This window comes from Acidimicrobiia bacterium (assembly GCA_012959995.1).
Classification (GTDB): domain Bacteria; phylum Actinomycetota; class Acidimicrobiia; order Acidimicrobiales; family MedAcidi-G1; genus MedAcidi-G2B.
Map to the genome: position 1 here is coordinate 114191 of DUCC01000002.1, position 56079 is coordinate 170269.

Consider the following 56079-nt stretch of genomic DNA (forward strand, 5'->3'; position numbering starts at 1 on the left):
CGGTGGCGAAGCGGAGAAACTCCATTAGAAGTAGCCCTCCTTTTTGCGGTCTTCCATAGCCGCTTCAGAAACTCGATCGTCGGCTCGGGTGGCTCCCCGTTCGGTTATGCGAGTAGTGGAAACTTCTTCAATAATTTCTTCTATGGTTTGTGCTTCAGATTCCACTGCTCCGGTGCAACTCATGTCGCCGACGGTGCGGTAGCGCACCATGCGGGTCTCTACTTCTTCTTGGTCGCTGCGAGTCACATAGGGCGACTCCGACAGCCACATGTTGTCGCGAGAAAACACAGGGCGTTGGTGAGCAAAATACACACTGGGTATCTCGATGTTTTCTCGCTGGATGTACTGCCAAATATCGAGTTCTGTCCAGTTAGATATAGGGAACACTCGAATGTGTTCGCCTTGATTTAAGCAACCGTTGTAAAGGTTCCAAAGTTCTGGCCGCTGATTTTTTGGGTCCCATTGGCCGAAGTCGTCACGAAACGAGTACACCCTTTCTTTAGCTCGGGCTTTTTCTTCGTCGCGGCGGGCACCACCGAACAAAGCATCAAAACGATGTTCCTCAATGGCGTCAAGCAAGGTGGTGGTTTGTAGTCGGTTGCGGCTGGCTCGTGGGCCGGTTTCTTCGGTGACCCGACCATCATCTATGGCTTGTTGCACCGAGGCCACCACGAGGCGAGCGCCGGTTTCTTCTATCCGACGGTCCCGGTAGTCCAAAACCTCGGGGAAGTTATGCCCGGTATCTACATGCATCATGGGGAAAGGCAGGCGCGCCGGCCAGAAAGCCTTCTGCGCCAGGTGCAGCATGACGATGGAATCTTTCCCGCCAGAAAAAAGCAAGCAGGGTCGTTCGAACTCTGCCGCTACTTCTCGAAAGATGTGGACTGACTCTGCCTCAAGTTGATCAAGATGGCTGAGTTCGTATGTGGTGATGGTCATAAAGTTAGTTTTCTCTAAATTGCCGGCGCTCTTCCACAGGTTAGGCCATTTTATCTGCCATGATCACCCATGATGGATTTTACCGATGACCATATTTTTGCTGCACAATTAGCGGCCAGCGCTGGAGATCTTCTTATTGAGGTGCGCCAAGAGTTGGCGGACCAGGAAACCCAGGTTATTAAAGACCAAGGAGATCAACGCTCGCACGATTTTCTCATGCAGGCTTTGGCCCAAAACCGCCCTACCGATGGGGTGCTTTCTGAGGAGGGTTCCGCTCACTCAGTGCACCCACTACGGGAGAATTGTGAACGGGTGTGGATCATTGACCCGGTGGACGGAACCCGCGAGTACAGCGAACCGTTGCGCACCGACTGGGCCGTTCATGTGGCCCTCGCCGTAAATGGCCAACCAGTAGTAGGCGCCGTGGCCTTGCCTGCTTTAGGCCTTACGTTGTCAACTGCTACGTCGCTGCCCCTCGAACCCTTCGGCCCGGTGCCGGCGGCTCCTCGAGTGGTGGTGAGTAGGTCTCGCCCACCAGCCGTAGCGTTAGCCGTAGCCGAAGCCTTAAACGGCGAGCTGGTTGAGATGGGTTCGGCGGGCGCTAAAGCCATGGCTGTGGTACGCGGCGAAGTTGACTTGTATGTCCATGCCGGTGGCCAATACGAATGGGATAACTGTGCTCCGGCCGCCGTGGCTTTGGCCGCTGGGTTGCATGTTTCTCGCCTTGATGGTTCGCCGCTTACTTATAACCACTCCGATCCTTGGCTTCCTGATTTACTTATTTGCCGTACCGAACTGGCATTAACTGCTTTAGCGGTTTTGGCCGAGCACCAGGAGTAACTGTGCGTCTTGTTATTGCTCGTTGCACCGTTGATTACCAAGGCCGTCTCAACGCTCACCTTCCCGAGGCGGTGCGCCTCATCATGGTCAAAGCCGATGGGTGTGTGGCTATTCATGCTGACGGTGGGGCTTTTAAGCCGTTGAATTGGATGAATGCCCCGAACCGCCTTACTGAAGAGGACGGGTTTTGGCGGGTTACCAACCCGAAGGATGAAACGCTCATCATTACTTTGCATGAGATTTTGAGCGATACCAAACATGACCTTGGTGTTGACCCTGGCCTACAAAAAGATGGGGTAGAAGCCCATTTGCAAGAGTTGTTGGCCGCTGACCCCACCACCATGGCCGATGGTCTGCGCTTGGTGCGGCGTGAGTTTCCTACGGAAATAGGCCCGGTGGATTTGTTGTGCCGCGACGCAGAAGGAAACGCCGTAGCTATTGAAGTGAAGCGGCGAGGAGAAATTGATGGGGTTGAACAACTCACTCGATATCTCGATTTTTTGAATCGTGACCCTACTTTGGCACCGGTTCGCGGCATTTACGTGGCGCAAGAAATTAAGCCTCAAGCCAAAGTGTTGGCCGAAGATCGCGGCATCGACTGGGTAGTGGTGGATTACGACGAGTTGCGGGGCATGGAATCTGACGTGCTCAAACTGTTCTGACCACTTCACTTCCCTGCCTAGCCACTACGGTCGGTTAGGTGATTAGACGTCAGGGCCAACGCTGGGCCTCTTCGCCAGGCTTCGGGCGGCGTACCGGCTTTTTTGTCGGTGCCACGGCTTTAGCCATGGCTCTGGCCGGTGGTCTTTTTCTTTTACGTAACGAACCGGCACCAGAGATTCTTTCTGTTCCCGCTACGACCACCACGACCTCTACCTCAACCACCACTACCACCACCACCGTTGCGCCGACCACCACCCTCTCTGCCCTTGAAATACAAAAGGCCCAAGAAGGTCTTGCAGCCTTGGCCGCCAACGGTTTTTTAGTGCTTAGCGAGGCCGGTGCCCAGATGGTTTCGGCGGAAGAAGTGCGTTCTTGGCTGAGCCTTGATGGCCTCGTTTTACAAGTTGATGTTTCTCTTGTTTCTGCTTTTCTTGAACAATCTTTTGCGGATGTTTTCGTCACCGGTAACGACGTTTGGCTTTCCGCGACAGAAGATGGTTCTCTTGAGACATCGCTTAGCAAGCCTGACCAGGTCTGTTGCCACCCGGATATGGCAGGCCAAGTGGCCGGTCACCTTCTTGATGGCCTCAGTTACGGGACGGTGGATTTACGTCAAGAAGACCGTCACTACAGCCCAGAATGGGTTGCCCAAACTGGCTCTACCCACCTCATTGGCGAGTTCACCACTTACTACCCGGCGGGTCGCCCACGAGTCACCAATATTCATCGCATTGCAGAACTCACCCGCTACACCGTGGTTGAGCCCGGTGACTCTTTCTCGCTAAACGACCATGTTGGCCGGCGGACAATTGAAAATGGTTTTGTTGCAGACGGTTCCATCGTTTACGGCGTGATGGTTCAAGCAGTAGGCGGCGGCATTTCTCAATTCGCCACCACCATGTTTAATGCGGCCTTTTTTGCTGGTCTAGAATTTGAGTCCTACCAAAGTCACTCCATTTATTTTCGCCGCTACCCCTACGGACGTGAGGCCACCATTTCGTGGGGTTGGCCAGACCTAAAGTTTAAAAACATCACCCCCTACCCGGTAATTATCTGGACATCAGTTACCCCTGATTCAGTAACCGTTCAGTTGTATTCTCAGCCTTGGGTAACTGGCCAACAAACTGCTCAGTGGTCAACCTCGGTTGGTGTGGAATGCACCAAGGTGACAACCGAACGCTCCCGCACTTGGCAAGAAACTGGTGCGATCACCATTGATCATGTCACGGCCAAGTACCGGCCGGAAGGGTTGAACTGCGATGGGACACTCTCTGACCCAGAGGCTTGCTTATTTGACCCGGAGGCCCCGGTAGAACTTGACCCCCGTTGCCCAAACTACGACCTCTCCACAACCACCACGACGACTACCACCACGACGACTACCACCACGACGACAACCGAACCCCCGGCCACCCCTACTACTGAATTGCCGGCGGAGTAGTCGCTCAAAAGGATTACCCTCCTCGCCATGCAGGTTGATGTAGCAATTGTGGGTGGTGGGCCCGCCGGGTCGGCGGCCGCTATCACCTTGGCTCAAGCCGGTCGGTCGGTTTTGCTGATCGATAAGGCCATTTCACCCCGAGACAAATGCTGCGGTGATGGCCTCACTGCCTTAGCGCTGCGCCTCAGCGAACAACTCGGCCTTGACCCCGCCACCTTAAGCAACTGGCAAACTGTAGATCGGGCTATTTTGCATTGGGCCGACGACCGCACCGCTAATTGTCCGCTTCCTCAAAATAGTGGGCAGTTTGCCGCAGCGGTCCCTCGGTCCGAATACGACCATGCCTTACTTAATTTAGCTAAAAGGGCAGGAGCGACGGTTAAAGAGGGCCATTCACTCACTGCTCTTTCGCTTGACAATAACGGTGCGGTGTTGACCGTTGATGGCCTTGACCCCATTGCAGCAAGGTCGGTTATTGCCGCTGACGGCATGTGGTCAGCCACCCGTCGTTTGCTTGATTTGGGTGAGAAAAATTATCGTGGAGATTCGCATGGTTTTCGCCAGTATGTAAGCCAGGTCGGCCCGGCAGCGCGGGATTTACATATTTGGTTTGAACCCGACCTTCTGCCGGGCTACGCCTGGAGTTTTCCCTTGCCCAACCAGCGAGCCAACGTTGGTTTTGGTATTTTACGCGGCGGTCGTGTATCGGTAGGAGACTCGGGTCGCCTTTGGGAACAACTCATGGGTCGCCCTTCTATTCGTTCGGTCCTCGGGGACCAAGCGATACCAGAAGACCGGCGAACTGCTTGGCCTATTCCGGCCCGAATCACTACCGCCGTGCTCTCGCATGGCCCAGTACTTTTTGTCGGCGATGCAGCCAAAGCCACCGATGCTCTCACCGGAGAAGGCATCGGCCAAGCGTTGCTCACCGGCATACTCGCCGCCGAAAGCATCGTGGCGCATCAGGAACGCTCCGAAATTGCTCTGGCTTACCAAAACACGGTACGTCAACATCTGGCAGCAGATCACCGGATGTCGATCGCTTTGCAGCGCTTGATAACCTCGCCGATGGCCACCCGGAACCTCTTGGGGTTAGTGGGCTCTACCGCATGGACGAGAAGAAATTTTGCCCGCTGGATGTTTGAGGACTACCCGCGGGCTTTGTTAACTACTCCTCGGCGCTGGCGGCCGGGGACTTTTTCGGCTCCCGGGGCTTACCGGAGTTAGAAAACTCGCCTTTGGTGCTTTCGGCTCGTACGCTTATGAAATGGCTGAAGTGCACCAAATGTTTCCTGCTGACCCGGCAGACGAGTTCGAACCAATGGAATCCTCCGTTGGTCACCCCTTGGGGCCGGTTGGAGATGCTTTAGATAATGCGGTGGACCGCCTTTGGGAGCCGTTAAGAGGGAACCCCACGTTGGATCGGGTTTTCTATACGGCCAGCGAGTTGGGCGACTTTAGCCTGCTCTGGCATATCGCCGGTCTTTCTCAGGGGCTTACCCGCCGCAACGGCCACCGGAGTACTGTGCGACTCGCCCTGGCCTTAGGTGCTGAGTCAGCGCTGGTTAACGGGGCCATTAAGTCCATGTTTCACCGTGAACGCCCGGTGCATGAAGAAGAGCGCCCACATAATCTGCGTCAACCTTTGACCAGTAGTTTTCCTTCGGGGCATGCTTCGGCGGCTTTTATGGCAGCCACTTTGTTGAGCGAGCGTTCGAAAACTAAACCTTTATGGTTTGGGGCGGCCGCGGTGGTAGCGGTTTCTCGCCTTCATGTACGCATTCACCACGCCAGCGACGTGTTGGTAGGTGCCGGCATCGGCTTGACCTTAGGCAAGGTCATCAAAACCCTGATGCCTCGCCGTTAAGCCAAGCTGAGGTCTCGTTTTTAGTTCAGCGGTGAAGCTTCAATATCTGCTTCGATGTCCGTTTCGGTGCTGGCGAGCAAAAGTCGAAGATCAAGCAAAAGGTCAGCAACTTCGGAAGTAGCCATAAGCTCTCGGCTTTTGGTGGTACCCAAGCCACGATCAATGATTGCTTTGAGTTCGTCGATGGTTACCGCATCTAATGTTTCGGTCATGTCAACTCCTCTTGGTTGGGTTCCTGTTCTGAGTTCACCATAGACCACCAGACGGCCAACGCGCGCTCAGCTATCCAAGAAAGATGTTTTTACTTTTGAGGAGCCAAAGAACGCATGGCCTCCAGGGGGTCAATGCCTCCAAAGGGCACGATGGCTAGCGCCGGAGTGGTTATTCCGTTGTCCATGTATTCAGCGATGCGGGCTCGGCATTGGTCGGGTGTTCCGTGTGCCACAAGGTCGTCAACGACTGACTCGGGGATCTCCGCTAACGCTCCTTTGCGGTCGCCGGCATCCCAACGTTCCCAATGGCTGCCCATTTCGTCGCTTCGTCCCATCCACTGGTGAAAGGCTTTATAAACCGGAACGTTTAAGTAGGCGGCGATGAGGTAGCGCGCCCCCGCCATTACTGCTTCTCGGTCTTCGCTGGGGCACACAAATATGCGGGCCACCACTTCACGGTCGGGGCCTTGTTCGTTGACAATGGCTGAAACTTTGGCTGCGTCTTTAGGAGAAAGCCAGTTAACGATGGCGCCGTCAGATTCGCGTCCCGCCAAACGGAGCATGCCTTCACGCAAGGCCGCTATCAGCAAAGTGGGTTGCTGCTCGGGGGTTATGGCTAAACGAAATCCCTTGATGTTAAACGAATCGTATTCTTCGGTGACTTTTTCGCCGGTGAGCGCCGCTTTAAGAAAACGCACCGTGTCGCGTACCCGTTGGTAGGGCGCTTCGAAGGGCACGCTGTTCCAGTTTTCGACAATTACGTTAGACGACGACCCGATGCCAAAGGCCACTCGACCCGGGGCGGCGTCAGCCAGGGTGGCTGCGCTTTGAGCCATCAAAGCGGGGCTCCGGGTGTAGGCCGGCAAAATGGCGGTTCCCAGACGCAACTCGGGGGCCCAGGCAGCAGCCAAGGCTAGGGGAGTCAAGCCATCAGCACCGTTTGATTCAGCGGACCACACATCGGTATACCCAAGGTCTACTAACTCTCGGTACAGCGCTTGCTGGCTATGGAGCGGGCCCGGAAGGGGGATGGTGATGCCGTAGGGAGACATGATTTTCCAAACATTAGACAGTGGGTCTTAGTATCTTGCCACGCCACGAGGGGCTGCGGTTAGTCGAGGCGGCGGTATTGACAGGTTTGGCTTGCTGTGGCCAAGAGTTCTCGGTTTTCTGACCACAGGTGCACCGTTCCGTGGGCGTACCCGTGGGTAAGGCTGCCGATGCGTACGTCTACCAGTATCCATTCGGTGGGCACCGGGTGTACAACCCGCAGGGTGTTGTCGAGGCTGCGTCCGCCACCGAGGCCGCCGCCCACGGCATCTCGGCCTCCCCAGGTTACGTAGTCGCCGAGCACCGCAAGAAAAGCCGGGTCTACCTCACGGTGGTCGGGCACTCGCACCCACATAGCGACGCGGCCGTCATCCATGGCCGGATCTTCTGGTTTAACGCGGCCACGTACTATGCGCCGCTCAAGATTGTTAGAAACCGAGCGCACATCTACCCGTTGGGGAAACACCGGACAGTCCAGGGGGTCGGGGGCTTCGGGAGGAGTAGCCCACACTCCAGATTTTCCTACGTCTCGACGACCGAGCGTGGCGAAAGCAGAAATAACTTCTCGTCCTTCGACTCGCCCCGTTACCCGGGCTTGGGTGGATTTATGTCCGACCGCCGTGAGTTCTACCTCAAGGTCAAGTTCATCGCCGGCTTGAGCGTGGGAAACGAATTGTCCGGTAATCCAAACCAGAGGGCGTTCTGCTGCGGATTCAAGCACTCGCACGGCCGCTGCCAACCCGGTACCGCCGAAGAGATTGCCGTTGCTGGAACATTCATCTTGGGTGAGCGGGAGTATCCAATGATTTTGGTTATTGCCCCGTTGAAGACGGTCATTAAGGTAGGGGTGGCGTTGCATCGGTTGATGATGCCTTCTTCAAGGGTTTTTGCCACTTTATGTACGCTTTTTCTTAATTGTCACACCCTTCGTTCATAATGAAGATATGAATGAACAACTCTATTTTTCACCGCTTCCTTCTTCCCGCTGGGGTCGTATTGACAAACGAACCCGGGCCATTGGTTTGGCGGGGGTCGCTCGAGCTCGAGCCGAGCTTCACCGACATCCCCACCCAGAGGCTGACCGGTTTCCCCCTAAACAGCCTGAAGAACCGAAAGTTTCATGAAGCAGCAAACCTTTTTTATTGGCCTCGTGCTGGCCGCCACGATTACTGTTCTTTCTTCCTGTGGGCAAAATTCTTCGCCCGCTGGGTTGGGCACGGTCGTCGGGGTTATTGACGGCGACACCGTGGCTGTGGCCTTAGGTGACACCACCGAATCTGTTCGCCTGTTGGGCATTGATACCCCAGAAACGGTGCACCCTAATCGACCTCCTGAATGCTTCGGAAAGGAAGCCTCTGCTCGCCTTGCCTTGTTGCTTCCACCGGGTACCGCTGTCCTCTTGCATCGAGACGTTGAACCCCGCGATCATTATGGTCGATTGTTGGCTTACCTTGAGCGCCTTAACGATGGCCTCAACATCAATTTGGTACTGGTAGAACAAGGCTTTGCTGCCTCGCTTCATATTGAACCCAACGATGGGATGCGCCGCGATCTTGAGGCAGCGGAGAGCCGTGCCCGAGCGGATCAGCGTGGGCTCTGGGCAGTTTGTAACGGAAACCATGTGCCACTAGAAAAGTTTGGGTGACCCGTGGTTTACCTCAAGGCTCTCTTCCGATACGGTTTCGGGGGTGAACACCCTCAACAGCCTCTTGGGATACCCATCTGAACAGCGTCTGCTCATTTTGACCGCTGACCAACTCGGCATGTGCCATGCCAGCAACATGGGGGTTTATCAAAGTATCCGCCAGGGGCCGGCTACCGGAGCCGGGCTTATGATGCCGGGTCCTTGGGCTCGCCACGCCGCTTCTCTTTACCGGGGTGAATCTGTCGGGGTGCATTTAACGCTTAACGCTGAGTTGGATTGCTACCGGTGGCGAGCGATCACTCAAGCACCCAGTTTGTTGGATGGCGACGGAGGCTTTCCCCGCACCACCATTGACTTGTGGGACCACGCCGACCTTGACGAAACCCGCCGAGAGTGCCGTGCTCAACTTGAGCGCGCTATTTTGTGGGGTTTTGATGTCACCCATCTCAGCAGCCACTTGGGGGCTCTGCAAGACCGTCCGGAGTTTTTTGATGTCATGCTTGATTTAGCCGTGGACTTCAACCTGCCGCTTCGACTAGAGAGCCCAGAGGTTGAGTTGGCTGCCGGTTTTCCTTTTCGTTCTTTAGCGGCCGACGAAGGGATACTTTCTGTTGATCACCATCGCCGTCTGCTGTTAGCCAGCACCGCTCAGTTATTGGAGGTCTTAGAAAATCTGGCTCCGGGGGTCACCGAAGTAGCGATGCAACCGGCCATTGACACTCCAGAGCTTCGCCATTTATGCGCTGGCTGGGAACAACGGGTTAATCACGCGGCATTGCTTACCGCAGAATCCTCGCTGGTGGATGCGCTGAATAAACACGAGGTGATAATGGTTACTTGGGCGCAGGTACGCGACGCCCAACGGGATAGTTAATCTTCAAGCTGCGTGTTTTGGGCTAACCCCGCAAGGGCTTGTGCCCAGGCTTCACTGGCCCATACGGGCCGAAGGCGGTAAACAAACGCCGAGTAGTCGCCTTCAAATTTTACTAAACCCATCATGTAGGCATAGTCGGTATCGAGTTGGCCTTGAAACCATGCCACCGCATCGGGGTACTTAAAGGTAGCAATGACGTCTGCTTCGCCTTCGCGGCCCGGTATTACTTCTTTTACCTGCCCGTCAACAATCATTAGCCGGAATTGCACTTTGCCGTGCGGGGTACTGGTTACGGCAAAACGGATGCTGCCGGTTACCTCTTGTTGTTCAGGAAGGTCGTTGAGGGTTGGCCCGAGTTCTTGAACCCATGGTTCAGAAAGAAATGACGCCATTAGTTACCTTCATTGTTGCGTAGCCCGGCGAACAAATCATCTTCATAAATTCCTTGTTTTATTTCGCCCAGTTTTGACCGTACTAACACATATTCGTCGTAAGGGTGAACAGTTCGGGCGTGTTCGTCGGGCAGGCCGAACCAAAAGGAAGAAGCGGGGTCTATTTGTGTGGCGTGGGCTCGCAAAGCTTCGCCGCGCACTTCCCACCAGGGGCCGATATCTATTTGGGTGGTAATCAGGTGATCGCGAGATTCTCGTTTTTTGAACCACCATTCGTCGTAGGGAGATTCCAACCCGAGTTCGGTGAACTTGGCGTGCAGCGCTTCCATTCGGGTGCGTGACCACACCGTAAAATACAGTTTTGAGGGCTGCCATGGTTCACCTGCTTCGGGGTATTGCTCGGGGTCACCGGCGGCTTCGAAGGCCGGCAAAGTAATGTCATGCACCATGAGATGATCGGGATGGTTGTAGCCCTTGCGTTCATCGGGGTAGGTGATGATGACTTGGGGTCGCTCGCGGCGAATAATTGCTACTAGTCGACCAACTGATTCTTCTAAAGGAGCGTTGGCGAAGGCTTCGGGGCGGGCGTTGTCTTCGCTATCAGTCATCCCTGAGTCGCGATAACCCAACATGACTACCTCGTCGTAGCCAATGATTCTGGCTGAGGCGGCGAGCTCTTCGGCACGCACAGCCTTCAGGTTTTCGATTACCTCTGGGCGGTCCATGGCCGGATTGAGAATGTCGCCGGCCTCTCCCCCGGTGCAGCACACCAATACCGAGCGGGCGCCTTCCGCTTGGTAACGGGCCACGGTAGAGGCCCCTTTTGAGGCTTCGTCATCGGGGTGGGCGTGAACGCTTAAAAGGCGTAGCGGCGGGAGGGCGTTCATGAGCGGCTACGGTATCGTCCACTTAGGCCATCTCGGGTGATCCGCTGAACACAACCCGGTTCTTTGGGTTAACCTGAGGGAGAGCTTCCAAGGAGGAACGCATGGATCCCGAGGTATGGCGTTGGGTTTGGTTAGTGGCTGCCGCAACTTTTGTGGTGGGCGAAATCGTTACCGGGGCTTCCTTTTTCATTCTCCCTTTTGCCGTGGGCGCAGCAGTCGCTGCCGTTTTGGCTTTTGCTGGTGCTTCTGATTTTTGGCAATGGCTTGCTTTTGTTGGGGTTTCTTTGGCGTCTTTTGCTGCGGTACGCCCGTTGGTAAAGCACCTCAATCAAGGAACCAACCCCACTGGGGTGGGCGCTGACCGTCTTATCGGCGAAACCGGTGTGGTGGTGGCCGACCTTGATCCGCAAGCCGAGAAACTTGGGGCAGTCCGCATCGGACGCGAGGAATGGCCAGCGCAGGCCGCCGATGGGCAACTCATTGTTTCCGGTTCCTCAATCGAAGTACTTGAAATCCAAGGCACACGAGCAATCGTGCGCACTATCAACAACTAATTAGGAGTTTTCATGGCTGCAGTAATTGTTCTCGGAGTTTTTGCTTTTGTTTTATTTATCTGGATGGCTTCGGGCATCAAGATCATTCGCCCCTACCAAAAAGGAGTTATCGAACAACTGGGTCGTTACAAAAATACCGTTGAACCTGGTTTAAAGTTCATTGTTCCTGTTTTTCAGTCCATGACCAAAATTGATATGCGGGAACGGGTTATTGATGTTCCGCCCCAAGAGGTCATCACCAAAGACAACGTAACGGTGACCGTTGATGCCGTCATCTACTACGAACCCACCGACGCCCAACGACTGATTTATAACGTGGCCAACTTTGTTTTGGCCATCACCAAGTTGGCGCAAACTAACTTACGTAACGTCATTGGCGACATGTCGCTTGATTCCGCTTTGACTTCTCGAGATGTCGTCAACGTGGCTTTGCGCGAGGTACTTGATGACGCCACCGACAAGTGGGGGGTGCGAGTGGTGCGGGTAGAGATTCAACGCATTGACCCGCCGGCTGACGTTATGCACGCCATGCATGAGCAAATGAAAGCGGAACGCACCCGGCGAGCGGTGGTGCTCGAAGCCGACGGGGTAAAGGAAGCCGCAATTACCCGGGCGGAAGGTGAGAAACAATCAGCCATCCTTACTGCAGAAGGAGTAAAGCAACAGGAAATCCTTCGAGCGGAGGGCGAGGCGCAAGCCATCGAAGCGGTAGCCGACGCAGAACGCTACCGCCAAGACACGGTGGCCCAGGGTGAAGCTCTGGCTATTCGCAGCGTTTATGGTGCGATTCATGAGGGCGACCCCACCCCAGACTTGCTGGCTATCAAATACCTTGAAACCTTAGGCACCATCGCTGACGGCCAAGCCACCAAGATTTTCTTGCCTGCTGAACTGAGCTCCACCATGGGCTCGTTAGGCGCCATTGCCGAACTCTTCAACGGCGAAGACCCCGCCTAAGGTGTTTACCCGGGGTCAGACCCGGGGTAAACACCTCGTCGCCCGGAAACGGTGACGGGGTTTAGGCGGGTTCGAGCTGGTTGTCGCCATCTTCGTCTACTACGAGGTTCCATCCGCACATGCGAGCCAACATGGGGCAGCCTTCATCAGGGCCGCTGGCGATGATCTCGTCACCCGCCAGCAAACGGTTCTTTCCTCGCGGCCGGTAGACGTATCGGCCGCCGCGGCGAATAGCCAGCACCGTGAACCCCGGTTCAACATTCCACTGAAGGTCCGACAGGGTCGACTCGTCAGCGGTAGAGCCTGCGGCAATGGGGTAACGCACTACCACCTCGTCGGCTTCCCCGAGAGCAATACCTAAGATCGGGTGGAGTTCTTCTTCTTTTTCAATAAGCCACACCATGGCTTGGGCTTGGTCGCCTAAGTCTTCAGCGGCCTCAGCCAAATGCAGCAACCCACGCAGTGCTGCCGGGTCAATATTGTCGCCCGCCGAACGCAGCACCCACAACTCAAGGTTCTCTTTCATCTCGTCGAGGCGATCTTCAAGGTGGCATACCTCAGCGGCTAAACCACGGTCGGCCAGCACCAACGCGCTGTAGGCCAAACCAACCGCCGCCTCCGAAAGGTTTTTCATCTCGACCAGTACGTCAACTGCTCGGTCTAAGTCGGTGACTGCTGGGCCATCTTCGGCTCGAGGAGGCTCCCATACTGGAGCGGCGGCCAACTCACGCAGGCGGGTAATGCCTTCAGGCGACCCCCGCAAAAACAACACATCATCGGGTACCAGCACCGTGCCGCCGTCAATATCGGTAATCCAGTTGCGCCCTCGACGAATGGCCATCACGCTCATGCCAGCTTGCACGGTGAGTTCTAGGGCCGATAACGGCCGGTGGGCCATGTGCGAGCCTTCACTGACTAGCACGCGATGCGAAACTTCTTCGGCGTCAGAAAGGTCGGCCACCAGTTGGTGTGGTATCCCCAATTTTTTGGTCACGATGTGGGCAATGTCTACCGCATCGTTGCCCATGCGTTCGATGGCAGAAACCACCTGCAGCACCGACGACATGCCTTCGGCCTCGCGAGCGCTACGAGCCGCTAAAACACACACGGCGCGCATGTCATGCACTAGGTCGCTCATATGGCCTTCGAGTTCTTCTACTTCTTCGGCCATGTCTGGGTCGTTGAAGTAAACCGAGGCGTAAGCCAGGTCCACCATTAATTCCGAAGTGTCTTTTGCTTCGGCCAGCATGGCCCGCAGTGTGCGGGGTCGATCTTCCATTAGTTCCTCACTTGAGGTTGTTGGTTAAGGATAAACCTTGGACAGCGCCAAGGAAAGAAAAAGTTCATACCACCCCCACCACCCCGATGGCCAAAATGAGCGCCGAGGCGCCGACCAAGTCAAGGGTGGAAGTAACCATGGGGATGCCAAAGGTGTCGGGGTCCAGCCCAAAACGGAAAGCACTCATGGTGGTGTAGTAAGCCACCAAGACGACCAGCACAGTGGCGAGGCCCCCACCCAATAGCGCTACCAGCACCAATTGCCCTAACCCCGGTGATGTCTGGCTAGCCAGCGAGGCCAACACGTGAGCCGCTACGGCCACGGCCACAAAGATCGGAGCGGCCAAAGCCACTACCGAACGAATGTCGCGCAGGCTGGCTCGGCTGGGCACTGGGGTGGCGTCATCGAGGCCGAGGTGAAATTGGGTGGAGAGCCGGCTACTTAAGATGCCCCCTAAAGCGCCTGCGGTGGCCAGAAATGCTGGCAACATAATGAGCACCGCTTTTACGCTCAATAATTCGTCAAGACGTTTTTCTACGGTTACTCCGGCTAAGAGGTCTATAAAAGCCGCCAACAAAAGAATTGAAACCGATTGGCTGACCATCAGTTTGAGTTCTACTTGACCAAACTTTGCTACAGCCAGTAGGCCCAACACCGTAACAAAAACAAGCACTACAGCCAGCGTGTTGACCAATGCGGTCATGCCTATCAAACCGGCGGCTAGCACCAAAGCGGGCACGGTTATGAGGTCACCGAGGGCCGTGACAAGCGGCGAGGTCACGTTGTCGAGGTCCCAACCGAAACGCACTGACCCGGCCACTAAGGCCACGGTGACCACTCCTACCAAAACTGATGCCAATACCCCGCCGACGGTGGAGACAACAATAAAATCGGCTAGCGACAAGGTGGGGGCCACCCCAAAAATATTGGCTACACCACGGCCCATTACCGCTAACGCCACGCTTAAGGCGAAAGAAAGCACCACGGCAGCCAGCAGATTTTGCCCCACCACGCCGTCTCGGCGAAAGTTCAAGCGAAAAGTACCGGTATGCACGGAGGTACCTAAACGGCTGCCCATGGCTCCAAAAATGTTGCCACGAAGAGCAATTGCTCCTGGTATCAGCATCAATAAACCGGGGAGGTCGGCCAAGGTTTGATCGGCGGAGGCCAGCACCAATCCACCAAAGGTTGCCGCAATGACCCCCAGCGATAAAGCGGCGAAGCGCTGCCGGGCATCGCCCGAGGGGCCCCAGGTGGACCTCTCTTTTTTGCCTCGGCGGCGGCGCAGAACCAACAACATGGTCTAAGTGTGGTGGATTACCAGCGCAAGTCGGTGCTTATTTTTGTTTTTATGTTAAGCGCTGGCGTCTCGGGCAAGGTAAGTACTACAAAAGAACCGGTAGCGGCCCCCACTACCCGCCCGCCGGCGGTGGCTTTGGCTTCTAGTTGCACAATACGGCGACCCGGGTTAAGCACCGTAGTCAACACCTCAATTACGCCCTCACTTACTGGTTTGAGGTAGCGAATATGGATTTCTAAAGTAGTGCAAATTTGGTTCGGGGCAAGATGCTGGTAAGCGGCCATGCCCATGGCTTGGTCAACCATGGTGAACAACACCCCACCATGTACCACACCATGGGGGTTGAGATGATTTTCGTTGATGGTGATCCGACAGCCGATGCGGCCGTCTTCTCTTACCGGTTCAATCCCAAAGAAATCTGCTAATGGATAAATTGATTCTGCTGGGTTCGCCAGGGTCATTTTTTTGCTAACTCCGCCATTTGGGTGCTGTAGGTGCTCATGTCAAAGTAGTCGCGCCACAGGGTTATTTTGTCATCGTGCACTTCGAATACTCCAGCGATGGGGAGTTCCAGCCAACCCTCCCCTATTTTGAAACAGTCCAAACGCTCGTTGAACACCATGTTGCCTACTTCTATCTGGCGCAACACCGGCCATTTCACTTCGCTGGCTGGAGCGAGAAACATTTTTAGCGTCTGCTTGACTGCTTCGTGTCCTATCAGCGGGGCCATGGGCATGTTTTCGTAAGACACTTCAGGAGCCAGCAAGCTCACTGCCTCTTCAATGTCTTGGCGTTCAATGGCGGCAATAAATGCGTCAACTACTTCGGTGGGGGTCATAGGCAAACCGTACTGGCTGAAAACAACTGTAAGTTGTGGCTTGGAAAAGACGGTCAGCAAAAGCCAACGCTCTACGCACCAATTACCGCCAAGGCAGCATCAAGACGGGCCAGCACATCTTGTGGACAATCAGAGACAATCCCATCTCGTACACAATCATGACCAAGGAAAAGTGCCGCTGCATCGAGAGTGCTTTGCGGCAAGTGGGTTAAATCTGGGTAGCCCGAATCCACAGTGGTGGTCGGTGGAGGGGTAGTTGCTGGCGGAGCGGTGGTGGTGGGCACCGGAGGCACATTGTTTTCACTCATGCCTCGGGCCGCCAACTCGGCGAGGTGGGCGTCTCGGGTTCCCGCTCCGTACCAACCATCGGCGCTAATACCCAATACGGTTTGCAGCACCGCTGCTTCGGCGCTAGGACCCCAAGGATAAGAAGCGGCGAGCACCTCTTCTTCGTTAACGGGCTCCGTAGTAGTGGTAGGTGCCGCGGTGGTGGTGGGCGCCTCGCTGGTAGTTGACGTCGTGACCTCTGCCGGCTCTTCGGTAGTGGTGGGCGCCGTAGTGGTAGCCGCTTCGGTGGTGGAAGGAGTTTCGGTAGAAGTGGGGGCAACGGTCGTGGTAGTAGCCAGAGCTACTTGGGTAACGAGGGGGTCGTCAGAGTGCCCGGCGGTACCCGAAATAAGTACGCCGATTATCGCAGCTAAGAACAGGCTGGCTGCAACCTGTGAGATCCACCGAATCATGCTTACAGTCTTACACCTTTTCTGATGGATTCCATGTCAGGCTGCCGGGAATTTTGACCCGCCCTTAAAGACGAATCCGATAGCCTTTCTTTTATGGATATTCATAGCTTGACCAGTGACGGCGTGGGGTCATTTGATTCCCCTAAATTTGATCTTGCTACCTTTGATCCGGAGCGTTTCGGCATCGTAAATGAGGTAGTTGACGGCGAGCGCTATCAGCGCAGCGTCGATCGCTTTCGCCAACAAAATATTGCCCTCCCTACTTTTGCTCAACTCGGTGACCCGTCGCTAATCTCAGCCAAAGTGCAAGCATCGTTGGCCGACGTAGATCGCGATGCGGCCGACCCCCGAAACCTTTACCGAGTGCATTGGTACAACGATCTCGAAGGTGGGCAAGTTGACCTTCCCGACCACGTGGTTTTGACCAGCGAAATCACCGGTGTGGATGCCCCGATCATTGTGGCTTTCGGTAACCGTTTTCCTATGATCGGCGCCCACAAGGTGCTGGCTGCCTACGCTTGTTTGGTTCCTCGGGTAGTCACCGGGCAATACGACCCCACCGAGCACCGAGCCATTTGGCCTTCAACCGGCAACTACGCCCGTGGAGGGGTAGCTATTTCTCGTCTCATGGGGTGCCGTGGCGTGGCCGTACTGCCCGAAAACATGAGCCGAGAACGCTTCGAATGGCTTGATGAATGGATCACCAACCCTGATGACGTGATTCGCACCACTGGTTCAGAGAGCAACGTCAAAGAAATCTACGACGCTTGCCATGAACTTTCAAAAGACCCCAGCAACTTTATTTTGAACCAGTTCTCCGAGTTCGCTAACCACGTTGGTCACCACGAGGTAACTGGCCGAGCCTTAGAACACCTTTACCTCAACTTGGCTGAGAAAAACCCTGGCTTGAAATTGGCGGCGTTTGTGGCCGCTTCTGGGTCGGCCGGTACTTTGGCGGCCGGCGAACGCCTCAAGGCTGATCACGGAGCCCGCATTGTGGCCGTTGAGGCCCTGGAATGCCCCACCATGTTGAACAACGGGTTCGGCGAGCACAACATTCAAGGCATTGGCGACAAGCACATTCCGCTTATCCATAATGCCGCGAACACTGACGCAGTGGTGGCGATCAGCGACCGGGCCTGCGATGAACTGGGCATGGTTTTCAATACCGAAGTCGGCCACGCCCATCTTCTTGATCAAGGGGTCCCGGCAGCCATCGTTGATGCCCTCGGCCATTTTGGCCTGTCGAGTATTTGCAACGTATTGGCTTCCATAAAGTTGGCTAAAGAACTCAACTTAGGGGCCGACCAAGCCATCGTTACCGTGGCCACCGATGGCGCCGAAATGTACGGCAGCGAACGGGAGTCCATGGCTGCTGGCCGCTACGCCTCCGGTTTTGGTCTCACTGAAGCGGCAGCCGCCACCGAAGAGCATCTCAAAGGTTGCGACACCAGCAACGTTGAGATTCTTGATGAGGCTGGCCGTAACCGCATCTTTAACTTGGGCTACTACACCTGGGTTGAGCAGCAAGGCATCGATTTCCCCGATTTCGAAATCCGCCGCCAACAAGGTTTCTGGAAATACTTGCAAGGGTTGGCCCCGGGTTGGGACGAGATGATCAACGAGTTCAACGACCGCACCGGCGTGTTGGCCGACTAATGACTCCCCTCACCCGGGAACAAGGCTGGCTGGGCTCCCCCCCGGGAGCGACTTGGCCGAGCGCAGAAACAACAAACGAAAACCCGTTTTTACAGTTTCGGTCGCTGCTGTGGTCGTACACCAAGGCCTTAGATACTGGTTGGTCTGATCAAAAATTTGTGGCCATGGTGGAGCGCCTCGACCAAGCGGTAGCAGAAGTTGATGGCACCGGTTTTCGCCACACCCCCTTGGGTCTCGCCCCCCAACTCAACGAGTCGTTGGGCCGCACTGGCAGTCTTTGGGTAAAGGACGAAACCAACAATGTTTCGGGCAGCCATAAGGCCCGCCATTTGTTTGGTTTGGCCCTACATTTAGCAGTTGATGAGGTGCCGCTCTCTACGCCACTGGCTATTGCTTCTTGCGGAAATGCTGCTTTAGCGGCCGCCGTTATTGCTCGAGCCACCGGACGTCCTCTGGCGGTACATGTACCCACTTGGGCTGACCCCAACGTTTTAGATCATCTTGATGATTTGGGAGCCCAAGTACGCATTTGTGAGCGCCAACCTCACGAAGACGGCGACCCCTGTGTGTTGCGGTCTCGTGAGGTAGTCAGTCAAGGCGCTATCGCTTTTGGCTGTCAAGGCACCGACAATATTTTTACTTTAGATGGCGGGCGGACACTCGGTTTTGAACTTGCTGCTTCATGGGTTGAACAACAGTCAGTGCCGGATCACCTTTTTATTCAAGTGGGCGGCGGAGCCTTGGCTTCTTCTACCGTGCAAGCTTTGGTCGATGCCAAATATTTTGGGGCTTTGTCTACGCTGCCTCACCTTCGGGCTGTGCAGGCAGCAGGCTGCGCCCCGCTTAATCAAGCTTTTCAAAAAGTAGCAGCCAGCACCGTCGCTGAACCTCTGGAGGCTCCACAAATTATGGAGCCGTGGCCCAACCCCGCATCGGCAGCCAGCGGCATTTTAGATGACGTCACCTACGACTGGAAACCATTGGTTTGGGCGCTACAGCAACAAAATAACCAGCCGGTAGTGGCCGCCGAAGCCGACATTGTCGAAGCCCACCGACTGACCCACGCCCATACTGCCATCGACGCCGACCCCACCGGCACCGCTGGCTTGGCTGGCTTGTTAACCGCTCACGCCGACGGGACGCTTGACCCAAGTGCTTCTGCGGTCGTCTTATTTTCTGGGGTGACCCGCTAGCGCTCTTCTCGACGGTAGGTCTGGCCTAAAGCGGCCGGAGCAGCCGAAGGGCGATTACGAGCCCGGATGGATATCACAATCAAGACGGCGATGGTCAGCAAATAAGGCAGCATTGAAAGCAAAATGGGGGAAAGATCAACCCCGAAAGTTTGGAGTCGGGTCTTCAAAGCCAACAAACCGCCAAAGAGTACCGCCCCGACCGCTGCTCTTCCGGGGCGCCATGCCCCAAAAATAACCAGCGCTACCGCTATCCAGCCTCGACCTGCCGTAAGGCCTTCGGCCCACTGAGGGGTAAGGCTGAGGGTGAGGTAGGCGCCCGAAGCGCCAGCCATCGCTCCGCCAAAGGCCACGGCGGCGAGGCGAATAGCGGTTACCGAATAACCTGCTGCGTCGACCGTAGACGCAGATTCTCCGGCTCCCCGCAGGGCCAAACCAACGCTGGTGTGCGTTAAAAGAAGCGATACTGCGACGCCGGCCAGCACCGCAAAATAAACCACCGGCGATTGGCTAAAAAATATTGTTCCTACCCAAGGAATATCAGAAAGCGGGCCCCAATCTACGGGCGCCAATACTGCTCCGGGAGGGCGTCCCACCGCGCCTTTACCCAAAAAGGCTGCGAGGCCGACACCTAAAATGGTGAGCGACAAACCAGAAACCACTTGCTCAGCCCCCAGAATGACCGTGAAAAGCCCATGCAGAAGAGCGAAAACTGCGGTTGCTACGATGGCGGCCAGGAACGCTATCCACGGGTTGTTTGTCTCTAAGGCCACCATGAAACCGGTTACTGCCCCAATGGCCATCATGCCTTCGACGCCTAAGTTTAAGATGCCCGATTTTTCGGTAACGAGTTCACCGAGGGCCGCCAGGTAAAGCAGTGCGCCGAAAGAAACGGTGGCGCTCAAAAGCCCAATCATTGATGCTTCGGTCATGATTCGCTGCTTGTTTTGTCGTTGTTTACTCGGCGTACGGCGTAGCGGCTAAATACGCCCGCCCCAATCGCTCCAAAGAGAATGAAGGCTTGCAATATTGTTGACACCGAAGATGAGACACCCATGGTTTGGATGCTCAACCCGCCGACTTGTACTGCGCCGAACAGCAGGGCCACGGCCGCTACGCCAGAGGGCCGAAGCAAGGCAAGGGCGGCCACAATAATGCCGGCAAAACCGTAACCGGCAGAGATGCCTTCGGTGATCCGGTCGGCGTTTCCGGAGAGTTCGATGCCGCCCGCGAGGCCGGCGATTCCGCCACTTAATATCAAGACGGTAGTAATTTTTCGTTTGAGAGAAATACCGGCATAGCGTGCCGTGGCTCCCGAAGACCCGGCGACTCGAAGTTCGTAGCCCCAGGCTGTTCGGCTGGCCACTAGGCCAAATAAGGCAATCACGCCGAGGGCTATAACTACGCCCCAGTGGGCACGTTCAAAGAGACCCGGCAAGCGCGCTTCGTCAGGCAACATAGGGGCCAGCGGGAACCCGTGCGATTCGGGGTCTTTCCACGAGCCGTGAATAAGCCATTGGAGTAAGCGCAAGGCCACTTCGTTCAGCATCAGGGTGGTAATGATTTCGTTGACCCCGATTTGCGCCCGGGCAACCGCCGGCCCAGAAGCCAACAACGCTCCCCCAACCACTGCGGCCACCAACATGGCGGTGATAAGCAGGGGGCTAGCCCATCCTTCGCCGAGACGAGCTACCCAAGCGGCCATCATGGCTCCGGCTAAGATTTGCCCTTCGGCCCCAATATTCCAGAGGCCCATGCTTCCAGCGACGGCGACGGCTAGGCCGGCCAGGCCCAAGGGGACTGCTCTATTTAACGTGATCGACCATGCTCTCGGGCTCCCCAGCGATGCTTCTACCATGCGACCATAAATGGCTAGTGGGTCGTGGCCAGAAATTAAAAGAAGCACCACTCCGACCAGCATGGCAAAAACCAGTCCGATCAAAAAGGCCAGCGGTTGGCCACCTTTTAATACTTGTTCGCGGCGTACCAGCACTAGGCGAGTCATTGCGCTACCACTTCTCCGGTCATGGCGGCTCCCACTTGGTGGCGTTGTGCCGTTTCGGGGTTGAATTCGCCCACAATCTGACCATCGTGGATAACCAGAAGTCGATCAGAGAGGGTAAAGAGTTCGTCGAGGTCTTCAGAAACCAGTAAGACAGCCACTCCGGCGTCTCGTTCGGCGATTAACAAATCTTGAATAGCTTTTACGCCTTTGACGTCAAGACCTCGTGTGGGTTGGGCCGCCACCAAGACTTTAGGGCCGCCACTAAGTTCTCTCCCCACTAAGAGTCTTTGCAGGTTTCCTCCTGATAAGCCGGCGATGGGTTCGTGCATCGGGCCGGTCTTTACACCAAAACGTTCAACGATGTCTTGGCAGTGACTGTCGGCCTGGTCGTTGTCCAGAAATGGGCCTCTGCGGAGGTTGCGGTAGTTGCGCAGTATGGCGTTTTCGGTCACCGTGAGGCGCGGAGCCAGCCCGACGCCCAAACGATCTTCGGGTACGTACCCCAATCCGGCTTTAAAGCGGACGGCCGGAGGTGTTGCGGTGACCTCTTGCCCGGCAATGCTTACCGAACCTGCGGTGGCGGGGCGCAACCCGGCAATGACTTGCGCCATTTCGCGTTGGCCATTGCCCGAGACCCCGGCGATGCCCACAATTTCTCCGCTGTGCACTTGCAGGCTGAGGCCATGTAAAACGGGCAGGCTGCGGTCGCTTTGCGCTTCGAGGTTTTTTACTTCCAACAGGACTTCACCTGCTTGGCGGGCCGGGGGGCGCTCACTAATGACTGGGGAGGACCCCACCATGAGACCGGCTAATTCGTGGGCGTTGGTGTCTGCTACTTGAAGCGAAGCGGCCACCGTTTTTCCTCCACGTAACACGGTCGCTTCATCACAGAATCCGGTTACTTCATGCAGTTTGTGGCTAATAAAAATTACTGATCGCCCATCGTCGGCCATGGTGCGGAGCACCCGACCCAACTCGTCCGCTTCAGAAGGGGTGAGCACTGCGGTGGGTTCATCTAAAATGAGAATGCGTGCGTTGCGCCACAAGGCTTTGAGTATTTCAACGCGTTGACGCTCCCCCATTGAGAGTTGCCAAATGGGTCGGCTAGGGTCGGTCGCTAAGCCAAAGCGTTCGGCCAACTCGCCTACTTCTTTTTCTACTGCGGTGCGGCGTACCACCCGGTCTGAAGCACCCAGCACCACATTTTCCGCCACCGTGAACGACGGCACTAAGCGAAATTCTTGATGGACCATGCCGATGCCGGCGTTTAAAGCGTCGGACGGAGAGCGAAAATGATGGGCTTCTCCGTCGATAAGTACCTGGCCTTCGTCGGGTCGGTAAACCCCTGACAAAACGTTCATGAGCGTTGATTTGCCGGCACCATTTTCTCCGAGGACGGCATGTATGGACCCAGTTTTTATTTGAAGCGATGCACCTGCGTTGGCGATTACACCAGGAAAACGTTTCCAGATATTCACCAGGTCAACGGCGGCGGTAGATGCGGGGGTCATAAAGAGGGTTGTTTCTTATTAAACGCGGTGACGGCGCCAACGAATCTTTTCGCGGGCGCCGCCTACCGAGTCAATGAGTAACTAATCAGCCGGTTGAACCGATTACGCCTTCAACGAATGCACCCATACCGAGCATGGAGCCGTCGTCCATGGTTTCGCCAGCGGCCACCATAACGCTGCTGTCTTGGGCAGTGATTGGGCCAGCAAAGACATGGAGTTCTCCGTCAATGATGGCTTGTCTCGCGTCGGCTACTTCTGCAACTACATCGCCGGGAACGTCCGAAGCGATAGGAGCGAGATCAACTACGCCGTCAGCCATAGAGCCCCAGTAGGAGCCACCGGTGTAGGTGCCTTCTTTGGCCTGGTTGATGATGTCGATGTAACGCGGGCCCCAGTTCCAGACCGGTGCGGTCAGGTAGGCGGTGGGCGCAAAAGCGCTCATGTCTGAGTTGTAAGAAACCCAACGTGCGCCTGCTGCTTCGGCTTTTTCGCCTGCTGCGGGGGAGTCCTGATGCATGGCGATTACGTCGGCGCCCTTATCTAAGAGGGCTTGAGCAGAGTCGCCTTCTACGGCAGGGTCAAACCAGGTGCTGGTCCAAACAACCTCGACCTGTACGTCGGGGTTGGTGGCTTGTGCGCCCAAGGTGAAGGCGTTGATGCCGCGGATTACTTCAGGAATGGGGAAGGCGGCGACGTAACCAAGCAAGTTGCTTTCGGTCATTGCGCCGGCCACCATGCCGGAGAGATAACGAGGTTCGTACATGCGTCCGAACGAGTTACCGAAGTTTGTGTCGTTGTTTTTGTAGCCCGAAACGTGGTCAAAGACGACGTCGGGGTATTCGTCGGCCAGAGCGAGCATGTCGTCCATGTAACCAAAGGAGGTACCAACGATGACGTTGTAGCCCTGGTCGATGAAGTCACGCGCATGGTTGCCGAAGTCGGCGGTGCCTTCTGGTACAGATTCCACAAAAGCGGTTTCTATGCCGGTGGCTTCAGCGGCCGCTACCCGACCTTGGTCGTGGGCCCATGTCCATCCGGCATCACCGGGGGGGCCTACGTAAATAAAAGCTGCTTTAACTTCATTGTCGCTGTCATCGGACCCGCAGGCGGAAGCAATGGCTCCAAAAGCGAGAACAATAGCCAGCAAACTAAACAGACGACGTCGCATTATTTTCTCCTCTACACGCCAACCAGGTGGGGGTTTTCGTTCCCCCGACGGCCCATGTTGACCAAGAGTTATCTTGCCACATTTCGCGGTGCCGCGCGTTACTTTGCGGACTTTTGACCCATTTTACATTCTGCACGGGAAGCATTTACCGGGCAAGCTTCTTGTTTGTGCTTGAACTGGCCCTTTAGTTCATCTCGAGTTGGAGCGAAACTCGGGTCGCTCCGTTGTTTACTGCTGCTTGCAACATGGCCTCAATAGCTGGCAGCACGGTCGCTTGGTCGCCGGTTATGGCGGTACCAAAAGGGCCGACTTCTACGGTTAGCCCGGTTGCTTCGATGGCCTCGATGGCCTCTTGTACGTGGGGGCCCGGGTCGCCATCTACGAACGGTTCAATGGTGAACTCTGCGGTGATCATGAACCCATCATGGCCTAAAGAAAACCAAAGGTCTACTTTTCTTTGCCTTAGTCCCAGAGTTCTTGTGCACGGGAAGCCAGGTTTCGGTGGGCGGAAGCTAAGTCGAAACCTAAAACCTCTCCGTCGGTGACCACCGGTTTGCCGCCTACCAGCACGTGGCGGGCTCGACGATCGGGGCCCATCACTAAGCCGGCCAAGGCGTCGGCCATGTCGCCGAGGTCGTTGCCGGGCCAAATGGCCAGGTCGGCTTGTTGACCTAGCGCCAGTTGGCCCACGTTTTCTAAGCCCAGGCATTGCGCCCCTCCGTGGGTAGCGAGGTCTATTACTTGGTCGGGCATTAGGGCGTCGGGGCGAAGTTCTCGCAAGCGGGCGGTGTAGAGCGCTTGGCGTAATTCGGGGAACAAGCCGCCTACTTCATTAGAGGCCACTCCGTCTACGCCGAGGCCTACCGGGCAGCCGGCGGCCAACAGGTCGGTAACCCGGCACATGCCGGCTGCTAGCCGAGCGTTAGACGACGGGCAGTGGGCGATGCCGGTGCCGGCCGCTCCGAGGCGTTGCATTTCTGAATCGTCAATGTGTATGCCGTGGGCTAACCAAACGTCGTTGTCTACCCATCCCCATTGGTCCAGCATTTCTACTGGGCGCATGCCGAAGCGATCTAAGCAGTGTTGTTGTTCTTCGGCGGTTTCGCACAGGTGGGTGTGGAGACGCAAACCGAGGCGGCGGGCTAGTTCTGCTGATTCGACCATAAGTTCGGTGGTTACCGAGAAGGGGCTGCAGGGGGCGACGACTACGTGAACCATGTCGCCGTCGTGATGGCGGGCCGCTACTGCTTCGGTGGAAGCCAAGATGGCGTCTCGGTCTTCGACCACCCGGTCTGGGGGGAGCCCTCCTTGGCTTTCGCCGAGGTCCATTGATCCTCGCGAGAGAAAAAGCCGGATACCGGTTTGTTTTGCCGCATCTACGATGGCATCAAAAACACTGTCGTCTCCACCGGGCACCAGGTAGTGGTGGTCGGCGGCGGTAGTGCAGCCGGTGGCGGCCAGCTCGCCGAGACCTACTAAGGCGGCGGCGTGTACGTCTTCGATGCTTAACCGGTTCCACACCGGGTAGAGCTCTACTAACCAGTCGAAAAGGTTGCAGCCGGTGGCTCGGCCGCGGGTCATCCATTGATACAGGTGGTGGTGGGTGTTGACTAAGCCAGCAGTAACGATGTCACCTTCGCAGCGCAGTGTCTGGTCGTCGGGTTGGGCTTCGACGGTGCCGAGGGCCACGATGACCCCGTTTTCTATGGCGATGTCTCCGGGGTAGCGGGCCCCACGAATAACCAGCCGGGCCATTAAGGGGTCCAGTCGGCGAAGGTGTCGATCATCATCTTTACGTCGGGGCCGAGGGGGTACAAGATGGGGCAGGTGCAACCGTCTTGCATATATTGTCCTACTTTTTCTCGTACTTCGTCGGGGGTGCCGGCGGCGCAAATCATTTGCACGATGTCGTCGGGTACCAGTTTTGAGGCTGCTTCGACTTGTTCGTGGGTGGCGGGCCAGGTCAGCACTTGGCCGATTTCTTCTAAGAGCGACTCGGGTACCCCGGAGGCTTTCATAATGTGTGGTTGTTGACCCAAGTATTGGGTGACCATAAGGCGAGCCCCGTCGAGGGCTTCTTTTCGGGTGTCGGCCACTGAACACACCACCAGTTGGGGGCGGTCAATGTCGTCCATGCTGCGGCCAGCCCGGTCGGCGCCAGTTTCTAAAGACTGCATGGCTTTTTTGTTGTATTCAGGAGACACCAGATAGTTGAGCACCACCCCGTCGGCAATTTCTCCGGTGAGTTCTAGCATTTTGGGGCCGGTTGCGCCAATGTAAATGGGTACATCTTTGGGGCGGCGTTCTTGGTAGACGTAGTCCAGCTCCACCCCGTCGAGGTGTACAAAGTCGCCGTGGAAGGTCACCGTTTCGTCGGCCAGCAGGGCCCGCACGGTGGTGACCACTTCGCGCATGACTCCTAAGGGGCGTTTGCGTTCGATCCCTACTTTGCTGGCCAGTGGGTCCCACCAGGCGCCGATACCCAAGATCATGCGGCCGGGGGCCAGGTCGTCGAGGGTAGAAAATGTGGAGGCTAAGCGGGCCGGGTTGCGGGTCCAGCAGTCCACCACGCCGGAGCCAATTTTGATGGTTTCGGTGCAGGCCCCGAAGGCCGCCATAGGTACTACGGCGTCGCGCACCAGACGCGAGTCGGCTTGCCATACCGCTTCGAAGCCTTGGGTTTCGGCGTATTGGGCGTATTCAATGGCCTCGGTTATGGGGTGAGCATCTTGGAGGTAAATTGCTAGGCGGGTCATGTTTTTCTCCTTGGGTTACAGGTCTGCTAATTTTTTGTGCAAGCGGTTTGCTTGTTCGGCGGCTCGGGCTCGTATTTCTCCAGCGTCCACTCGAGTGGCTGCTCCATTTTGCCAAACTATTTCGTCGCCTATTTCAACTTCAACGGGGCGCACCCCGGGGGTGTAGGCCAAGTGCCAGGCGTCCATGGGGTCGTAGCTCCAGGTGACTCGGTCGTCGATGGCTTCGGGAAACAGGTCCCATCCGGCGGCCAACCATTGCCATGAGGTTTCCGGGGTGGCCGTAACGTCGTCTTCACGATGGCGGGCAAAGGCCAAACGGAATTCTTCAACCATGTCGGCTCCGATGCCGTCGGTTCCTAAAGCGATGGGGTTAGCAAACCGGGCCGGCCGGGCGTAGCCCACGCTGTTGTTCATGTTGGACCGCGGGTTATGCACTACCGTGCCGGCCAAGCCGTGATCGTCTTCGAGGTGCACACCGTGGATGATCATCCATTGGTCGGTGGTTAAGGAACGCAACCGTTGGGCGGCGTCGTGGTCATCGGTTCCTTCGCCGACATGGATGTGTACGCCTACCTGGTGGCGGAGGGCCAGGTCGGCGGCCGCTTGGAGGGTTTCGTCGCGGCAGGTGAAAGCGGCGTGCACCCCGACCATGCCTTTTCCGCCTTCGCTGAGGTAGCGGTCGTTTTCGGCTAAGCCACGAGCGGCCCCTTCGCTGCCGTGGCGGTCGGTTACCCCGTAGGCGCAGTTGACTCGCACCCCAACTTCGGCGCAGGCCTCGGCAATAATCGACAGCGAGCCTTCAATAGCGTGCGGAGATTCATGATGGTCGATGATGGCCGTGGTGCCGTTTTCTAACGCTTCGAGGGCCCCCAACTTGGCTGACCAGCGGATAATTTCGGGGTCTAAAGCGAGGTCAAGGCGCCACCAAACTTGTTCAAGGATTTCCAGAAACTTGGTGGGTGTGTGGGGCGGGGCGGGCATACCGCGGGCTAGGGCCGAGTAAAGATGATGGTGAGCGCACACCAAGCCGGGGGTGGTGTTCATTTAGCGTCCATCCCAGGGGGCCCAGTGGTCGCGTTGGTCGGGGGCGTTTAGGGGTAATTCGTTTCGCCATTGTCCGTCGTAAGAACGCAGGGCGGCGGCGGCCGCTCCGGCGGTGGGCACTAGGCCGATTTCTCCTACTCCTTTGATGCCGTAGGGCGAGTCGGGTTGGGGACATTCCAACAAACGCACATCTACGGTGGGCATAGCGCTGGGGCGTAAAATACCGAGTTTGCGTAACGTGTCGTTGGTGGGCCGGCCGTTTTCGTCTACCGGGAACCCTTCGGTGAGGGCGTAGCCCAACCCCATGTGGACGGCGCCTTCAACTTGGCCTTGGCACAGCAGTGGGTTGACCGCTCGGCCTACATCGTGGGCGGCTACTACGTGTTCTACGTCGCCGGTTTCGGGATCCAAAATAACCATTTGGGCGGCGTACCCAAAGGTGGAATGCAAGATGGGGTTTTCTACTCCGTCTTCGAGGGCGTTGGTCCAATCCACCCGGTATTCGCCGAGATAATCGATTTCTTCTTGGCAACCGTCAGCCAAAGCCACCCGGCAGGCATCGGCTACCGAGCCGGCGCCCATCAATGTGCCGCGGCTGCCGGTGGTTTGTCCGTTGCCGAGTTCTCGGGTGGTGTCCACGATGACTTCGATGCGGCTTGATTCGATCTTGAGTTCTTCGACTGCTACTTGTCGGGCCACCGTGTGAATGCCTTGACCCATTTCGGTCCAGCAGTGACGTACTTCTACTTTTCCATCACTACGAAAGCGCACAACGGCTCGAGCGATTTCGTTGAATCCGTTGCCCAGGCCGGAGTTTTTTAAGCCCAGACCGAGCCCTACGGGTTTTCCGGCAGCTTGAGCTTGGAAGTAGTCCTCTTTAACCTCGTCGAGGCACGCTCGGGCTCCCAAACAACCATCGTCCATTATTTGTCCGGGGCCCCAAACCACGCCGGGGCTGATCACGTTGCGGCTGCGCATTTCCCACCCGCTGATGCCTACTTTTTCGGCCAGGCGATCCATCATGCCTTCCATAGCGAATTGTGCTTGGTTGGCTCCGAACCCTCGGAAGGCGCCGCATACCGGGTTGTTGGTGCGTACGGCGGTGGCTTCCACATCTATGTTGGGTACTACGTAGGGTCCGCTGGCGTGGCCGGCGGCTCGTTCCAGCACCTTCATGCCCACCGAGGCGTAAGGGCCGGAGTCGCCGATCATACGCACCCAAAGGCCGGTGAGTTTTCCGTCGGCGTCGCATCCGGCTCGGTAGGCCATGCGGATGGGGTGGCGTTTGGCGTGCATTAAAAATGATTCGTTGCGCGACAACGTGCAGCGCACGGGGGCTTGCAACAGCCAGGCCGCTAAAGCGGTTTGGGCTTGGTTCGACATGTCTTCTTTGCCGCCGAACGCTCCCCCGTTAGACACCAGCTCCACGGTGACTTTTTCGCGGGGCAAGTTAAGCACTGCCGCGATTTGGTTGCGGTCATCCCAGACTCCTTGCCCGCCGGACCACACATGCAAATTGCCGTCGTCGGTGGGGGCAGCCATGGTGGATTCAGGTTCTAAGAAGGCGTGTTCGATGCGTTGACTTTGAAAGATTTCTTCTATCACGTGGGCCGAAGATGCTAATGCTGTTTCTACGTCTCCGCGGGCGTAGGTGGAATGCGAAAGGGTGTTCCCGTCGAGACCCCACACTGCATTTTCGTCGGAGGCCAAAGCCAATACGGGGTCGTTAAATACGGGGAGCGGGCGGTAGTCCACCTCGATCAGTTCAGCGGCTTGACGGGCCAGTTCTCGGGTATCGGCGACTACGAAAGCCAGCACATCGCCGAGGTATGAAGTGCGGCCACCTGCTGGGATAAACACTGGCCAGTCGGTGTGAATAATGCCGACCTTGAGGTCTCCGGGAACATCGGCGGCCGTGAACACTTGGTGAACTCCGGCTAAGGCTTGGGCTGCGGTGGTGTTGATGGCCAATACGTCGGCTCGGGCGTGGGCGGCGAGGTGCAAGGCGCCGTGTAAAAGCCCTTCGGGGTAAAGGTCGTCAATGAACGGGCGGTCGCCCAAGGCCAATTCGGCGGCCTCGTATTTAGCACCGCTGGTTCCTAAGCCTCCTTGAGGCAAAGACACCGGGGTTTCACCGGCGGCCAGGGTTTCTACGGCGTCGAGAATTGAGACGTAACCGGTGCAACGGCAAAGGTGTGCACCGAGGTGTCGTTGGGCGTCGCTACGGGTAAGTTCGGCGCCTTTTTTGTCAATCAGGGCTTTGGCCCGCATGACGATGCCCGGGGTGCAGAACCCGCATTGCAGGGCTCCATGGGCGGCAAACGCTTCGGCGTAGCGTAGGCGTTCTTCATCGCCTAGGCCTTCTAAAGTGGTGACGGTGGCCCCGTCGACTTTTTCTAATGAAGTTTGGCAAGCCACCCGAGCTTTACCGTTTATGAGCACCGTGCAGCAACCGCATTGCCCCGATGGTGAACACCCGTCTTTGGGAGAAAGTACCCCAAGTTCGTCGCGTAGCGCTGCTAAAAGGTTGGCGTGTTGCCCGGTGGTGACTGCTTGTCCGTTGAGGTCAAAGTTGGTCACGATGCCTCCTCTGGGTTATGTAAATGCGGCGGGATTTCTACTCCGGTTTGGTCAACGATGCGCCGGTACACCTCGGGGCGGCGGTACCGGTCGAAGTCAAAAAGTGTTTCTTTGTAGTTGACACAGAGGTCGAGGTCGCATTCGGCCACCACCAACTCGTCACCATCGGTGGTGCAAACAGCCATGATCTCGCCGGAGGGGGCGATGATGGCGCTTTCGCCCAGCAGGTGGCAGCCTTCTTCTTCTCCGGCTTTGGCTACTCCTACTACCCACATGCCGTTTTGGTAGGCCCCAGATTGCAATACCAAGTGGTTGTGAAACCCTTGCAGGCGGTCTTGGCTGGGGTCGGGGGCGTAATGGGTGGGGGTGTTGTAACCGATGAGGGCCATTTCGCAGCCTTGGAGGCCTAATACTCGATAGGTCTCGGGCCAACGGCGGTCGTTGCAAATGGCCATGCCCATGAGGCCACCGAAGGCTCGGTGAACGTCAAAGCTAGGGCCGGCTTCGAAGTAGTAGCGCTCGAGGTGTTGAAAGGGTCGCCAGGGTTCGTGTGTTTCGTGGCCGGGGAGGTGAACTTTGCGGTAGCGGGCCACTATTTGGCCGGTGGGTTCCACCAAGATGGCCGTGTTGTAGTGGTGGCCGTCGGGGGTGAGTTCTGCGTAACCCAGGTGGAACCCGACTTGGAGGCGTACCGCTTCGTCAAAAAGGGGTTGGGTTTCTGGCCCGGGCATTTCTGTTTCAAAAAAGTGATCAAACTCGGCGCGGTCTTCAACGAACCAGCGAGGGAAAAAAGTAGTCAAGGTGAGTTCAGGAAACACCACCAGGTCGCAGCCTGCGGCGGCGCCTTGGCGCAGCAAGGCGATGAGACGCTCCACTACCTCAGCTCGGGTGTCGCTGCGTTGAATGGGCCCAGTTTGGGCGGCCCCGATGGTAACCATGCGGGTCATGCGGTGTCTCCGTTGAAGTCGGTTGCGTCGAGGGCCAGCATGGTTTGCAATAATACGTCGGCCCCGGCGGCCAGGTCTTGTTGGTCGGTGTGTTCGGCCGGGTTGTGACTAATGCCGTCTTTGCTGGGTACGAATACCATGCCGGTTGGGCAAACCCGGGCCATCATTTGGGCATCGTGACCGGCTCCGGAGGGCATGGTGGTTGCCGAGTGGCCGAGGCGTTGGGCGGTTGTTTCTACGGTGGCTACCACCTGGGGGTCAAAGACCACGGGTTCGAAGCGGGCCAAGGTGCGTGAGGTAATGGTCACCCCTTCGCTTTGTTCAAGTTGCTCTACGCAGGCTGCTATTTCTGCTTCGGCAGATTTTAAGAGTGCTTCGTCGGTGTTGCGTAGGTCGACGGTCAGGGTGGCTTGGCCGGCTACTACGTTTACTAGGTCGGGGTGGAGGTTGATGCGTCCTACGGTGCTTACTTGGCGGCCTCCCATGCGGTCGGCCAGTTCTCGTGCCGTGACGGCTATTTTGGCGGCGACGTACCCGGCATCGTGACGAAGATGCATTGGGGTGGTGCCGGCATGGTTGGATTGCCCGGTGATGGTGTATTCGGTCCACGAAATGCCTTGTACTCCAGTGACTGCTCCGATGGTGGTGCCTTCAACCTCTAAGAGTGGGCCTTGTTCGATGTGGAGTTCCACGAATGCTCGAGGGGGTGTTCCAGGGCAGGGTCCGGGGCCGCGGTAGCCGATGCGCTCTAGTTCTTCTCCGACCATGGTGCCGTCGATTCCTTCAATGTCGAGGGCCTGTTCGAGGGCCATGCCGCCTACATAGACCAGGCTGCCCAACATGTCGGGGGCAAAGCGTGCGCCTTCTTCGTCGGTAAAAAACGCTACTCCCATGGGGTGTTCGGTTTCTACGTTGTTTTCGCTCAGTGTTTCGAGGACTTCAAGGCCGGCGAGTACTCCCAAGTTGCCGTCGTAGCGGCCGCCGGTGGCCACAGTGTCGATGTGGCTGCCCGTCATGGTGGCTGGTCCGGGGTGGCGACCGGGGCGGGTGGCCGTCACGTTGCCAATGCCATCAATGGTGACTTCTAAGCTCAGGTCGCGCATCCAGGTAACCACCAAGTCGCGGCCTTGGCGGTCTTCGTCGGTTAAGGCCAATCGGCAAGAGCCGGTTTCTCCGAGGGGACCGATGGTCGCGAGGTCCTCAATGCGTTGCATAAGGCGGTCTTCGTTTATGCGCAAGTCTTGGTGGTTCACGAGGCGTCGCTTTCTAATTGCACAATGTCGGTGGGGCGCACTGGTACTCGCGGCAACTCCAGTTTGGTGGCGTCGCGTAAAGCGGCTACTACGGCGGCGGTAGAAGAAATGGACGGAGGTTCGCCGATGCCTTTGGCTCCGAAGGGGGCGCCGGGTTCGGGTTGTTCAATGAAGGCCGCTATTTCTACCGGTGGCATGTCTAATGCGGTGGGTATCAGGTAGTCGGTGAACGAAGCGTTGCGAATATGCCCGTCGGTGACCAGCACTTCTTCCATAATGGCTAAGCCGACTCCCTGAGAGGTGCCACCTTCGAGTTGCCCGATCGCTTGTAATGGGTTCAAGAGGCGTCCCACATCTTGAGAGGTGGTGAGTTCAACTACTTTGACCAAACCTAGGTCGGGGTCTACGTCGACCACCGCTCGGTGAGCGGCGAAGGCGAAAGAAACGTGGGCGTTGCCTTGGCCATTTTCGTCAACCGGGTAAGTGGGTGCGTGGTGGTATTCGATGTCTGCTTCTAATGGCTCTGTAGTAGCAGCAGCCAGGCTTAACGAGAAGTTTCCGGCCAGGGACACTATTTGTCCGTCGGCTAACACCAGGTCATCGAGGTCAACTTGGTGTTCGGCGGCCACCCGTTCGAGGAGTTGTTGGCGCACCGCTTCGCAGGCTTTTTGTATTGCTCCCCCGGACATCCATGTTTGTCGACTAGCCGAGGTGGACCCGGCAGACCCCACGGTGGCGGTGGCGGCGGGAGCCAAGATGACTTCTTCAACGCCCAGGACTTCTCGAGTTATTTGTTGGGCCAAAGTCACGAACCCTTGCCCGACTTCTGCACAGGCACAGGTGATGGTCGCTACCCCATCAACTAAGTGGCAGATGGCCGAACTGTAGTCATCGAAGCCTTCAGAAAAGAGAAGGTTTTTGAAGCCCACGGCCATGGCTTGGCCTCGCACAATGTGTTGAGGGTCGGCGGTGCGTCCGGCGCCTCCGGGAAGAGACATCATGTCGTCGCTTTGCACCAAGGTTGAGGGGTGCTCAACGCAACTTTTAATAACTTCGGCTACCGGGGCGGTGCCGGTGATGATCTGCCCGGTGAGTAGTTTGTCGCCGCTTTTTAAAACATTTTTCAGCCGAAGTTCTACCGGGTCCATGCCCAGGGCGGCGGCCAGTTTGTCCATTTGGGCTTCGTGCCCTATGCAGGTTTGTACGGCTCCGAAGCCCCGCATGGCTCCGCAGGGTGGGTTGTTGGTGCGTACTACTGATCCGTCAATGTCGGCGCTGGGGATGAGGTACGGGCCGGCGGCAAAGCAGGTGGCGTTAGAGATGACTGCCCCGCTGGAAGAAGCGTAAGCACCACCGTCGAGGATTAACCGGGCTTCGACCCGCAGCAGGTTGCCCTCGGTGTCGGCGTGATGGCGGTACCACATGCGGGCCGGGTGGCGATGCACGTGGCCGTGGAAAGACTCTTCTCGGGAGTACACCATTTTTACTGGTCGTCCGGTGTGGAGGGCCAGCAGGCACAGGTGGGCGTGCAGGCTGAGGTCTTCGCGGGCGCCAAAGGCACCGCCGACGCCCGACAAGGTGAAACGAACTTTTTCCGGCGGCAGGCCCAAACAGACGGCTACTTGATCACGGTCGGAGTGCAACCATTGGGTAGAGACAAAGAGTTCTACTCCGCCGTCTTCGCTGGGTAGCGCTAGGCCAGATTCTGGGCCTAAGAAGGCTTGGTCTTGCATGCCTACTTCGTAGGTGCCTTCGACTTGGATTTCTCCTTGGATGTTTTGGTCGCCGTGGCGCAGACGTAAGCGGCGTATCAAGTTGCCGTCGGGGTGGATGGGTTCGGCTGCTTCGGCGGCCTCGGGGTCTACGAGGGGCACCGTTACTTGGTAGTCCACCACGATGGCTGCCAGGGCTCGGCGTACTGTTTCGGGGTGGTCGGCGGCCACGATGGCTACTGATTCTCCTTCGTAGCGCACTACGTCGGCGGCGAGCACCGGTTGGTCGGCGTGTTCAAGGCCGTAAAGCAGGGAGCCGGGCACGTCGGTGTGAGTGAGTACGGCGCTGACCCCGTTGATGGCCAAGGCGCCGCTGATGTCGATGCTTTTAATGTTGGCCGAGGGGTGCGGGGAACGCAGGGTTCCGCCCCACAACATGTTGTTATGCCACAGGTCGCTAGAAAAAGTGAACGCTCCGGTGACTTTAGGGACACCGTCGGGGCGGGGCGCTGACTCACCGATGCGGGGAGCGCTTACCGGGGAAGTGATTTGGATGTCAGTCATGAGGTGGCTTCTCGCCGTTTGGTGGCGGCCAAGTTGACTGCTTCGAGGATGCGGCCGTAACCGGTGCAGCGGCAGAGGTTGCCACTGATGGCTTCGCGTACCGTGAGGTCATCGGGTTGGTTGTTGGTTTCCAGCAGTTTGTCAATAGTTACCAAGAGCCCGGGGGTGCAGAATCCGCATTGCACGGCTCCGGCTTCGATAAACGCTTCTTGTACGTCTGCCAGTTCGCCTTCGGGGGCCAAACCTTCAATGGTGGTTATTTCGCAATCCACGGCGGTGGCGGCCAACACGAGGCAACCGCAAACCACTTCGTTGTCGATGCGCACTGAGCACGAGCCGCACTCTCCTTCTTCGCAAGCGTTTTTGGCTCCGGGTAGACCTAAGCGTTCGCGGAGCACCCAGAGCAGGCTTTCGCCGGTCCAAGCGTCAGCCACTTGGTGTTCTTTTCCGTTGACCTTCAAGGTGTAGTGATTGGTGGTCATGGTGTTTCCTCGGTGAAGGCTCGAGCGGCGGTGCGGCGAGCCATGACGCCGATGGCGTGGCGGCGGTAGGCGGCGGTGCCTCGGTGGTCGTCTATTGGTTGGGCAGCGGCGGCAGCCAGCGCAGAGAATTGGTTGAGGGTGGCGGTGGACACGGTGTTGGCCGCCCAGTTGACGTTGGTGCTGAGGTGTTCTTCGGCTTCGGCGGGGCGTAGGGGTACCGGACCGACCGTGCCGAGGCCGAGGCGTACTTTTTTGTTTTGTTGGTCCACTATCAGAGCCAATGAGGCCACGGAAATAACCATGGCGTTGCGGGGCCCTATTTTGCAGAACTCTTGATGCCCTTGAGCGGCAGGTATATGTACTTCTTCGATGAGTTCCCCGGGTTGGCGGGCATTGTTTTTTACTCCGGTGATGAACTCGAGGATGGGCAGGCGGCGTGCGCCCTGGGCCGAGCGCAGGCATATCACGGCATCTAAGGCGGCCAGCACGGGCAGGGTGTCGCCCGCCGGCGAGGCGGTGCCCAGGTTGCCTCCGAGGGTGCCGGCGTTGCGTATTTGTGGCGAGCCGACGGTACGGGCTGCTTGGGCGAGGGCGGGGGCTACGGAGGTGAAGTCGCTTTTTTCCATTTCGGCGTAGGTCAGGCCAGCACCCAAAACCAAGGTGTCGTCTTGTTGTTTCCAGCCTTGAAGTTCGGGGATGCGGTTTACGGCGATGACCGTAGAAAGTTCGTTGAGGTAGCCACGGTTTATTTGCACCATGAGGTCGGTTCCGCCGGCCAAAATCAGGGCATCGGGGCGTTCGCTAAGAATTTCTAATGCTTGATCTAGCGAGCGAGCAATTGTTACGGACATAAGACTCCTATGCTGCCTGTTTTTCAACATTTTGTCAACGTTAAAGAATGGGCTACGCTAGAAACGTGTCTGAACCACTGCATCCTTTTCTTAAAGCGCTGGCCCCGGCGGCCGAAGCTTTAGGTGCTCGCTTGCTTACTCTTGAAGAACTCACCGAAAGTGACCTGCCGTTGGAATGGGAAGGACAAGTGGTAGGCGGCTTGCGGCGCCCCGATCTTCATCAAGCCTTGGCGCACCTCTTGACAGTCGCCGAGCAAGAAATCGGGGCCAACCGTTCCGTCATGACCCGTATCCAAAAGCAGCAAACGGTGGCCTTGCTAAACGAGTGGGGGGCTTTTACTTTGCGTAAATCGGTCGAAGAAGTAGCCGAAGCCCTCGGGGTCAGCCGTTTTACTGTCTACAACTATCTTGAACACGCCGAAGCAAACTCCTAACCTCTGAGCGACTACCGTCGGGGTATGACCGAAACACCTGCTCCTGACGAACTCGCTCACCTTGATGCGGTGGGTTTAGCCCAGCGCATTGCCCAAGGCGACCTTTCCCCCGTGGAATGCATTCAAGCCACCATTGACCGCATCGAAGCCAACAACGAAACCTTGAATGCGGTTATTCATAAACAATATGAACAAGCGCTTGAACTGGCGGCATCGCCGGAATTACCCGATGGTCCTTTTCGGGGCGTTCCCATGCTTCTTAAAGATCTGTGGGTCGAAGAAGCCGGCCAGCCCCACCACTTTGGCGTTCAGGCCCTGAAAGACGCCAACTTCACCGGGACCACCGATGCCAACATGGTGCAGCGTTACAAAGAGGCGGGTTTTATTAACGTGGGGCGCACCAATACCCCTGAGTTAGGGACGGTCGCCACCACCGAACCATTGGCTTACGGGCCCACCCGCAACCCTTGGAACCCTGAATATGGCACCGGCGGATCATCAGGCGGGGCCGCCGCCGCAGTTGCCTCGGGCATGGTGCCGGCCGCTAACGCCAGCGACGGTGGCGGCAGCATTCGCATTCCGGCTGCTATGTGCGGGTTGGTGGGGCTAAAGCCTTCCCGAGGTCGCATCTCCATGGGCCCTCGTGAAGAATGGGGGCTCGGCGTTCAACACGTGGTGAGTCACACCATGCGCGACACGGCGGCCATCATGGACGCCACAGCTATTCCTTTCTTGGGTGACGGGGTGGTAGCCCCTGACTTTGGTCGGCCGTATGCCGGCCAAGTGGGCTCTAACCCCGGGCCGTTACGCATCGGCATTTGGAACGAACATTCCATGACCGCGGTGCACCCCGACTGTGCGGCCGCCACCATGCAGGCCGCTCAGTTACTTGAATCAATGGGACACCAGGTGAGCGAAAGCCATCCGCAGGCGTTGGACGAGATGCACGCCATGGCCGAGGCTTTTAACGCCACATGGGCGGTGAGTTCGGTTATGGGGTTGGAGTATCTCAGCGAACAGTTGGGGCGGCCTATTACCCAAGACGATATAGAGCCCACCAACTGGGGGCTAAGCAGCCAAGGAAAAAGCATTTCGGCCATCGACTACGCCAAGGCACAAGCCGCTATGGGGGCCTTCCGGCGCTCGGTTTTGACCTGGTGGGAAGACGGCTTCGACTTGCTCCTTACCCCCACCACGGCAGTACCTCCGCCAAAAATCGGCGAACTTACCGCCAGCGAAGACGACCCGGTTCGAGCCTCGCGGCGCTCTTTGCCTTACGCCGTGTTTACTTCACCGTTTAACACCACCGGCCAGCCCGCAATTTCTTTGCCTACTGGGCAATCTGATGGGTTGCCGGTTGGGGTACAAATTGTGGGGGCGTACGGGCGAGAAGACTTACTTATTGCGGTGGGTGCCCAACTTGAAGAGGCCGTCAACTGGTCGGCTCGACGAGCCGCTATTCACGCTTAAGCGTCGAGGGCTTGATGCCCGCCTTCGGAGAGATCTACTACCGGAGGTTCAGTTGACCAAGGAAAGTTGATCCACTGGTCGGTGTGTTTCCACACGTATTCGCAGTCCACTACGGAATGTGATTTCTGGTACAGCACGGCCGAACGCACTTCGGCAACTTGTTCTAATGCTGTTTCACGCACCAAAGCCAAGGTATGGCCGGTGTCGGCTACGTCGTCGGCAATGAGGATCTTGGCTTTCTTTAGATCTACCCAGTCCACGTAGGGAGGCAACACAATAGGTAAGTCGTGGCGTTCGTCGACCCCGGAGTAGTACTCCACGTTCATGACGTACAGGTTTTTTACTGCCATGGCGTAGCCCAACGAGCCGGCCACAAACATGCCGCCGCGTACGATGGCCAAGATCATGTCGGGGCGATAACCGTCGTCGGCCACCATCTGGGCCAAGGCCCGAGCGGCCTTACCGTATTTAACCCAATCCATTTCTTCGCGTTCAGACATTTTGATCATTCCCTGCCGTTTTTATGATGATAGGAATCTAGCCGGTCAAAAGGATCAGACCGGTCATCGTGTAAACAACCATCACCAGCAGCATGGGGTATTGGCTTCGTAAAGCAATTTGTGGCCGCCAAAGTTCAATGGATCGGTCGTGGGCAAAAAATACCCCAAGAACGTGCCCGCCTACGATGGCGGCGATTTGTACCCAACCCACCACGAGGGTTGACACCAGCGTCCAGTTTGTGAGTCGGTTCGCGGTGCCGAAAAGGTCCCACCCTTGTCCCCAAGGGTCGGAAATCAGTCGAAGAAAATCTTGGCCTTCGAGAAGAAATAACGAAAAATAATGAGCCAGGTCGTAGCCGACCAAAATCGGTATCAACGTGGCACCAAACCGCTCGGCAAAAGAAAGGTCACGAGTTATTTGGCCGCCCAGACGGCTTGCCAATTGGTAGGCCAACCCGACAAGCAAAGCAACCCAAACAAGACCCATGCTCCGCACCGCGGTAAGACCCCAGCCTCCTTGCCCGACGGTCAGGTCGCCCCACCAGCCGGTGCGAGAAACCCCGTCAAATGCGGTTCCACCTAACGCGGCGAGAACAAGGGCAATGAGCGCCGGAGTCATGGTTACGGCAGCCACACCTACGAAAGGCGCCCGGACCTTCAGCCTCTGGTGCTGGTCTGCATGTAACGGAGAGAGCGCGGCGATGAGTTGAAAAAGCACGCCAAACCCTTCGGCCTTTCGTGCATTTTCCCAACCCCATTGCCAGGCCATGGCCATTAGCCAGATGGTGTAGAGCAACATGGCCCACCCCAAAGTGCGGGGGCTTGACCCATTGTGGTAGGCCAACTCAAGCCAATGGAACAGCGAGATCGGCACCATGGCCGCCCACCCGCTGGACAGCCACTTAGGGGGCGTGTGGTCTTTTTGAGGGCGGAGGCGATCAACGAGGTTTCCGAGGGTTTCCCAGGGGCTGACCATTCGCCACCACGGCCCAAACAGTGCGGACAGAAACGACCCACCGATCCAGAAAATGATGTACACGGTGACGGGGGTGAGGTTGCCGGTCGTGGTATCTGGGCCGACGAATCCGCCGACTAGCACAACAAAGAAAAGAGCCAGCAAGAAAGCTCGCAATACTCTCTGCAGGGAAGAGACAAAACGCTCCCCTTTTTGTGCTGGCCGGCCCTCAGCAATTTTTGCAAACCGCGGCTTATGCCAAAGTAAACCCAGTGCGGCGAAGGAGAGCAGCAGTACCGCCGCTCCGCTCCAGGCCGCCGTCCAGGTTGAAATCGGGAGGTCGCTTCGCCCCCCTACTCCGTGGGCAAAAACAAACAGTTCGTTCAGCATTACGACACTTCTAGGGAAAGTACTTGAAACCCAGCGTGGTGAAGTTCTCCTTCAAAAACACCGGGAATCGATGCTTCTACAAAGAGCGTGGAAGGCTGGCCCGCTTTCAATTCAAGGGTTAGGTCATAGGCGTGGATGTGCAACGAATCATCGGTGTCGCTGGTTGCGGTAATAGCAACTACCTCGCCGACGGACACTGCGAGGCGTTGGATGCCTCCCATTACCATGCCGTCCATCACTTCAAGGGCAAGGGTGTGGTCGGCTTCTTGGGCCGCCGTACCGCCGGTGGTCATAACCTCAGTGGATGCGGCGATCACCGTTTCGCCGAGGGTATAATCTCTGTGGTCGTTGGTTGACACGGTCACACGAATGTTGTGGTGGCCGTCGCTGAGGTCGCCAAGGTGCACGGTGGTTTCGTGCACCATTGCTATTGATACCCCATCGACATAAATATGCAGGTGGCCTTCACCGGGTTGATGGTCAGAGGGTGGGTTCGCTGGCACCAAAGTGAAGTTACTGGTGGCGATATCTAGTGTTGCGCCTCCTGTTCCATCTGGTGTTGCGGTTACCGATACTTCTGGCGGGTTCGCAACTCCAGAAACATCAACCATTTCTCCGTGGTCATGGTCGTGACTATTTTCTTCAACGACCATGTCTTCGTGGTCCATGGTGCCTTGATCCATGGTGCCTTGATCCATGGTGTCTTGGTCCATGGCCGTCGTGGTAGAAGCATCAAGGGGCAACAAAGTGTTTTTGGTGCTGCAAGCTGCAGCAGATAAGGCAACCAACAAGAGTGCGGCCACCACAAAATAACGATCTTTCATATTTTTCTCCTTTTTTAGAATGGTCTGGGTAAATGAAACTCAGGCCGTTACCGGAGGGCCACGTAACCCAACCGGAACTAAAGATAAAGAGCGCACCAAGATGAGGTGAGAGGGCGCCCAAACCGGGTTAACCGATGCCGGAACAACGGATGTCTCAGTTAAGAAAAAGGCTGCGACACGACGCCCGAGTCGAACCAGCCCCACCAGCAACAAGGCAATCGGGAGTTGTAAAACCAAACCAAGCCACAACGCTGGAGAACCGGCCAGCGAAAGCAAACCTTGGCCAGCAAACAAATACTCGCCGACTTCTTGCCCGACGAAAAGAACAACTTGCAAGGCCAACAACAAATGCACCGGGGGGTGGGCTTGAGAGCCTGCAGAGCGAACACCGGTGACGGTTAGCCAAAGAAAAGACAGCGTGCCAAGAAGTGCCACTACGGGCACCGTGATTGGCAGATAACCATGTCCAACTCCACCGGCGAGTGCAAACGAATCAACCCAACCGTAAGCCAAAATATGGGCCAAAAGAACCCCGGGGAAAGCCAGGAGAACTGCGGCAAAAAAGCGGCATTGACTCATGTGTTTAACCTACCGGTGGGTCGGCGTGTTGGCGGATCCAAGCATGCATGGCGATACCCGAGGCCACTCCGGCGTTTATGGATCTCGTTGACCCGTATTGAGCGATGGAACAAACTTTGGTTACTGCTTGGCGGGCTTGTTCAGATAGCCCAGGGCCTTCTTGGCCCAGGAGGAACACGCAGTGTTTAGGTAGGTCAGTGGTTTCCAGGGGCACACAACCCGGCAGGTTGTCGATACCGATAACCGGGAGGTTTTCGGTGGCGGCCCAGGCCAGCAGGTCTTCGATGGTCGGGTGGTGGGTGACATGTTGGTAACGGTCGGTGACCATGGCGCCGCGGCGGTTCCAGCGTTTTTTTCCGACGATGTGCACGCCGGCGGCGAGAAAAGCGTTGGCGTTGCGCACCACGGTGCCGATGTTCAGGTCGTGTTCCCAGTTTTCTATGGCCACGTGAAAGTCGTGACGATATTGATCGAGTTCTTCCACTATGGCTTCTCGGCGCCAGTAACGAAAGCGGTCAATAACGTTGCGGCGGTCGCCCTCGGCTAAAAGTTCGGGGTCGAACTTTGGGTCATCGGGCCAGGGTTGCGGGTGGGGGCCTACCCCAACTTCTGGTTTATGGCCAGCGGATTGTTCAGTCGACAAGGGCTTGGTTTACTAAGGTGCGCAGGTCCCACCGAAGATTGATGTAGGTGCTTGAGGGCACCAGTTGGGTAAGAAATATGGCGCTGATTTGTTCTTTCGGGTCGACCCAAAAAGCGGTGGAGGCCATGCCGCCCCAGGAGGCTTCGCCTTCGCTGGCCAGCAAGTGCCCGGCCGCCGTGTCTTGCACTACTGAAAACCCCAAGCCGAAACCCACTCCGGTAAACAAGCCTTTAACAAACAGAGTGTCGCCGACTTCTTCGAGATCTTTGCCTTCGGGCAGGTGGTTGCGCATCATGAGGTTCAGGGTGCGGGGGCCAATGATTTGTTGCTCGTTGTGGCGTCCGCCGTTGAGTAACATTTGGCAGAACCGGTGGTAGTCCTCTAGTGACGAGACGATGCCGCCACCGCCGCTGGACCAAGCATCGTTGCGGAACGAACTGGTTTCTGCGCTGTCTATGAGCACCGGTTCGCCCCCTTCGGGAGTCGGCATGTAGCAGGCGGCAAGCCGGTCGAGTTTTTCGTCGGGCACGGCGAAAGTGGTGTCGTGCATTTCTAAAGGGTCCAGTACATGGCTTTTGAGGCGCTGGGCGAACGGTTGGCCGGAGACCACTTCTACTACTCGTCCCAGCACATCGGTGGCCATGGAATACGACCAACGGGTACCGGGTTGGTTGCGGAGCGGCAGGGCGGCGAGGGCATCAATGGTGGTCGCGAGGTCGCCATGGCCGGCCATAGCGTCCAAGCCACTGCCGCGGTAGATCTCGTCCACCGGGTGCTGCACAATAAATGAGTAGGTCAATCCGGCGGTGTGGGTAAGGAGGTCGGCGATGGTGATGCGGCGGTGAGCGGGTTCGGTTTGGGGGTCTTCAGCGGTGCCTCCGCAGAAAACATTTTGGGTGGCGAAAGCGGGGACGAACTCGTGCAGAGGGTCGCTCAGACGGAGTTTTCCTTCTTCGACGAGTTGCATGATGGCCACCGAGGTCAATGGTTTGGTCATGGAGTAAAAACGCCACAACGTGTTGTCCACGATAGGCGTTTGGTTTTCTCGGTCGGCCAGGCCGGCTTTGGAGCGCAGTACCACTTTGCCGTGGCGGGCTACCAGCACTTCGGTGCCGATGAGTTTTCCTTCATCAACGTAGGAGCGGGCGTAGTCGGCTACCCGTTGTAAGCGGTTGGGGTCCATGCCCACGCTGGTGGGGTCGGTTACCTCTATTGATGCCGCCATGGTTTCCTTTAACTTGCTTGGTTGGTGAGTTCCTCGTCGCTGGGCACTTCGACGCCTTCTACGTAGAAGCGATGCAGGTCGGTGATGATGTCGGCTACCCCGGCGGTAGTTGCTGAGCCGAGGTCGATGGTTATCATGTTGGCGTTTAGGTGCAGGCCAGCGAACTCGGCGTGGGCGAAGAGTCGGCGGGCCAACTCATCTGAGGGGTTTTGACCCAAGATTTCTTGTCCGGCTTGGTAGCGCTCGTGGCCCATGCCGGTGAGGCTTCGGTTGATCTCGAAGCGGGCGATGCCCGGCCGGGAGGATAGTTTTTCTACGACGGTTATTGGTTGACCCATAGTGGCGAGACTAGCGGGCGGAGGCGGCCAGTTGACGCTCTGCTTGATAGACCAGAAGGGCTAATCCGATGGACCCGAGGGCCAGCACGGTGTGCACAATTTTAAATGCTGCATCGTGGGTGGCGAACAATATTCCACCGCCACGTACGATCCACAGTGCCATGGTCCACAGCGAGAAACCAGCGGCGAAACGCTGCACGAAGGTGGGGTGGGTGTTTTTCCAACCCAAGAGTACGAATAGGCCGATTGCGGCCAAGGCTACGAAGAGGATGGCTAAACCGAGGCGCCATGCTTGTTCGGGGGTGGTGAGCACCGGGTCGCTCAAAATGTTGCGTACTCGCCCGCCCCAAACCACCAGGGTCCAGAGGGTGAGAAGCCAGAGGCGTGTGGTGAGTTTCTGCACAAAAACGAACGCTAGGCCAGTAACCCTTTGGCGTCAACATCGGCGGTTGGTTCTTCTAAAAAAGCTCGGGGTGGTCATCAAACCGGGGGCGGCGGGGTTCGCCTGTTTCGGCGGTTTGGTCCATGAAACTCCAGGATCGCCGGTGGTAGGTGGTGGCGCCGTGTTGGGCGAGGGCGGCTCGATGTTTGGGGCACGGGTACCCTTTGTTGCTGGCCAGGTTGTAGCCGGGCCAGTGGGTGTCGGCTTGGCGTAGCAACCGATCGCGGGTCACTTTGGCGATGACCGAAGCGGCGGCGATGGACAAACTCGTGGCGTCCCCTTTGACAATGGTCTGGGCGATGCCTCCGCCGACGAAGTCCCAGTTGCCGTCGAGGAGCACTCGGTCGGGGGTGACGGAGAGGCCGTCGAGGGCACGCCGGGCGGCCAAGCGTTGGGCGGCGGCCATGCCCAGTGCGTCACATTCCTCGTTGCTGGCGTGACCAACCGACCAGGCGGTGGCCCAGTTGGTGAGACGGTCGATGAGTGCTTCTCGTTCTATTTCGGTCAACATTTTGGAGTCCCGTACTCCGGTGATACGTTTTTGCCGATTGGCTACTACTACGCCCACCGTTAATGGGCCGGCCCAGGCTCCTTTTCCGACTTCGTCGAGGCCGGCTACTACTTCGTGGCCTTGGTCCCAAAAAACTTTCTCGGCGGCCAATCCGGGGGCTTTCCCTCGCAGAGCAGCCCGCATTTCTAGCCTTTCCCCTCACTCAAAGTTCGTGCTGTGGGGACAGTCCCCACAGCACGAACTTTTGGGGGTTCGGCCAGAAGGGTTTCACCTTCGTTTTTGTTGCTTTCGAAGCTTGTGTCGAGGCCGGGGGTGGTGATGACGGCGCTGGTTTCGGGGTGCGGGTTGAGTTCCCACAGCAAGGCCGGTCGGGCTCCGTGCCAACGGAGGGCGAAACCAAATTGTCCCCACTGGGTAGCCAGTCCGGTGACCGCGAGGTCTTTGCCGTACCAGTCGGCGGAAAATTCGTCGGGAAAGAGGACGAGGCCTTTTGAGGTTTCTTCAACAAGTGCGCCGTAGCGCCGGGGCCATACGTCTTGTGCTGGTTTTTGTTTTTGCAGGTCGGTGGCGGCTTGATGTTCGCCTAGGGCGGCCAGCAGGTTCGCCAGGCTTTGGGGGTCGGTTGGTGCGGTGCGCCGGCCTGCGGAGCGCAACAACTGGTCAAGATCAATGCGGCGGGGTTCGGTAAAGTCGGCCAGGTTTCGGTGGCGGGCCCAGTGTTCCACAGCGGCGTTTAGCCATTCTGGGGAGGGCGCCGCTTCGGCTATTTGACGGGTGGCTTCGGTGGGGAGCCCCCATGCGCTGAGCGAGCACGCTCCGTCCGGGGTGGGTTCCGCCAGAAACAGGTCAACAAGTTGCTGGGTCTTGAACCCACCGAGGTCCGTACCGGGCAGTTGCGTATCGGCTATTTCTTCGAACCGTTTGTCCCAACCGGCTTTTACTCGTTCCGCTTCGGGGAAGTCCTCTGGTTTTGCTTTTTCAGCCCCCGGCCCGGGCACCACAAATCGCATCCCACTCCCATGAACCACCGTCACCACCCCTGACTTTCCTTGAGGTGACGTGCTCCATGGTGCAGGTTCTGGGCTAACTGCTATGGCGATGGGGGCGGCGGATTCGTTGCGGATTTCGGTTATGACACCGGGGCCGGTGGCTGCGGCAGCCCAGGTGGTGGCTATTACGCGGCCGTCGGGAATATGCATGGTGGTTTCTAGGATTGGCGCTGTTCCGGGGCGGGTTTGGCGCCGGCGGGTTTCGCCGTTTGGTTGGTGCCAATCGTCCCCATAGCGCACCCACCATTGCACGCCGTGGTCAGCGCCCAGGGGGAACACTGTGCCTTGGTCGTCTACTATCGCCCGGAAACCGTCGTCGGTGCCGATGAGGGTTCCTTCTGGGGCGGCCTGCACTGGCTTTTGTTTTTTGAACCAGCGCATTAGTCCACCTCGGGTCGGGCTTGGCGGGTCATGAGCGTTGCCCATACCTCGGCCGGTTTTTGATCTTGATCGAATACGGCCCGCACCCCTTGGGCAATGGGCACTTCGATGCCCGCTTGATCTGCCAAAGCACACACCGCGGCAGCTGCTCGTACTCCTTCAGCTACTTGAGTCATGCTGGCCAACACCTCAGCGGGGGTTTCGCCGCGACCCACCCGCTCCCCTACTGTGCGGTTTCTGCTTTGTGGGCTCATGCAGGTAACCAGCGTGTCGCCGAGGCCAGCTAATCCCGACAAGGTGCGTGGGTCTCCTCCGAGGGCTTCGCCGAGGCGGGTCAGTTCGGCCAAGCCGCGGGTGATCAGGGCCGCTCGAGCGTTGTCGCCGGTGCCGAGCCCTTCGGCCATGCCGGCTGCGAGGGCAATAACGTTTTTGACCGCTCCACCGATTTCGCAACCCACGAGGTCTTGGTTGGTGTAGGCCCGGAAAGTGTCGCTGGTCAGCAAGTCTTGTAAAACCGCCGCTACTGCTGCGTCGGTGCAGGCCACCACCGTGGCGGCGGATTGCCCGGCCAAGATTTCTTTGGCCAAGTTGGGTCCGGTTAGTACCCCGGTCGGGTGGCCGGGCAGCACCTCAGTGATTATTTGCGTCATGCGCTGGTGGGTAGTTTGTTCGAATCCTTTGGCCAAGCTGATTACTGGCACGCCGGCGGGCAGCAGTGGGGCGGCTTCGGCCAGCACCGTGCGAAAACCTTGGGTGGGTACTCCCATGATTACCAGGTCGGCGCCGTCGAGGGCTTCGGCGAGTTGGTCGGTGGCCGTCAATGCGGTGGGCAAAGCGAAACTGTCGAGGTAGCGGCGGTTGCCAAGGCCGGTGTTTATGTCGGCGGCTACCTCGGGGCGGCGAGCCCACAGGGTGGTGGCTACGCGGGGGGCGAGTAGGGCGGCCACAGTGGTGCCCCATGAGCCGGCGCCGATCACCGCTACTTTTGTCGTCATGATGGCGAGCCTAGGCGAAGTTTCCTCTACACTCGCCGCCGTGACCCATTCAATTGCTGTGCTTATTCCTGTTAAGAGTTTTGCTGATGCTAAACATCGTTTGGCTGAGGTGATGGGGGCCAACGAGCGGGCGGCTTTGGCCCGGAATATGGCGGAGACGGTAATTGCTGCGGCAGCACCTTTGCCGGTGACCGTGGTGTGTGATGATCAACAGGTGGCCGATTGGGCTACGGGCCAGGGCGCGGCCGTGGTGTGGGCCGATCAGCCGGGCCTGAATGCGGCCGTGCAATGCGGGGTAACGGCGTTGGCGGCTCAAGGAGTGGCTCAGGTGGTGGTGGCCCATGGGGACCTTCCTCGGGCTACGCAACTTGCCCCTTGTGCAGAGTTTGTTGGGGTAACGCTGGTGCCGGATCGCCATAACGATGGTACGCCGGTGGCGGTGGTGCCTGCGGAGGCAGGTTTTGTTTTTGCTTACGGTCCGGGTTCGTATGCCAAGCATGTGGCGGAGGCCGAGCGTTTGGGTTTGCCTTGGCGGAGTTTGCGTGACCCAGATTTGGGCCACGATGTGGACGAGCCGGATGATCTTGAGGGTGCGGGTCTTTAAGGGTTAGCGGCGGCGTCGGCTTCGGGTTGGCCCACCGACGGCCGGTTCCCAAGTGAATTTGCGCCAGAACACGAGGGCACCGAGCACCCCCCAAGCGGCGATGCGTAAAAGCAACCAGGGTTCGTAAACCGAGCCTTGGCGAAAGGGGTCGAAGCAAGCGAAGAAAGCGTCTGCGAATGCTTTAAGGGGGAAAATGTCCCCTAAGAGGCCCAACCAGGCTGGGGGGTCGTTGCGCACGCTGATAAAAATATTAGAGGCGAAGGCCACGGGCAGCAGGGTGGCTTGAGCCAATGCGGGTGCTGACTGCCCGGAGCTTGCTATTGAGGCTAGGGCCAGGCCCAGTAAGGAAAAGGAGGCCACGCCGAGCACGAAGGTCAACACGGCGGGCAGCAGGTTGGCCCAGTCGAATTCGATGCCGTAGGCCAACACGCCGACCGTCAACATGAGGGCGGCGCCAAAGGCGGCCAGCACGATGCCGGAACCCACCACGCCTCCTACGTATATCCAGGGCGGCAAGGGAGTGCCTCGGGTGCGTTTGAGTATTCCTTCGTCCCGCGAGATCGCCGTGGAGATGCCGATGTTGGTGTAGGTGGCTGATACGGCAGCAAATACGGCCAGGCCGGGGGCGTAAAACTGGGCGGCGGCTACTTCAACGCCGGGGGCGATGTCTACGCCTTCGAAGAGGGCGCCGAAGAGCAGCAGGAACATGAGCGGGAAGGCCAAGGTGAAAAAGGCGGCCATAACGTTGCGGCGAAAGCGGCGGTTTTGGTAGCCGATTTGGTTGGCCAACAGTTTAAGACTTGAGGGGCGTTTACTCATTTTCGTCGCCGCCTATCAAGTTGAGGTATACGTCTTCGAGGGTGGGGCGGGTGACCTCGAGGTGGCCGAGTTCTTGGTCGTGTTTTAGGGCCCAGTCGGTGAGGCGGTGTAGGTCGCCGGTGGGGTTGGTGGTGCGTATTTCTATCCGGTTGTTGACTGCCGTAACGGTGCCGGTTAGCTCGCCGAAGAGTTCTTGTACTGTTCCGCCGTTGGCTGGTTGGTCGAAGCGCACCAAAGTGGTGTCGGCAATGCCAGCGCGGAGTTGGTCGGGGGTTCCTTGGGCGACGAGTTGCCCTTGGTTGATGACCAGCACTCGGTCGGCCAGGGCTTCGACTTCGTCCATGTAATGGCTGGTCAACAAGATGGTGGTGCCGAGTGTGCGCAGGCCGCTCACCATGTCCCAGGCTTGGCGGCGGGCTGAGGGGTCAAACCCGGTGGTGGGTTCATCGAGAAATAACAGGTCGGGGTCACCGATGAGCCCGAGGGCGAGGTCGATGCGTCGTTTTTGGCCGCCGGAGAGCTGGTGGGTGCGGCGGTCAGCGAGGTCGGTGAGGCCAGTGAGTTCGAGTACTTCATCGAGGGGCCGGTTGCGGGTGTAGCAGGCGGCGTAGTGGTTGAGGGTTTCGGTGATGGTGAGTTCGCGTTCGATACCGCATTCTTGTAACACGATGCCGATGCGGTCACGAAAACCGGCTCCCCCGGTGGCGGGGTCGGCGCCTAGCACGGTGACTTGGCCTGAGGTGCGGGTGCGGTGACCCTCGAGTATTTCTACAGCGGTTGATTTTCCAGCGCCGTTGGGGCCCAATAAGGCCACCACTTCGCCTTGTTCTACGGTGAACGACAGGCCATCTACGGCGCGGAGGGTCCCGTAGTCTTTTACGAGGTTTTCGACAACGATGGCAGGCACGGTCGGACTCTACCGCCCCGGCGCCTTGCCGGTGTGGCAGACTTACGCTCATGAAAACTGTGAACTTTGTCCATATGGAAGACGGCACCGCAGAAGAGTACGCCTTGATAACTGATCGGTTTACTGAGCATGTGCAAGAGCATTTGGCTGACCAGTTGATGGTCACGTTGCGCACTATGGCGGGCCCTACTTTTGGTTATCAGATTGACCGGTTTGAGCATTCGTTGCAGAGCGCTACCCGGGCGTTGAGAAACGGTGAGAGTGACGAAATGGTGGTGGCGGCGTTGTTGCATGATGTGGCGGACCCTATTGCGCCGTTGAACCATTCGGCGGTGGCAGCCGACATTTTGAAGCCTTATGTGAGTGACCGCACGGAGTGGATTATCCGTCATCATGGGGTGTTTCAGGGTTACTACTATTTTCATCATTTGGGTGGCGATCGTGATGCTCGTGAATTGTTTCGTGAGCACCAGTGGTTTGATGATTGTGCAGCGTTTTGCCATGAGTATGACCAGAACTGTTTTGATCCGGCTTACGACAATTTGGGGTTAGAAGATTTTGCGCCGCTGGTGCGTGAGGTGTTGGGCCGGCCCAGTCGTTTTTCCCTAACCGAGTTGGCTTAGCTTTAACGTTTTTCGTCGGCTTCTTCTAAGAGGTCGAAGATACTGGTGAAGCCGGGAACAACTTTTAAAGCCCGGTTGGCGTAGAAAAAAGCCACCAGGGTGACGATCATGGCGGCGGGCCACCCCACCAGGGTGCGTATCAGCAGGTAGCCGTCGACTGAGGTTTGTCGAAACAGCCAAATATCCCAGGCGGAGGTCACGAACTGCCAAAGGCCGATGCCCACGGTCATGCGTACCGCCATGCGGTGGTAGGCCGGGTGGCTGCGGGTGGCTTGGTTGAAAGGCACTGCTTGATGCAGGAAGCGTTCAATAAATGGGGTGCCGGCTAAGGCGGTTATTACTAGGGCGGCGCCGATGCAGGCTTTGGTGCCGATACCGATGCCAAAGTACACCGCTTCGGAGTCGGTGATGATGCCGATTAGGCCGCGGGCCACGAGGTAGGCCACCAAGATGGGTAAGTATTTGCCAATGGCTTCGCCGCGTCGATGCCGAGAGACGGCGGCTTTGATGCTCCACAGGGTGGCTCCGGCCACGCCCCAAGCCAAGCCGAAAAAGCGGTTGAGGGCTACGAAGGCCACGATGGGCATCACCGAGTCGAGGGTGCGGCCCGGGGAGGCTTTCGGTTCGTTGGGGGTTGGGTGTTCGGTCATTGGGTTAAATCTAGGCAGGAGCGGCGGGAAGCCACACCCAACCCATGCCTTCTTTGAGATGTGGCTGGTGATAACCGGGGTCGGCGGGGAAATAAGCTTTTTCGGTGTGTTCGTCGCCGATGCGCACCAACTCGGGTGGCCCACCGATGGCGGCGGCGGCCAATACCTGGGCGGTGGTTTGGTAGCCGGCGAGGCGCTGCAATATGGATCGGGTGGGGGTGATCATGGTGAGTTCTCCGGTTGCCCATTGCTGTAATGCCTGAGCGGGGCGCAGCCATGCTACTTCTACGGCTTCTCCCCCATCGGCGGCGGGGGCGGCGTTAGCGGGGGCGGGGGCTACAAAAAAGTAAGCGTCGTAGCGACGGGGGCCGGGCATGGGGGTCACCCAGCGACTGATGGCGTGCACTTGAGAAAGGTCGAGGCCACCAGAAGCCAAGAGGTCGGCGAACTGCACACGGCCTTGTTCGAGATTGCGGCGTTGGTCCAGTAAGGCAGGTTCGTCAAAACCCACCATGACCCCTACTTCTTCGAGGGTTTCGCGTACGGCGGCCACTCGGTGGGCCAGGCCAGGTCGTTCTTGAGGGTTAGAGCAGGTGGCGAGGTCTCGCCAGCGGGGGTCGTGGTCGCTTTGGTCTACTACCCCACCGGGGAACACCGTGTGGTCGGGGGCAAAAACTAGTTGGTCGCTGCGTCGCAGGGTGAGCACTTCGAGGTGGGGGCGGTCGGCCAGCAGCACCACGGTGGCGGCGGGCCGTATGGGCACCCCGTCGGTGGGCAGTTGGTTGGTGGGGGTAAGGGGGTCAACAGTCGCCATGGTTTACCGACGCTAACTCACCATGGGCAACAATAAACAACCGCAGAGGTCGCAGTAGTCAATAAGGTGAACGGCGATGTCTGAAAATATTCTGGTTGATCCGCCGTCTCGCCTCACTGGTATTGATGTTGTTGCTGGTTTGAGTGTGGTCTTGGTGTTGATTCCCCAATCTATGGCTTACGCCGAGTTGGCGGGGTTGCCCCCGTATTTAGGTTTGTTTGCTTCTGCTTTGCCGTTGATTGCTGCCTCTTTTTTTGCTTCGTCGCCTTATTTGCAGACCGGCCCGGTGGCCATGACTTGTTTGCTGATCTTTGGGGCGCTTTCAGGTCTAGCTACTCCGGGGTCAGCGGAGTACATTCGCTTGGCTACTTTGCTGGCTTTTGTGGTGGGGGTAACGCGGCTTATTTTTGGTTTCCTTAAATGGGGACGCGTTACTTATTTGATGACCAATCAGGTAGTTGCGGGGTTCACTTCAGGGGCCACGCTGTTGATTATCGCTTCGCAGTTGCCGAAGATTTTTGGTACAGCACCACCTTCGGGGGGCATTTTGCGGCAGGCTTGGTGGTCGCTGAGTCAGCCTGGGCAATGGGGTTTTCGGTCGTTGGCTTTTGCCGGGGTCACCGTGGTTTTAATGCTGGGCGGTCGCCGGATGCATCGTTTGTTTCCTGGGGCTTTAGTGGCTGTTTTGGGTGGGGTAATTTGGGTAAAGGTTGTGGGTTTTGGTGGCCCAGTGGTGGGGACTATCGCTACGGGTTTCCCACCTTTGAGTTTGGATTTGCCATGGGACCAAACGGGAACGGTATTGGTGAGTGGCGTGGTGATTGCTTTGGTGGGTTTTGCTGAAGTGGCCGCTATTTCTCGGGTTTTCGCCGAGGAAGAGAACCAACGTTGGTCGGTAGATCGAGAGTTTTTGAGCCAAGGTTTTGCCAATTTAACCGCCGCTTTTTGTTCATCTTTTCCGGTGGGTGGGTCGTTTGGGCGATCGGCCTTGAACCGATTGTCGGGGGCGCAAACTCGTTGGTCTGGTTTGGTTACTGGGGTGGCGGTCTTGGCTTTTTTACCTTTTGCCGGGTCGTTAGAGGTTCTCCCTCGGGCGACTTTGGGGGGTGTGGTGTTTGCCGCAGTGGTGGGTTTGGTGAAACCGAAAAAACTTTGGCGGCTTATCCAAAACTCGGCGGGCGATGCTTTAGTAGCGGGGGGTACTTTTGTAGCTACTTTGGCTTTGGCGCCGCGGGTAGAGCGGGCAGTCATTTTGGGAGCGCTACTTTCGTTGGCTACTAAAGGGTGGGCGCGTTTTGGCCCCAAGGCGACCGTTTAGTCAAAGCGGGTACCGACTTCTCGCATGGTTTCTATCCAGCGGGCCGCCGCGTCGGGGGCTAGGGCACCGGGGGTGTAGGTCACTGAATGCAGGGTGCCGGTCCAGGGGAAAGTGCCGTGGCGTTGGTAGAGGTCCCATGACACGGGTGAGCGGCGATCGGTACCGATGTTGATGCCTTCGAAGGGGGCCATGGAGGACAGCATGGGTAGTTCGGTGGCCTGTGCTGTTTGTTGATTGTTAACCAGCAGGGTGGCGTGCCATAGTTTTTTGCCGGGGGCTTCCATGGCCAAGGTGCAGGTTGTTTCTCCGGGGGTGAGCGGGCCGCCGTCCAGCATGGTCATTGTGCCGTACCCGTTGTAGGCCAAAAATAGATGGTCGTTTTCTATGTAGAGGGCGTAGCCACCGCCTTGGTCGCCGTGGGCTACTAACACGCCTTGGTCGCCGGTGGCAAAGTTAAGAGCCGCCTCAACGGTGAAGCTTCGGGAGTTGATGAGTTGGCTGGCTCGGTAGCGCTCTACGGTGGGGGTGGCGGGCCAAAAGGTGGCGGGTTCAGCGAGGACGGTTTCCCAAGGTGGCCGTTGGGCGGCGAGCAGGCCGGTGCCTTCGTCGAGTGGGAATACTTGGTTGTCCCAGGCGGCTTGTTCCCATGCTTGTTGTAGTTCGGCCAGTTTTTCGGGGTGCTGGTTTGCTATGTCTTGGCTTTCGGTGGGGTCTTGGGCCAGGTGGTGGAGTTCCCAGGTTTCTTCGCTAAACGAGGAGCGGGGTTGGTGGCAGGTGACGGCGGACCATCCGTCTCGGTAGTAACCGCGGTGGCCGGCTTGTTCGTAGTACTGCTCGGGATGAGTGGTGGCGGCGTCGGGGTTTTGCAGGCTGGGGGCAAAACTGGTGCCGGCTGGCTGGGGTGCGGGTTGGCCGTGGCGTTCGGTGGGTACGGGCAGGCCGGCGAGGTCAAAGATGGTGGGCAGCAGGTCGGTTACATGCTGGTATTGGGTTCGCAGGCGGCCGCCGGCCTTTAGCCCGGCGCCGTGTGAAATAATAAACGGCACTTGGTGGCCGCCTTGGTGGGTGTTTATTTTGTAAAGGCGAAAAGGCGTGCCGGAGGCCATGGCCCAACCCATGGGGTAATGAGGAAGGGTTTGTGGGCCGCCCATTTCATTTAGCCGGCGGTAGTCATCGTCGAGGCTTTCGAAGGGGCTGCCCCCGTCGGTGCGGCCCGACATGGTGCGAAAATAAGACGAGGTGCCGTTTTCGTTGCCTTCTCGTGACCCTCCGTTGTCGGAGAGGAACACCACCAGGGTGTTTTCCCATTCTCCGATGGCTTCAAGCTCGCTACGCAGGCGGCCAAAGTTTTGGTCAATGTTGTCCACCATGGCGGCGTAAAGTTCTTGGTAGCGAGCGAAGAGTTCTTGTTGCTGTTCGGTGAGGTCAGCCCAGGCTTCTACGGCATGGTTTTCTTCAGAGTTGCGCGGTGGCAGTTCGGTGCCCGCGGGTATGACGCCCATTTCGAGTTGTCGAGCGAAGCGTTGACGGCGTATTTCGTCCCATCCTTGGTCAAAGCGACCCCGGTATTTTTCTCCGTCGGCGGGTTTTACTTGCAGTGGGGCGTGGGGAGCGGTGTGGGAGAAGTAAAGGAACCAGGGTTTGGTGGGGTGGCCGGAGCGTACTTGGTGGACCATGTTGAGGGCTTGGTCGGTGAGGTCGTCGGTGAAGTAGTAGCCGTCGGGGTATTGGTCTATGGGCAAGGGGTGGTTGTCTTGGTGGATGCGGTGCGGGTGGTGGAAGTTGGTGAATCCGTCGAGTACTCCGTAGAAGCGGTCGAAGCCGCGTTGGGTGGGCCAAGAGTGGCGTGGGCCGGCTTCGCTGAGGTTGGAGTCTTTGCTGAGGTGCCATTTTCCGACCATGAGGGTGGCCCATCCGGCGTCGTTGAGTGCTTCGGCCATGGTGATGGCGTTGTGGCGGAGTTCCATGGCGAATCCGGGGAAGCCGGGGTCGCGGTGGCATACGGTGGCTACGCCGGCCAGGTGGTGGTTGAGGCCGGTGAGTAGGGAGGCTCGGGTGGGCGAGCACATAGGGTTGACATGAAAGTTGGTGTAGCGCAAGCCTTCTTGGGCTAAACGGTCAAGGTGGGGGGTTTCTATTTCTGACCCGTAGCAGCCCAGGTCGGCGAACCCGAGGTCGTCGCAGAGCATGACGATGATATTGGGGGCGTCTTTGGGAGGTTGGGGGCGGTGGGGCCAGTCGGGTTGTGAGCCGGTGCTGGTGCGCCCGATGTGCCCGTCGAATCCGGCGTAGGCCTCGGTGGGGTCGGGTTTGGTCACGGGGTGAACTTAGTCGCTGGGTTGTTGTGACCATGCTTTCTGGGTTTCGACGTTTCACTCTGGCTTTGGCCGCGCCATTATGGGGGCATGGATGAGTTGCGTTGGGGCGAAGTTGACGAGATTGTTGAGGGGCTAGATCGTCCAGTGTTGGCGGTGGCTTTTCAAGGACTGTTTGATGCTTCGGGGGCTGCTACGGCGGCCATTGACTGGTTGTCTGAGCACCTTGACACCACTCGGTTGGGCGATATCGACCCGGAAACTTTTTTTGATTTCACTCAGGAACGCCCGGTGGTGTCGTTTGACGATGACGGTGAACGGGTGTTGACGTGGCCTTCTAACAAGGTGTTTGCGGTGCATACTCCGGAGAGCCAGCGAGATTTGGTGGTGGTGTCGGGGGTAGAGCCTCATTTGCGTTGGCGTACTTTTTCGGCGACCTTGGCTGAAGTGGCGCAACGCACCAAGGCGGAAACAGTGGCTACTTTGGGTTCCATGGTGGGCATGGCGCCCCACACCCGTTCTCTCGGGGTTATTGGCAGTTCTACTAATAAAGATTTGGCTCAACGTTTGGGGTTGAGTAGCCCGTCGTATCAGGGCCCGACGGGTCTGGTGGGGGTTTTGCATGACACGTTGGACCAAGCGGGTATTCCGGTGTTGTCGTTACGGGTTTCGTTGCCGCATTACATCCCTGATACACCGAACCCTAAAGCCACGAGGTCTTTGTTGCGGCGCTTTGAACAGGTCACGGGGGTAGATACTGGTTATGTCGGTCTTGATCGGGAGGCGGCGGATTGGCAGCGGCAGGTTACGGCGGCGGTGGCTGGCGACCCGGAGATCGCCGAGTATGTGAAGCGTTTAGAGGCTCAGGCTGACCAGTCTGAAGAGGTGGTTTCGGGTGATGTTTTAGCGGCGGAGTTTGAAGCTTTTTTGCGTGAGCAAGATCGCCGTTCAGATGAGAGCGAGAGTTAAGCGATGGATGCGGCTTCTCCCCCTCCGCTGCCCATGCTCGAGAAGCGCCGTATTGAAGCGGCGGTTTTAAAAAATGTTTACGACGTTTTGGTAAAGCGTTTGGGCAAGGAGGCGGCCCAGGAGG

The 56079-nt window shown here is 57.6% G+C and carries 61 protein-coding genes (2 of these 61 only partly in view); 19 read left to right on the plus strand and 42 right to left on the minus strand.

Annotation, left to right across the window (positions count from 1 at the left end):
- A protein-coding gene (cysN, locus tag EYQ49_00630) for a sulfate adenylyltransferase subunit CysN (protein HIG24383.1) crosses the window boundary here: on the minus strand, nt 1-25 show its start. It extends 1232 nt beyond the left edge of the window; the window shows 25 of its 1257 coding nt (coding positions 1-25); its start codon is at nt 23-25; the stop codon falls past the left edge of the window.
- On the minus strand, nt 25-939 hold the full coding sequence (gene cysD / locus EYQ49_00635; GenBank protein ID HIG24384.1) for a sulfate adenylyltransferase subunit CysD: 915 nt from the start codon (nt 937-939) through the stop codon (nt 25-27). The genes cysN and cysD overlap by 1 nt, the downstream gene beginning before the upstream one ends.
- A gap of 72 nt (nt 940-1011) precedes the next feature.
- On the opposite strand from cysD, the gene EYQ49_00640 reads away from it, so the two are divergent.
- The 5 genes from EYQ49_00640 to EYQ49_00660 are packed head-to-tail and all read left to right on the plus strand — an operon-like array spanning nt 1012 to nt 5750.
- The gene (locus tag EYQ49_00640) at nt 1012-1779 is read left to right on the plus strand and encodes a 3'(2'),5'-bisphosphate nucleotidase CysQ (GenBank protein ID HIG24385.1); all 768 of its coding nucleotides are present in this window, start codon (nt 1012-1014) and stop codon (nt 1777-1779) included.
- A gap of 2 nt (nt 1780-1781) precedes the next feature.
- Nucleotides 1782-2441, plus strand: a complete 660-nt coding sequence (gene nucS, locus EYQ49_00645; GenBank protein HIG24386.1) for an endonuclease NucS — start codon at nt 1782-1784, stop codon at nt 2439-2441.
- A 38-nt stretch (nt 2442-2479) separates the two neighbouring features.
- Entirely contained in the window at nt 2480-3883 is a 1404-nt protein-coding gene (locus EYQ49_00650) for a hypothetical protein (protein HIG24387.1), read from the plus strand.
- A 27-nt stretch (nt 3884-3910) separates the two neighbouring features.
- Nucleotides 3911-5110, plus strand: coding sequence for an NAD(P)/FAD-dependent oxidoreductase (locus EYQ49_00655; GenBank protein HIG24388.1), 1200 nt, complete (start codon nt 3911-3913; stop codon nt 5108-5110).
- Between the two features lie 40 nt (nt 5111-5150).
- A complete protein-coding gene (locus EYQ49_00660; protein ID HIG24389.1) occupies nt 5151-5750 on the plus strand; it encodes a phosphatase PAP2 family protein in 600 nt (199 codons plus the stop codon).
- A 20-nt stretch (nt 5751-5770) separates the two neighbouring features.
- Here EYQ49_00660 and EYQ49_00665 read toward each other — a convergent pair whose 3' ends face one another.
- The 3 genes from EYQ49_00665 to EYQ49_00675 form a co-directional block, all read right to left on the minus strand.
- The gene (locus EYQ49_00665) at nt 5771-5962 is read right to left on the minus strand and encodes a hypothetical protein (protein HIG24390.1); all 192 of its coding nucleotides are present in this window, start codon (nt 5960-5962) and stop codon (nt 5771-5773) included.
- A gap of 89 nt (nt 5963-6051) precedes the next feature.
- Entirely contained in the window at nt 6052-7017 is a 966-nt protein-coding gene (locus EYQ49_00670; protein HIG24391.1) for an LLM class F420-dependent oxidoreductase, read from the minus strand.
- A 56-nt stretch (nt 7018-7073) separates the two neighbouring features.
- Nucleotides 7074-7871: a thioesterase family protein gene (locus EYQ49_00675; protein ID HIG24392.1), complete on the minus strand. Its 798-nt coding sequence runs from the start codon at nt 7869-7871 to the stop codon at nt 7074-7076.
- A gap of 85 nt (nt 7872-7956) precedes the next feature.
- Here EYQ49_00675 and EYQ49_00680 point away from each other — a divergent pair, with 85 nt between their 5' ends.
- Genes EYQ49_00680 through EYQ49_00690 form a run of 3 tightly spaced genes read left to right on the plus strand, consistent with a single transcriptional unit; the run spans nt 7957 to nt 9531 of the window.
- Nucleotides 7957-8136: a hypothetical protein gene (locus EYQ49_00680; protein ID HIG24393.1), complete on the plus strand. Its 180-nt coding sequence runs from the start codon at nt 7957-7959 to the stop codon at nt 8134-8136.
- Nucleotides 8133-8657 (plus strand): nuclease, encoded by a 525-nt coding sequence (locus EYQ49_00685; GenBank protein HIG24394.1) that lies wholly within the window; start codon nt 8133-8135, stop codon nt 8655-8657. Before EYQ49_00680 ends, EYQ49_00685 begins: the two co-directional genes overlap by 4 nt.
- Nucleotides 8658-8700: 43 nt before the next feature.
- On the plus strand, nt 8701-9531 hold the full coding sequence (locus EYQ49_00690; GenBank protein ID HIG24395.1) for a ChbG/HpnK family deacetylase: 831 nt from the start codon (nt 8701-8703) through the stop codon (nt 9529-9531).
- Here the strand turns inward: EYQ49_00690 and EYQ49_00695 are convergent.
- Together EYQ49_00695 and mca are read right to left on the minus strand one after the other, a co-directional pair.
- Nucleotides 9528-9923, minus strand: a complete 396-nt coding sequence (locus EYQ49_00695; protein ID HIG24396.1) for a hypothetical protein — start codon at nt 9921-9923, stop codon at nt 9528-9530. The genes EYQ49_00690 and EYQ49_00695 overlap by 4 nt on opposite strands.
- On the minus strand, nt 9923-10810 hold the full coding sequence (gene mca / locus EYQ49_00700; protein HIG24397.1) for a mycothiol conjugate amidase Mca: 888 nt from the start codon (nt 10808-10810) through the stop codon (nt 9923-9925). The genes EYQ49_00695 and mca overlap by 1 nt, the downstream gene beginning before the upstream one ends.
- Nucleotides 10811-10911: 101 nt before the next feature.
- Here mca and EYQ49_00705 point away from each other — a divergent pair, with 101 nt between their 5' ends.
- Nucleotides 10912-11364, plus strand: a complete 453-nt coding sequence (locus EYQ49_00705; GenBank protein HIG24398.1) for an NfeD family protein — start codon at nt 10912-10914, stop codon at nt 11362-11364.
- A gap of 63 nt (nt 11365-11427) precedes the next feature.
- Nucleotides 11428-12321 carry an SPFH/Band 7/PHB domain protein gene (locus EYQ49_00710; GenBank protein HIG24399.1) on the plus strand — a complete coding sequence of 298 codons (894 nt, stop codon included), beginning with the start codon at nt 11428-11430 and terminating at the stop codon, nt 12319-12321.
- 61 nt (nt 12322-12382) lie between these two features.
- Here EYQ49_00710 and EYQ49_00715 read toward each other — a convergent pair whose 3' ends face one another.
- The 5 genes from EYQ49_00715 to EYQ49_00735 form a co-directional block, all read right to left on the minus strand.
- The gene (locus tag EYQ49_00715) at nt 12383-13600 is read right to left on the minus strand and encodes a potassium channel protein (protein ID HIG24400.1); all 1218 of its coding nucleotides are present in this window, start codon (nt 13598-13600) and stop codon (nt 12383-12385) included.
- Between the two features lie 64 nt (nt 13601-13664).
- Entirely contained in the window at nt 13665-14900 is a 1236-nt protein-coding gene (locus EYQ49_00720) for a hypothetical protein (GenBank protein ID HIG24401.1), read from the minus strand.
- A 17-nt stretch (nt 14901-14917) separates the two neighbouring features.
- Nucleotides 14918-15361, minus strand: a complete 444-nt coding sequence (locus EYQ49_00725; protein ID HIG24402.1) for a PaaI family thioesterase — start codon at nt 15359-15361, stop codon at nt 14918-14920.
- Nucleotides 15358-15738 (minus strand): limonene-1,2-epoxide hydrolase, encoded by a 381-nt coding sequence (locus tag EYQ49_00730; GenBank protein ID HIG24403.1) that lies wholly within the window; start codon nt 15736-15738, stop codon nt 15358-15360. Before EYQ49_00730 ends, EYQ49_00725 begins: the two co-directional genes overlap by 4 nt.
- Nucleotides 15739-15809: 71 nt before the next feature.
- On the minus strand, nt 15810-16478 hold the full coding sequence (locus tag EYQ49_00735; protein HIG24404.1) for a hypothetical protein: 669 nt from the start codon (nt 16476-16478) through the stop codon (nt 15810-15812).
- Between the two features lie 93 nt (nt 16479-16571).
- Between EYQ49_00735 and EYQ49_00740 the strand changes: the two genes are divergently transcribed.
- Both EYQ49_00740 and EYQ49_00745 read left to right on the plus strand, forming a co-directional pair.
- Complete coding sequence (locus tag EYQ49_00740; GenBank protein ID HIG24405.1) at nt 16572-18137, plus strand: pyridoxal-phosphate dependent enzyme; 1566 nt, start codon at nt 16572-16574, stop codon at nt 18135-18137.
- Nucleotides 18137-19330, plus strand: a complete 1194-nt coding sequence (locus EYQ49_00745) for a PLP-dependent lyase/thiolase (GenBank protein ID HIG24406.1) — start codon at nt 18137-18139, stop codon at nt 19328-19330. Before EYQ49_00740 ends, EYQ49_00745 begins: the two co-directional genes overlap by 1 nt.
- Here EYQ49_00745 and EYQ49_00750 read toward each other — a convergent pair.
- The 14 genes from EYQ49_00750 to EYQ49_00815 form a co-directional block, all read right to left on the minus strand.
- Nucleotides 19327-20259: an ABC transporter permease gene (locus tag EYQ49_00750; protein ID HIG24407.1), complete on the minus strand. Its 933-nt coding sequence runs from the start codon at nt 20257-20259 to the stop codon at nt 19327-19329. The two genes, EYQ49_00745 and EYQ49_00750, sit on opposite strands and share 4 nt — an antisense overlap.
- Nucleotides 20256-21332 (minus strand): ABC transporter permease, encoded by a 1077-nt coding sequence (locus EYQ49_00755; protein HIG24408.1) that lies wholly within the window; start codon nt 21330-21332, stop codon nt 20256-20258. Before EYQ49_00755 ends, EYQ49_00750 begins: the two co-directional genes overlap by 4 nt.
- Nucleotides 21329-22843, minus strand: coding sequence for an ABC transporter ATP-binding protein (locus tag EYQ49_00760; GenBank protein ID HIG24409.1), 1515 nt, complete (start codon nt 22841-22843; stop codon nt 21329-21331). Before EYQ49_00760 ends, EYQ49_00755 begins: the two co-directional genes overlap by 4 nt.
- Before the next feature lie 85 nt (nt 22844-22928).
- Nucleotides 22929-24011, minus strand: coding sequence for a BMP family ABC transporter substrate-binding protein (locus tag EYQ49_00765; GenBank protein ID HIG24410.1), 1083 nt, complete (start codon nt 24009-24011; stop codon nt 22929-22931).
- A gap of 184 nt (nt 24012-24195) precedes the next feature.
- Nucleotides 24196-24426, minus strand: a complete 231-nt coding sequence (locus tag EYQ49_00770; GenBank protein HIG24411.1) for a hypothetical protein — start codon at nt 24424-24426, stop codon at nt 24196-24198.
- Nucleotides 24427-24473: 47 nt separating this feature from the next.
- A complete protein-coding gene (locus tag EYQ49_00775; GenBank protein HIG24412.1) occupies nt 24474-25766 on the minus strand; it encodes an 8-oxoguanine deaminase in 1293 nt (430 codons plus the stop codon).
- Nucleotides 25766-26767 carry an LLM class flavin-dependent oxidoreductase gene (locus tag EYQ49_00780; GenBank protein HIG24413.1) on the minus strand — a complete coding sequence of 334 codons (1002 nt, stop codon included), beginning with the start codon at nt 26765-26767 and terminating at the stop codon, nt 25766-25768. Before EYQ49_00780 ends, EYQ49_00775 begins: the two co-directional genes overlap by 1 nt.
- A gap of 15 nt (nt 26768-26782) precedes the next feature.
- The gene (locus tag EYQ49_00785; protein HIG24414.1) at nt 26783-27811 is read right to left on the minus strand and encodes a hypothetical protein; all 1029 of its coding nucleotides are present in this window, start codon (nt 27809-27811) and stop codon (nt 26783-26785) included.
- Entirely contained in the window at nt 27812-30394 is a 2583-nt protein-coding gene (locus EYQ49_00790; protein ID HIG24415.1) for a selenium-dependent xanthine dehydrogenase, read from the minus strand.
- Entirely contained in the window at nt 30388-31338 is a 951-nt protein-coding gene (locus EYQ49_00795) for an N-carbamoyl-D-amino-acid hydrolase (GenBank protein HIG24416.1), read from the minus strand. Before EYQ49_00795 ends, EYQ49_00790 begins: the two co-directional genes overlap by 7 nt.
- Nucleotides 31335-32591 (minus strand): Zn-dependent hydrolase, encoded by a 1257-nt coding sequence (locus EYQ49_00800; protein HIG24417.1) that lies wholly within the window; start codon nt 32589-32591, stop codon nt 31335-31337. Before EYQ49_00800 ends, EYQ49_00795 begins: the two co-directional genes overlap by 4 nt.
- Entirely contained in the window at nt 32588-34867 is a 2280-nt protein-coding gene (gene pucD, locus EYQ49_00805) for a xanthine dehydrogenase subunit D (GenBank protein ID HIG24418.1), read from the minus strand. Before pucD ends, EYQ49_00800 begins: the two co-directional genes overlap by 4 nt.
- Nucleotides 34864-35349: a (2Fe-2S)-binding protein gene (locus tag EYQ49_00810; protein HIG24419.1), complete on the minus strand. Its 486-nt coding sequence runs from the start codon at nt 35347-35349 to the stop codon at nt 34864-34866. Before EYQ49_00810 ends, pucD begins: the two co-directional genes overlap by 4 nt.
- Nucleotides 35346-36200 carry a xanthine dehydrogenase family protein subunit M gene (locus tag EYQ49_00815; protein ID HIG24420.1) on the minus strand — a complete coding sequence of 285 codons (855 nt, stop codon included), beginning with the start codon at nt 36198-36200 and terminating at the stop codon, nt 35346-35348. Before EYQ49_00815 ends, EYQ49_00810 begins: the two co-directional genes overlap by 4 nt.
- A 77-nt stretch (nt 36201-36277) precedes the next feature.
- On the opposite strand from EYQ49_00815, the gene EYQ49_00820 reads away from it, so the two are divergent.
- Nucleotides 36278-36634, plus strand: a complete 357-nt coding sequence (locus EYQ49_00820) for a transcriptional regulator (protein ID HIG24421.1) — start codon at nt 36278-36280, stop codon at nt 36632-36634.
- A gap of 24 nt (nt 36635-36658) precedes the next feature.
- Nucleotides 36659-38104: an amidase gene (locus EYQ49_00825; GenBank protein HIG24422.1), complete on the plus strand. Its 1446-nt coding sequence runs from the start codon at nt 36659-36661 to the stop codon at nt 38102-38104.
- Here the strand turns inward: EYQ49_00825 and EYQ49_00830 are convergent.
- The 11 genes from EYQ49_00830 to EYQ49_00880 are packed head-to-tail and all read right to left on the minus strand — an operon-like array spanning nt 38101 to nt 46936.
- Complete coding sequence (locus EYQ49_00830; GenBank protein HIG24423.1) at nt 38101-38604, minus strand: phosphoribosyltransferase; 504 nt, start codon at nt 38602-38604, stop codon at nt 38101-38103. The genes EYQ49_00825 and EYQ49_00830 overlap by 4 nt on opposite strands.
- A gap of 37 nt (nt 38605-38641) precedes the next feature.
- Nucleotides 38642-39949 carry a hypothetical protein gene (locus EYQ49_00835; protein ID HIG24424.1) on the minus strand — a complete coding sequence of 436 codons (1308 nt, stop codon included), beginning with the start codon at nt 39947-39949 and terminating at the stop codon, nt 38642-38644.
- Complete coding sequence (locus tag EYQ49_00840) at nt 39949-40773, minus strand: hypothetical protein (GenBank protein HIG24425.1); 825 nt, start codon at nt 40771-40773, stop codon at nt 39949-39951. Before EYQ49_00840 ends, EYQ49_00835 begins: the two co-directional genes overlap by 1 nt.
- Before the next feature lie 39 nt (nt 40774-40812).
- Nucleotides 40813-41352, minus strand: a complete 540-nt coding sequence (locus EYQ49_00845; protein ID HIG24426.1) for a hypothetical protein — start codon at nt 41350-41352, stop codon at nt 40813-40815.
- 4 nt (nt 41353-41356) lie between these two features.
- Nucleotides 41357-41995, minus strand: coding sequence for an RNA methyltransferase (locus tag EYQ49_00850; GenBank protein ID HIG24427.1), 639 nt, complete (start codon nt 41993-41995; stop codon nt 41357-41359).
- Nucleotides 41985-43220 (minus strand): class A beta-lactamase-related serine hydrolase, encoded by a 1236-nt coding sequence (locus tag EYQ49_00855; GenBank protein ID HIG24428.1) that lies wholly within the window; start codon nt 43218-43220, stop codon nt 41985-41987. The genes EYQ49_00850 and EYQ49_00855 overlap by 11 nt, the downstream gene beginning before the upstream one ends.
- 8 nt (nt 43221-43228) lie before the next feature.
- Nucleotides 43229-43558, minus strand: a complete 330-nt coding sequence (locus EYQ49_00860; GenBank protein ID HIG24429.1) for a hypothetical protein — start codon at nt 43556-43558, stop codon at nt 43229-43231.
- Between the two features lie 10 nt (nt 43559-43568).
- Entirely contained in the window at nt 43569-43961 is a 393-nt protein-coding gene (locus EYQ49_00865; GenBank protein HIG24430.1) for a hypothetical protein, read from the minus strand.
- Nucleotides 43962-44016: 55 nt separating this feature from the next.
- A complete protein-coding gene (locus EYQ49_00870; protein HIG24431.1) occupies nt 44017-44694 on the minus strand; it encodes a ribonuclease HII in 678 nt (225 codons plus the stop codon).
- A 2-nt stretch (nt 44695-44696) separates the two neighbouring features.
- Nucleotides 44697-45941, minus strand: a complete 1245-nt coding sequence (locus tag EYQ49_00875) for a hypothetical protein (GenBank protein HIG24432.1) — start codon at nt 45939-45941, stop codon at nt 44697-44699.
- Entirely contained in the window at nt 45941-46936 is a 996-nt protein-coding gene (locus tag EYQ49_00880; GenBank protein ID HIG24433.1) for an NAD(P)-dependent glycerol-3-phosphate dehydrogenase, read from the minus strand. Before EYQ49_00880 ends, EYQ49_00875 begins: the two co-directional genes overlap by 1 nt.
- On the opposite strand from EYQ49_00880, the gene cofC reads away from it, so the two are divergent.
- Nucleotides 46818-47540 carry a 2-phospho-L-lactate guanylyltransferase gene (gene cofC / locus EYQ49_00885; GenBank protein ID HIG24434.1) on the plus strand — a complete coding sequence of 241 codons (723 nt, stop codon included), beginning with the start codon at nt 46818-46820 and terminating at the stop codon, nt 47538-47540. The genes EYQ49_00880 and cofC overlap by 119 nt on opposite strands.
- A 3-nt stretch (nt 47541-47543) precedes the next feature.
- Here cofC and EYQ49_00890 read toward each other — a convergent pair whose 3' ends face one another.
- Entirely contained in the window at nt 47544-48359 is an 816-nt protein-coding gene (locus EYQ49_00890; protein HIG24435.1) for an ABC transporter permease, read from the minus strand.
- The gene (locus tag EYQ49_00895) at nt 48352-49266 is read right to left on the minus strand and encodes an ABC transporter ATP-binding protein (GenBank protein HIG24436.1); all 915 of its coding nucleotides are present in this window, start codon (nt 49264-49266) and stop codon (nt 48352-48354) included. Before EYQ49_00895 ends, EYQ49_00890 begins: the two co-directional genes overlap by 8 nt.
- Nucleotides 49267-49316: 50 nt before the next feature.
- Between EYQ49_00895 and EYQ49_00900 the strand changes: the two genes are divergently transcribed.
- Nucleotides 49317-49889, plus strand: a complete 573-nt coding sequence (locus EYQ49_00900) for an HD domain-containing protein (GenBank protein HIG24437.1) — start codon at nt 49317-49319, stop codon at nt 49887-49889.
- A 2-nt stretch (nt 49890-49891) separates the two neighbouring features.
- On the opposite strand, the gene EYQ49_00905 is transcribed toward EYQ49_00900, so the two are convergent.
- Together EYQ49_00905 and EYQ49_00910 are read right to left on the minus strand one after the other, a co-directional pair.
- The gene (locus EYQ49_00905) at nt 49892-50539 is read right to left on the minus strand and encodes a DUF3159 domain-containing protein (protein HIG24438.1); all 648 of its coding nucleotides are present in this window, start codon (nt 50537-50539) and stop codon (nt 49892-49894) included.
- A 10-nt stretch (nt 50540-50549) separates the two neighbouring features.
- The gene (locus EYQ49_00910; protein HIG24439.1) at nt 50550-51353 is read right to left on the minus strand and encodes an NUDIX domain-containing protein; all 804 of its coding nucleotides are present in this window, start codon (nt 51351-51353) and stop codon (nt 50550-50552) included.
- A 76-nt stretch (nt 51354-51429) separates the two neighbouring features.
- Here EYQ49_00910 and EYQ49_00915 point away from each other — a divergent pair, with 76 nt between their 5' ends.
- Entirely contained in the window at nt 51430-52671 is a 1242-nt protein-coding gene (locus EYQ49_00915) for a SulP family inorganic anion transporter (protein HIG24440.1), read from the plus strand.
- Here the strand turns inward: EYQ49_00915 and EYQ49_00920 are convergent.
- The gene (locus EYQ49_00920) at nt 52668-54989 is read right to left on the minus strand and encodes an arylsulfatase (GenBank protein HIG24441.1); all 2322 of its coding nucleotides are present in this window, start codon (nt 54987-54989) and stop codon (nt 52668-52670) included. The genes EYQ49_00915 and EYQ49_00920 overlap by 4 nt on opposite strands.
- A gap of 87 nt (nt 54990-55076) precedes the next feature.
- Here EYQ49_00920 and EYQ49_00925 point away from each other — a divergent pair, with 87 nt between their 5' ends.
- The gene (locus EYQ49_00925; GenBank protein ID HIG24442.1) at nt 55077-55955 is read left to right on the plus strand and encodes a PAC2 family protein; all 879 of its coding nucleotides are present in this window, start codon (nt 55077-55079) and stop codon (nt 55953-55955) included.
- 3 nt (nt 55956-55958) lie between these two features.
- Nucleotides 55959-56079, plus strand: partial view of a 2-amino-thiazoline-4-carboxylic acid hydrolase gene (locus EYQ49_00930; protein ID HIG24443.1) — the start only. It continues 371 nt past the right edge of the window; only the first 121 of its 492 coding nucleotides appear in the window; the start codon lies at nt 55959-55961; the stop codon falls past the right edge of the window.

Coding starts and splice junctions, on each gene's coding strand:
- EYQ49_00905 (HIG24438.1), bottom strand. CDS start 50,539: ATGACCGAACACCCAACCCCCAACGAACCGAAAGCCTCCCCGGGCCGC.
- EYQ49_00825 (HIG24422.1), top strand. CDS start 36,659: ATGACCGAAACACCTGCTCCTGACGAACTCGCTCACCTTGATGCGGTG.
- EYQ49_00665 (HIG24390.1), bottom strand. CDS start 5,962: ATGACCGAAACATTAGATGCGGTAACCATCGACGAACTCAAAGCAATC.
- EYQ49_00880 (HIG24433.1), bottom strand. CDS start 46,936: ATGACGACAAAAGTAGCGGTGATCGGCGCCGGCTCATGGGGCACCACT.
- EYQ49_00730 (HIG24403.1), bottom strand. CDS start 15,738: ATGACCCCCACCGAAGTAGTTGACGCATTTATTGCCGCCATTGAACGC.
- EYQ49_00655 (HIG24388.1), top strand. CDS start 3,911: ATGCAGGTTGATGTAGCAATTGTGGGTGGTGGGCCCGCCGGGTCGGCG.
- EYQ49_00845 (HIG24426.1), bottom strand. CDS start 41,352: ATGAGTCAATGCCGCTTTTTTGCCGCAGTTCTCCTGGCTTTCCCCGGG.
- EYQ49_00900 (HIG24437.1), top strand. CDS start 49,317: ATGAAAACTGTGAACTTTGTCCATATGGAAGACGGCACCGCAGAAGAG.
- cysD (HIG24384.1), bottom strand. CDS start 939: ATGACCATCACCACATACGAACTCAGCCATCTTGATCAACTTGAGGCA.
- EYQ49_00795 (HIG24416.1), bottom strand. CDS start 31,338: ATGACCCGCATGGTTACCATCGGGGCCGCCCAAACTGGGCCCATTCAA.
- EYQ49_00695 (HIG24396.1), bottom strand. CDS start 9,923: ATGGCGTCATTTCTTTCTGAACCATGGGTTCAAGAACTCGGGCCAACC.
- EYQ49_00745 (HIG24406.1), top strand. CDS start 18,137: ATGACTCCCCTCACCCGGGAACAAGGCTGGCTGGGCTCCCCCCCGGGA.
- EYQ49_00860 (HIG24429.1), bottom strand. CDS start 43,558: ATGGGTCAACCAATAACCGTCGTAGAAAAACTATCCTCCCGGCCGGGC.
- EYQ49_00715 (HIG24400.1), bottom strand. CDS start 13,600: ATGGAAGATCGACCCCGCACACTGCGGGCCATGCTGGCCGAAGCAAAA.
- EYQ49_00835 (HIG24424.1), bottom strand. CDS start 39,949: ATGCTGAACGAACTGTTTGTTTTTGCCCACGGAGTAGGGGGGCGAAGC.
- EYQ49_00925 (HIG24442.1), top strand. CDS start 55,077: ATGGATGAGTTGCGTTGGGGCGAAGTTGACGAGATTGTTGAGGGGCTA.
- pucD (HIG24418.1), bottom strand. CDS start 34,867: ATGACTGACATCCAAATCACTTCCCCGGTAAGCGCTCCCCGCATCGGT.
- EYQ49_00855 (HIG24428.1), bottom strand. CDS start 43,220: ATGGCGGCATCAATAGAGGTAACCGACCCCACCAGCGTGGGCATGGAC.
- EYQ49_00770 (HIG24411.1), bottom strand. CDS start 24,426: ATGATCACCGCAGAGTTCACCATTGAACCGTTCGTAGATGGCGACCCG.
- EYQ49_00890 (HIG24435.1), bottom strand. CDS start 48,359: ATGAGTAAACGCCCCTCAAGTCTTAAACTGTTGGCCAACCAAATCGGC.
- EYQ49_00720 (HIG24401.1), bottom strand. CDS start 14,900: ATGTTGTTGGTTCTGCGCCGCCGCCGAGGCAAAAAAGAGAGGTCCACC.
- EYQ49_00680 (HIG24393.1), top strand. CDS start 7,957: ATGAATGAACAACTCTATTTTTCACCGCTTCCTTCTTCCCGCTGGGGT.
- EYQ49_00875 (HIG24432.1), bottom strand. CDS start 45,941: ATGCGCTGGTTCAAAAAACAAAAGCCAGTGCAGGCCGCCCCAGAAGGA.
- EYQ49_00915 (HIG24440.1), top strand. CDS start 51,430: ATGTCTGAAAATATTCTGGTTGATCCGCCGTCTCGCCTCACTGGTATT.
- EYQ49_00910 (HIG24439.1), bottom strand. CDS start 51,353: ATGGCGACTGTTGACCCCCTTACCCCCACCAACCAACTGCCCACCGAC.
- EYQ49_00735 (HIG24404.1), bottom strand. CDS start 16,478: ATGATTCGGTGGATCTCACAGGTTGCAGCCAGCCTGTTCTTAGCTGCG.
- EYQ49_00740 (HIG24405.1), top strand. CDS start 16,572: ATGGATATTCATAGCTTGACCAGTGACGGCGTGGGGTCATTTGATTCC.
- mca (HIG24397.1), bottom strand. CDS start 10,810: ATGAACGCCCTCCCGCCGCTACGCCTTTTAAGCGTTCACGCCCACCCC.
- EYQ49_00710 (HIG24399.1), top strand. CDS start 11,428: ATGGCTTCGGGCATCAAGATCATTCGCCCCTACCAAAAAGGAGTTATC.
- EYQ49_00750 (HIG24407.1), bottom strand. CDS start 20,259: ATGACCGAAGCATCAATGATTGGGCTTTTGAGCGCCACCGTTTCTTTC.
- EYQ49_00870 (HIG24431.1), bottom strand. CDS start 44,694: ATGCGGGCTGCTCTGCGAGGGAAAGCCCCCGGATTGGCCGCCGAGAAA.
- EYQ49_00840 (HIG24425.1), bottom strand. CDS start 40,773: ATGAAAGATCGTTATTTTGTGGTGGCCGCACTCTTGTTGGTTGCCTTA.
- cofC (HIG24434.1), top strand. CDS start 46,818: ATGTCGGCGGCTACCTCGGGGCGGCGAGCCCACAGGGTGGTGGCTACG.
- EYQ49_00775 (HIG24412.1), bottom strand. CDS start 25,766: ATGGCCCGGCTGGTTATTCGTGGGGCCCGCTACCCCGGAGACATCGCC.
- EYQ49_00780 (HIG24413.1), bottom strand. CDS start 26,767: ATGACCCGCCTAGCAATTTACCTCCAAGATGCTCACCCCATAACCGAG.
- EYQ49_00685 (HIG24394.1), top strand. CDS start 8,133: ATGAAGCAGCAAACCTTTTTTATTGGCCTCGTGCTGGCCGCCACGATT.
- EYQ49_00755 (HIG24408.1), bottom strand. CDS start 21,332: ATGACTCGCCTAGTGCTGGTACGCCGCGAACAAGTATTAAAAGGTGGC.
- EYQ49_00785 (HIG24414.1), bottom strand. CDS start 27,811: ATGAACACCACCCCCGGCTTGGTGTGCGCTCACCATCATCTTTACTCG.
- EYQ49_00830 (HIG24423.1), bottom strand. CDS start 38,604: ATGTCTGAACGCGAAGAAATGGATTGGGTTAAATACGGTAAGGCCGCT.
- EYQ49_00705 (HIG24398.1), top strand. CDS start 10,912: ATGGATCCCGAGGTATGGCGTTGGGTTTGGTTAGTGGCTGCCGCAACT.
- EYQ49_00660 (HIG24389.1), top strand. CDS start 5,151: ATGGCTGAAGTGCACCAAATGTTTCCTGCTGACCCGGCAGACGAGTTC.
- EYQ49_00675 (HIG24392.1), bottom strand. CDS start 7,871: ATGCAACGCCACCCCTACCTTAATGACCGTCTTCAACGGGGCAATAAC.
- EYQ49_00725 (HIG24402.1), bottom strand. CDS start 15,361: ATGACCCTGGCGAACCCAGCAGAATCAATTTATCCATTAGCAGATTTC.
- EYQ49_00765 (HIG24410.1), bottom strand. CDS start 24,011: ATGCGACGTCGTCTGTTTAGTTTGCTGGCTATTGTTCTCGCTTTTGGA.
- EYQ49_00760 (HIG24409.1), bottom strand. CDS start 22,843: ATGACCCCCGCATCTACCGCCGCCGTTGACCTGGTGAATATCTGGAAA.
- EYQ49_00640 (HIG24385.1), top strand. CDS start 1,012: ATGGATTTTACCGATGACCATATTTTTGCTGCACAATTAGCGGCCAGC.
- EYQ49_00810 (HIG24419.1), bottom strand. CDS start 35,349: ATGACCACCAATCACTACACCTTGAAGGTCAACGGAAAAGAACACCAA.
- EYQ49_00815 (HIG24420.1), bottom strand. CDS start 36,200: ATGTCCGTAACAATTGCTCGCTCGCTAGATCAAGCATTAGAAATTCTT.